The sequence below is a fragment of the Streptomyces sp. ISL-36 genome, from assembly GCF_018614205.1.
Classification (GTDB): domain Bacteria; phylum Actinomycetota; class Actinomycetes; order Streptomycetales; family Streptomycetaceae; genus Streptomyces.
Window position 1 is genome coordinate 1 of sequence record NZ_JAGGOS010000132.1, and the last position, 57,671, is coordinate 57,671.

Below are 57,671 nucleotides of genomic sequence, written 5' to 3' on the forward strand. Positions count from 1 at the left end.
CCTGGGCGGCAACGGCTACGTGGAGGAGTCGGGGATGCCTCGGCTGCTGCGCGAGTCGCCGCTGAACTCGATCTGGGAGGGCTCCGGCAACATCCAGGCGCTGGATGTGCTGAGGGCGTTGCGGCAGGAGCCGATGGCGCTGAACGCGTTCCTGACGGAGGTCGGGCGGGCGCGGGGCGCGGACCACCGGCTCGACCGGGCGATCACCGGGATGCTGACCGAACTGGCCGACCTGGAGGCGATCGAGGCGCGGGCGCGGCGGCTCGTGGAGCGGATGGCCCTGGTGCTGCAGGGGTCCCTGCTGGTGCGGTGGGCGCCGCCGGAGGTGGCGGACGCGTTCTGCGCCTCGCGGCTCGGGGGCGACTGGGGGTCGGCGTTCGGGACGCTGCCGCACACCTTGGATCTGGGGGCGGTGGTGGAGCGGGCGCGGGTGGAGGTCTGAGCCTGCGGGGGTGGATGTCCGGGCCGGCGGGCGTGGATGTCCGGGCCGGCAGGGGTTCGTCCCGCACGAAAGCGGAGGGTGGTGCTGCGCCGACACGGCACCACCCTCCGCTGTACACAGCCTCATGCACCGAGGGAGTGACTTCCAGAGTTGCAAAGGGTTGCAGGATTACCCGAACCGCCCCTCACCGGGAAGCGGTGAGCGGCACGATGGTCACCAAGACTCCGGAATTCTGCAGAACCGATACAGCACCGCGGGTGGCTGGGAGAGACCGATGAAGAACACTCAGCTCGACATGAACCGGCTCGCCACCATGGACGCCGCCCAGGCGACCCGACTGCTGCACCGGGTACGGGAGGAGACCCTGGCGGGCCGGACGCCGCCGATCGCGCCGCGCCCGGTCATCGACGCGTCCTGGCAGCGGATGTTCCGGCTCGGCCTCGATCCCGACCAGGGCACCAGCAGTGTGCTGCTCCAGCGCGACGAGCTGGAGCAGCGGCGCCGTACGACTGTCCTCGGCGAGGTGATGCGGACGCTCAGCACCGGGCTCGCCGGGATCGCCGACGCCTCCATGCAGATCATGGTGGTCACCGACGAACAGGGCCGGGTGCTGTGGCGCGAGGGCAATCTCGCGGTGCTGCGGCAGGCCCACACCATCTGTCTGGAGGAAGGCGCGGCCTGGACCGAACACACCACCGGAACGAACGCGGTGGGGACGGCGCTCGCCATGGGGCGGCCCGTGCAGGTCCACTCGGCCGAGCACTACGTCCACACGCTGCACAACTGGACCTGCGCCGCCGCCCCGGTCCACGACCCGCGGGACCAGCGGCTGTTGGGGATCGTCGATGTGAGCGGTCCGGCCTCCAGCTTCCATCCCGCGACGTTGGCGCTGGTCGGCTCGGTGGCCNNCCGCCCCCCCCCCGGCCCACGCCCCGGGGGACCGGGGCTGTTGGGGATCGTCGATGTGAGCGGTCCGGCCTCCAGCTTCCATCCCGCGACGTTGGCGCTGGTCGGCTCGGTGGCCCGGCTCGCCGAGGCGGAGATGCGCGACCGCCATCTGCGGTCGATCGAACGCCTGCGTTCGGTGGCGGCGCCGATCCTGTGCCGGGTGGGCGGGCGGGCGGTCGCGGTGGACACGCACGGCTGGACGGCGGCGGTGACCGGGATGGCGCCCATGGACCGGGTCGCGCTGCCGAAGTCCTTCCGCGCGGGGCGGGTCTGGCTGCCGTCGTTGGGGATGTGCGCGGTGGAGCCGCTGCCGGGCGGCTGGCTGCTGCGGGTGGAGGAGGAGCGCAGCGCGTTGGACGCGGCCGCGGGTGCGGCGAGCCGGGTGGTGCTCGACCTGAGCCGGCCGCGCCGCTGGTCGGTGGCGGTGTCGGGGGCGGCGGGCAGCTGGACGCAGGAGCTGAGCCCGCGCCACGCCGAACTGCTGTACGTCCTGGCCCTGCACCGTGACGGCCGGACGGCGGCGGAGCTGGCGCAGGACGTGTTCGGCGACCGGACGAGGACGGTGACGGTACGGGCGGAGATGTCACGGGTCCGCCGGACGCTGGCGGGCGTGCTCGCCCACCGCCCGTACCGCTTCAGCGAGGAGGTCGAAGTGGAGATCGTCCGCCCGCCCCACCCGGACGACCTGCTCCCCCACTCGACGGCCCCCGCGGTCCGCGCGGCACGCAGGGGCGCGGCGTAGGGAACGGGCCCGGAGCCGGACGCCGATGGGCCGCTCCCCCGTCGGACCGGGCGCCCGCGCTACGCCGGGATCGTCAGCTCCTCGGCGTAGGGCGGGTTCGCGCCGCGGACCGCGCAGGTGGCCGCGGCGACCCTCGTGCCGAAGGCGACGGCCTCGTGGAGGGTGTCCCAGGTCAGGGTGGAGAGGCGGCCGCCGAGCGCGCCGGCGGTGTGGAGCCGGTGGAGAAGGCCGGCCGTGAAGGCGTCGCCCGCGCCGACGGTGTCGACGACATCGACGGGCGGGGCGGGGACCAGCCGGCGGACGCCGTCGTACGAGACGAGGGCGCCGTCGCCGCCGAGGGTGACGAGGACGAGCGGGACGCCCGCCCGGTGCCAGGTGTCGCAGGCGGCCTCGGGAGGCGTGCCGCGATGGAGGTGGGCCAGGTCGTCCTCGCTGAGGCGGAGGATGTCGGCCAGGGCGCACCAGCGCGGCAGGCGGGCCCGGTACCGCTCGGGTGCCACGAGCAGCGGGCGTACGTTGGGGTCGAGGGAGATCGTGGTGGTGGGCCGCAGTTCGTCGAGGAGCTCCTCGACGGCGGAAGCGCCGGGCTCCCGCACCAGCGCGAGCGAGCCGGTGTGGAGGCAGGCCGCGTCCAGCCGGCTCACCGGGGCGAGCTCCTGTCGGGTCCATTGCCAGTCGGCGGTGGCCTCGGCGTGGAAGGAGTACTCGGCGGCGCCGTCCGGGCCGAGGCCGGCGACGGCCAGGGTGCTGGGCTCGGTGGCGTCGGGGCAGAGGTCGATGCGGACATCGGACTCGGTGAGCCGGCGGCGGAAGAGGCCGCCGAAGACGTCGCCGGAGAGCCGGGCCAGGAAGTGGGTGGGGGTGCCGAGGCGGGCGAGCGCCACAGCGGTGTTCGCGGGCCCGCCGCCGGGCAGCACATCGAGCCGGAGGCCCGGGCCCTCGGCCCCGGTCGGGGCGACGAAGGCGTCGGCGACGCATTCGCCGAGGACGGCCACGGGGCGGCGGGTCGCGGTCATGGGAGAGAACCTTTCAGGTCGTGAGGAGCGAGGTGGTGCCGTGTCGGTCGGGCCGGATCAGGCGTCGGGCGACGCGAGTCCGGCGAGACGGTGAGATCGGTGAGATCGTCGATCTCGGCGGCACCCCCGAGGAGCGAGCGGAGGGTCAGTCGGGGAGGACGGCGGAGCCGAGTGGGGTCAAGGAGGCGCTCTTCAGCCGGAGGTGGCCGCCGGTCGCGGTGAACTCGACGGCGTCGGACTCGCGGTAGCGCGGATAGACCCGGGCGGTGAGGGCCGCGCCGTCGCCGGTGAACACCTCGACCGACGAACGGTCGACGAAGATGTCGAGGGCGAGGGTCGCGTCCGCTCTCGGCTCGACATGGGTGGTGTACGTCGCCCGCGTGCCGTAGCCCGCCGCGCTCGTGTCCAGGGTCAGGGTGCCGGTGGACTTCTCGTACCGCAGCACGGTCGCCTCGGCGGCGGAGGCCTTGAGGCGGAGGGTGACGGTGTCGGCGGTGGTCCCGCCCAGGTCGAGGACCGCCCTGATCCGTGCGGTGTCGCCCCGGCCCAGCCGCCAGCTGCCGTCCACCGTCCGGTCGGTGACCCGGATCGTCCGGCCGTCGGCCAGCGAGTCGGCTGCCGCGAGCGGCCGTTGGCCGAGGCGCCCGTCGGCGGTGAGGAACAGTTCCCGGTGGAGGGACTGGGCGCCGGCCCAACCTCCCACCCGGGTCGGCTCCTTCGCGTTCCAGTCGCTCATCCAGGCGGTCATCACCCGTCGTCCGGCGTCGTCCCGATAGCTCTGGGCCGCGTAGACGTCGCCGCCGCCGTCGAGGACGCCGTGCCGCTCGGCGCTGAAGCGGGCGCCGTCGTACGTGCCGACGGCGTACCGCTGGAGGGACCGGCCCCCCTCGTTGGTGGAGTACAGCAGCACCCACTTGCCGTCGAGCTCGAAGAGGTCGGGGCACTCCCACATGGCGCCGGTCGTGCCGTCGCCCTCGGTCAGGACGCCGGCGTACGACCAGGTGCGCAGGTCGTCGGAGGCGTAGAGCTGCACCTTGCCGCGTCCGCCGTCGCCCGATCCGACGACCATCTTCCAGCGGCCGTCGACCGGGTCACGGAAGAGCTTGGGGTCGCGGAACCCGGCCGACGAGCCGGGCGGGGCCTCGGTGATGACCTCCGTCCCGGGGGCGAAGACGACCCCGTCCGTGCTGGTCGCGACGGCGACCGTCTCGGGCGTGGCGCCGGGGTGCGCGCCCGTGTCGGTGAACTTGGTGTACGCGACGGTGAGGGTGCCGTCGTCGTCAACGGCGCTGCCGCTGAAGATGCCGCTGTTGTCGGTGGGGGTGGCGCGCGGCGGCGGAGTGAGGGCGACAGGCAGGTCGCGCCAGTGGACGGCGTCGGGCCCCTCGGCGTGCGCCCAGTGCATGGGGCCCCACTTGGGGGCGTCGGGGTAGTACTGGCTGAAGAGGTGGTGGCGGCCGCGCCACTGGATCACGCCGTTGGGGTCGTTGATCCAGCCCTGGTAGGGCGTGTAGTGGAACTGGGGCCGCAGTGGGTCCGCCGCGTAGTCCCTGGTCGCGGTGGGCTGGTTGGCCTGGCCGAGCGTACGGAAGGTGAGGCCGTTGTCGTCCCGGACAGCGGCGTCCCCGGTGCGTACGTCGTCGAGGTTGAGGTGACCCCAGCCCCCGGTCTTCCGGTCGACGACTTCGAGGTGGACCGCCTGGCCGCGCCAGGCGGAGGTGTCCCAGACGATCCTGACGTACGCCTCGTCCTCGGGTCCCGTCTGGCGGAGGAGCGCGCGGCCGTCGCTGTCCCTGACGAGGGCGACGTAGAGGCGCTCGGGGTCCCAGCCTCCGCCGACCAGGAAGCTCATCCTCGTGGGGGCGGTGAAGGAGGAGGACCTGAGGGTGCCGGTGGCGTCGTCTCCGGCGGCGGCGTAGCCCCAGAGGTGGTGGCTGCCGCGGTGGTGGAAGGGGCCTCCCCAGTAGGTGTCGGTGGTGGTGACGGCGGTGGGACCGAAGGCGGTGCCCTCGGTGACCGTCCAGCCGGTGAGATCCCCGGTGTCGAAACCGGGGTTGACCGGGCCGGTGGCCTGGGGTCGGGCCGGCGCGGCGTGGGGCTGGGCCGGCGCGGCGTGGGCGCGGTGCGCGGTGACGTTCACGCTGATGGGGGCGGTCGCGGCGACGAGCAGGGCCGCGACGCTGATCAGTTTCGGTGCTTTCCAGCGGCTCATCCGGAAGCCTCCGTTGCCAACTCGTGACGAGTAAGGGGCATTGACGTTGCTCGCGGCGGAGTCCATCATCCTGGCCAGTCGATGTCAACGTTGACATAAGTCAACGATGACAGTCCTGCGTCCTTGAGGAGCCGCGCCATGAAGCGCACCGTCCGCACCGCACTCCCCCTCGTGGCGAGCCTCGCCTCGGCAGCCCTGTTGCTCACCGCCTGCGGTGAGGGAGCGAAGGGTTCCGCCGGCTCCGGCGGCAGCGGCGGCCCGGTGAAGGTCGGGCTGATCACCAAGACCGACACCAACCCGTTCTTCGTGAAGATGAAGGAGGGTGCCGAGGCGGCGGCCAAGAAGTCCGGCGCCGAACTGTCCACGGCGGCAGGCAAGTTCGACGGCGACAACGAAGGCCAGGTCACCGCGATCGAGAACATGGTGGCGGCCGGCGTCAAGGGCATCCTGATCACCCCGAACGACTCCAAGGCGATCGTCCCCGCGATCCAGCAGGCCCGGAAGAAGGGCGTCCTGGTGATCGCGCTGGACAGCCCGACCGACCCCCAGGACGCCGCCGACGCGCTCTTCGCCACCGACAACCTCAAGGCGGGCGAGCTGATCGGCCGGTACGCCAAGGCCGCGACGGCCGGCAAGCCGGCGAAGATCGCCACGCTCGACCTCGCGCCCGGCGTCGCCGTCGGGCAGCTGCGCCACGACGGCTTCCTGAAGGGGTACGGCATCAAGGAGGGCGACCCGGCCCTGGTCTGCTCCCAGGACACCGGAGGCGACCAGGCCAAGGGACAGACGGCCATGGAGAACTGTCTGCAGAAGGCCCCGGACATCAACGTCGTATACACCATCAACGAGCCCGCGGCGCTGGGCGCGTACACGGCGCTCAAGGCGAAGGGCCGGGAGAAGGACGTCCTGATCGTCTCCGTCGACGGCGGCTGCACCGGCACGGAGGCGGTCAAGTCGGGGCGCATCGCGGCCACTTCGCAGCAGTACCCGCTGCTCATGGCCGTCAAGGGCGTCGACGCCGTCGTGGCGTACGCCAAGGGCGGGACCAAGGCGTCCGGCTACGTCGACACGGGCGTGACCCTGATCACCGACACACCGACCTCGGCGGTCCCGGCCAAGGACAGCGCGTACGGCCTGGAGAACTGCTGGGGCTGAGCCCCGACCCCGACCTACCGCCCCTTTCCTCCCTCCCCTCCCCTCCGCTCAAGGAGCTTCGTTGACCGCGACCGCCGCACCCCCGACCGCCACACCACCCACCGCCGCCCGAGCCGCCCGTGCCCGGCTCGGCTTCCTCAGCCATCCCACCGCGGGCCCGCTCGTCGCCCTGCTCGTCGCCTGTCTCTTCTTCTCGTTCCAGAGCGAGCAGTTCCTCTCCGGCGGCAACCTCTCGCTCGTCGTCCAGCAGGTGATGGTCGTCGGCACCCTCGCCCTCGGCCAGACCCTGATCATCCTCACCGCCGGCATCGACCTCTCCTGCGGCGCCGTGATGGCGTTCGGCACGATCGTGATGGCGAAGCTCGCCGCCGAGGGCACCCTCCCGCCCCTCGTCGCGATCGCGGCCGGCATCGGAGTCTGCGCGCTGTTCGGGCTCGCCAACGGCGCCCTCGTCACCTTCGTCAAACTGCCGCCGTTCATCGTGACGCTCGGCATGCTCAACGTCGCCTTCGCTCTCACCCACATCTACTCGGACGAGCAGACCATCACCGAACTCCCGGGCCTGCTCACCGGGTTGGGCGAGACCTTTCCGCTGGGCCGCACCGACATCACGTACGGCTCGGTGCTCACCATCGCGCTCTTCCTCTGCTTCGCCTACCTCCTCGGCCGTACGGCCTGGGGCAAGCACACCTACGCCCTGGGCAACAGCCCCGAGGTCGCCCGGCTCACCGGGATCCGCACGACCCGGCTCCAGCTGGGCATCTACACCCTCGCCGGGGTGATCTACGGCGTCGCCGCCCTGCTGCTCGTCTCGCGCACCGGCGTCGGCGACCCGAAGGCGGGCCAGACCGACAACCTGGACGCCATCACCGCGGTGGTGCTCGGGGGTACGAGCCTGTTCGGCGGCCGCGGCGCGGTCCTCGGCACGCTCGTCGGGGCGCTGATCGTGGGTGTGTTCCGCAACGGGCTGCAGTTGATGGGCGTGGGCTCCATCTACCAGACCCTGATCACCGGCGGCCTGGTGATCCTCGCCGTGACCGTCGACCAGTTCTCCCGTAGGAAGGCCCGCCGATGACCGCGCCGACGAACACCCCCGGGCACGCCCCGACGCACACCCCGGCCACGTCGCCGGCGGGCGCGCCGGCGGAGACGCCGACGACCACCCCCGTCCTCAGGGCCCGCGGCCTGGTGAAGCGGTACGGCCAGGTCACCGCGCTCGACGGCGCCGACTTCGATCTGATGCCCGGCGAGGTGCTCGCCGTCATCGGGGACAACGGCGCGGGCAAGTCCAGTCTGATCAAGGCGCTCACGGGCGCGCTCCAGCCCGACGAGGGCACCATCGAGCTGGACGGGGCGCCCGTCCGGTTCCGGGATCCGGCCGACGCGCGCCGGCACGGCATCGAGACCGTCTACCAGGACCTGGCGGTGGCCGCCTCCCTCGACATCGCCAGCAACATGTTCCTCGGCCGCGAGGTCCGCCGCCGCGGCCCCCTCGGCTCGGTGCTGCGGATGCTCGACAACAAGAGGATGCGCGAGGAGTCCGCCGCGCACATGGCGGACCTGAAGATCGGGCTGCGCTCCCTCACCCAGGCCGTCGAGACGCTCTCCGGCGGCCAGCGGCAGGGCGTCGCGGTGGCGCGCGCGGTCGCGTGGGCCCGGCACGTGGTGGTGATGGACGAGCCGACGGCCGCACTGGGCGTGAAGGAGTCCGGTCAGGTCCTGGACATGATCCGGCGGGTACGGGACCGGGGTCTGCCGGTCGTGCTGATCAGCCACAACATGCCGCACGTCTTCGAGATCGCGGACCGGATCCATGTCCAGCGGCTCGGCCGCCGGGTGGCGCAGATCCGGCCCGCGGACCACTCGATGTCGGACGTGGTGGCGATCATGACCGGGGCTCTGACCGTGGCGCCGGAGGACGGCGGTACGGTCATGACCGACCAACGCTGAAGCGACGACGGAGATGCGGTGACCATGGGGAGCACCCGACGGCCGACCCTGGCCGATGTGGCAGTGCGGGTCGGTGTGACCCCGAAGACGGTGTCGCGGGTGCTCAACGAGGACGGGCCGGTGTCCGAGGCGACGCGGGCGAAGGTGCTCGCGGTCGTCGAGGAGCTGGGGTTCCGCCCCAACCTCATGGCCCGCAACATGCGGGTGGGCGCTCGGGACTCCACCGTGGGCCTGGTCGTGCCGGACATGGGCAACCCCTTCTTCGGTACGGTCGCGAGCGGCGTCGAGGACGTCGTACGGGACCGGGGGCTGACCCTCCTCATGGGGTCGTCGGGCGAGCGCGAGTCGATGGAGCACGCGCTGATCACCACCTTCCTCGCCCGCCGGATCAGCGGGCTGCTGGTCGTCCCGGCGGCCGGGAGCGACCACCGCTTCCTGCGCCGGGAGCGGGAGAGCGGCCTTCCGGTGGTCTTCGTGGACCGGCCGGGGACGGGGCTCGCGGCGGACGCGGTGGTCAGCGCCAACGAGGAGGGCACGCGGACGGGCGTGGCCCATCTGATCGCGCACGGACACCGCCGTATCGCCTTCATCGGGGACCGGCCGGCGACCCTCTACACGCGCAAGACGCGGCAGCGCGGTTACCGGGCGGCGCTGGAGGCGGCGGGGATCGGCCACGACCCTTCGCTGGTGGTCACCGCCCACGACCCGTACGCGGCGGGGGTGGCCGTACGGCGCCTCCTGGCGCTCGCGGACCCGCCGACCGCCGTCTTCGCGGCGAACAACTTCGCCTCGCTCGGGGTCGTGCCGGCGCTGGCCGAGGCGGGGCGGCGCGACGTTGCCCTGGTCGGCTTCGACGACCTGCCACTGGCGGCGGTCCTGGAGCCGGGCCTGACGGTGGTCGCCCAGGACCCGGCCGCGATCGGCCGGGCGGCGGCGGAGCAGATCCTCGCCCGCCTGGGCGGCGACCGCTCGCGCGCGGCGACCCGTACGGTCCCGGTCACCCTGGTCGCACGGGGCAGCGGCGAGCTTCCCCCACCGCCCCGCTGACCGGCCACGGCCGGCCCGCAACCCCACCCGCAACCGCACCCGCACCCGCACGACGATCCTGGCCGCAACCGCGCGACGGTCCCGGCCACAGCCGCGTGCCGGGCCGGACCTGGATCAGGCCGGGGCGGGGCCGGGCCACGACCAAGCCGAGCCACGAGGGCCACGGCTGGGCCCGGCCCGGCTCGGCCCGGCGCATCCGGACAGGTTGTCCGCCATACGGACAGCTGGACGGCCCTGCCACGGGGGCGCCGACCCGCACCGCCCCCCACCTCCACCGGCCCCCTGTAGGAATCGGCGCCTCCGCATGATGCGATGGACGGCATGAGCATCACTCTCACCACCTGGTCCCTCGAACAGACCTCGCCGGGCGATCTGCGCCCCGCCACCCCGCCCACGGGCGACGACATCACGATCGCCCGCGCCGAGGTGCCCTCGCCCGAGTACAGCCGCTTCCTCTATACGGCGGTCGGCGGCGACATCCGCTGGAACGACCGGCTCGCCCTGACGTACAAGCAGTGGCTGGAGATCGTCGAGAAGCCGGGCGCGGAGATCTGGGTGGCGTACGAGAAGGGGACGCCTGCCGGATACGTGGAGCTGGACCCGCAGGACGACGGTGTGGTCGAGATCGTCTACTTCGGGCTGATCCCGGCCTTCCAGGGGCGCCGGATCGGCGGCCATCTGCTGTCGTACGGGGTCCAGCGCGCGTGGGACCTCGCCGAGCGCTGGCCGGACCGGGAGCCGACGCGGCGCGTGTGGCTGCACACCTGCTCGCTGGACGGGCCGCACGCCATGGACAACTACCTCCGGCGCGGCTTCAAGCTCTTCGACACCAAGGTGGAAGAGGTCGAGGAGAGCGAGGCCCCCGGCCCCTGGCCCGGCGCCCACGCCTGAGGAATAGCCCGACTTTGAAGTGACCCACGACACACCGTCTCGCGATGCGGGACGGCTGTGTCCACATCTTGGACGAAGCTGGACTGGGTCCAAAGTCCCGTGACACGCTTCCGTCATGTCTGGAACTGGAATTGCCTTGGTGAGTCGGCGGCACGTCGACCTCGGCCGCATGTCCAGCGCCATCTGTCCGGCGCGCTGAGAGAACCAGCACCGCCGCGATTCCACTTCTGCCCGACCCTGCTGCGCACCGTCGCGCCATCCCCTGACCCGAGTACGAGTGTGCTGGTCAGAGCCGCCCTCCCGCAGTCCCGAAGGACAAAAAGCCATGGCCGCCACCCCGGAAAACCCCGCACCCGCAACGCCCCGCCGCAAGGTGAGCCGTCACCGTGGCGAGGGTCAGTGGGCCGTGGGGCACTTCACCCCGCTGAACGGCAATGAGCAGTTCAAGAAGGACGACGACGGTCTCAATGTGCGGACACGCATTGAGACGATCTACTCCAAGCGCGGATTCGACTCGATCGACCCCAACGACCTGCGGGGCCGCATGCGCTGGTGGGGCCTCTACACCCAGCGCAAGGAAGGCCTCGACGGCACCAAGACCGGTGTCCTGGAGCCGGAGGAGCTGGACGCCGAGTACTTCATGCTCCGGGTCCGCATCGACGGCGGCCGGCTGACGACCGAACAGCTCCGGGTCATCGGCGAGATCTCGCAGGAGTTCGCGCGCGGCACCGCCGACATCACGGACCGGCAGAACGTCCAGTACCACTGGATCCGCATCGAGGACGTCCCGGAGATCTGGAACCGCCTGGAGGCGGTCGGTCTGTCCACCACCGAGGCCTGCGGCGACACCCCGCGTGTCATCCTCGGCTCGCCGGTGGCCGGGATTGCCGAGGACGAGATCATCGACGGCACCCCCGCCATCGACGAGATCTCCCGCCGGATCGTGGGCAACAAGGACTTCTCCAACCTGCCCCGCAAGTTCAAGTCCGCCGTCTCCGGCTCGCCGCTGCTCGACGTGGCGCACGAGATCAACGACATCGCCTTCGTCGGCGTCCGCCACCCGGAGCACGGCCCCGGCTTCGACGTCTGGGTCGGCGGCGGCCTGTCCACCAACCCCAAGCTGGGTGTGCGCCTGGGCACGTGGGTCTCCCTCGACGAGGTCCCGGACGTCTACGAGGGCGTCATCTCGATCTTCCGCGACTACGGCTACCGCCGGCTGCGCAACCGCGCCCGTCTGAAGTTCCTCGTCGCCGACTGGGGGCCGGAGAAGTTCCGCCAGGTCCTGGAGGACGAGTACCTCGGGCGCAAGCTCACCGACGGCCCCGCCCCGGCCCAGCCCGCCGGCCAGTGGCGCGACCACGTCGGCGTCCACAAGCAGAAGGACGGTCGGTTCTACGTCGGGTTCGCGCCGCGCGTCGGCCGGGTCGACGGCGCCACGCTGACGAAGATCGCCGAGATCGCCGAGGCGCACGGTTCGGGCCGGCTCCGCACCACCGCCGAGCAGAAGATGATCGTCCTCGACATCGAGGAGGCGCAGGTCGAGTCGATCGTCTCCGCCCTGGAGGCGCTGGACCTGCGGGTCACCCCCTCGCCCTTCCGGCGCGGCACGATGGCCTGCACCGGCATCGAGTTCTGCAAGCTGGCGATCGTCGAGACCAAGGCGCGCGGTGCGTCGCTCATCGACGAACTCGAACGCCGCATCCCCGACTTCGACGAGCCGATCACCATCAACATCAACGGCTGCCCCAACGCCTGCGCCCGCATCCAGGTGGCGGACATCGGTCTCAAGGGCCAGCTGGTCCTGGACGACGACGGCAACCGTGTCGAGGGCTACCAGGTCCACCTGGGCGGCGCGCTCGGTCTGGAGGCGGGCTTCGGCCGCAAGGTCCGTGGCCTGAAGGTCACCGCCGCCGAGCTGCCGGACTACGTCGAGCGGGTCCTCACGCGCTTCCAGGAGCAGCGCGAGGACGGCGAGCGCTTCGCCACCTGGGCGGCGCGCGCGTCCGAGGACGCCCTCTCATGAGCGAGCGTGCGGCGCCCTTCTACTGCCCGTACTGCGGCGACGAGGACCTGCGTCCGAACGAGCAGGGTCACGGCGCCTGGGAATGCCGGGCATGCGGTCGAGCCTTCCAGCTGAAGTTCCTGGGGCTCCTCGCCCCGGAACCTCAGGGCTCTCAGAGCAACTCCGCTGGAGGGGAAGAGATATGACGACGACTCAGGTCATCACCGGGTCCACCGACCTCAAGGCGCTGGCCGAGCGGGCCGGGCGTGAGCTGGAGGACGCCTCCGCGCTGGAGATCCTCCGGTGGGCGGCCGACACCTTCGGCAAGCAGTTCTGCGTCACCTCCTCCATGGAGGACGCGGTGGTCGCTCACCTCGCGTCGCGTGCCATGCCGGGTGTGGACGTCGTCTTCCTCGACACCGGCTACCACTTCCCGGAGACGATCGGCACCCGTGACGCGGTCGAGGCGGTGATGGACGTCAACGTCATCACCCTGACCCCGCGTCAGACGGTCGCCGAGCAGGACGCCGAATACGGGCCGAAGCTGCACGACCGCGACCCCGACCTGTGCTGCGCGCTGCGGAAGGTCAAGCCGCTGGAAGAGGGCCTGACCGCCTACCGCGCGTGGGCGACCGGCCTGCGCCGCGACGAGTCCCCGACCCGGGCGAACACCCCGGTCGTCGGCTGGGACGAGAAGCGGCAGAAGGTCAAGATCTCCCCCATCGCCCGCTGGACGCAGGACGACGTCGACGCGTACGTCGCCGAGCACGGCGTCCTCACCAACCCGCTGCTGATGGACGGTTACGCCTCCGTCGGCTGCGCGCCCTGCACCCGACGGGTCGCGGAGGGCGAGGACGCCCGCGCCGGCCGCTGGGCGGGACGCGCCAAGACCGAGTGCGGACTGCACGGCTGATGACCACCACCGAGACTTCCCAGGAGAACCACGTGACCGGTGCCACCATCTGGCTCACGGGCCTGCCGAGCGCCGGCAAGACCACCATCGCCTACGAGCTGGCCGGCCGCCTGCGCGGCGAGGGCCACCGCGTCGAGGTGCTCGACGGCGACGAGATCCGTGAGTTCCTCTCCGCGGGCCTCGGCTTCACCCGCGAGGACCGGCACACCAACGTGCAGCGGATCGGCTTCGTCGCCGAGCTGCTCGCCTCCAACGGTGTGAAGGTCCTGGTCCCGGTCATCGCTCCGTACGAGGACAGCCGCGAGGCGGTCCGCAAGCGCCACCAGTCCGAGGGCACCCCCTATGTCGAGGTGCATGTCGCCACTCCGGTGGACGTGTGCTCCGTACGCGATGTGAAGGGGCTGTACGCCAAGCAGGCCGCGGGCGAGATCAGCGGTCTGACCGGGGTCGACGACCCGTACGACGAGCCGCGGAACCCCGATCTGCGGATCCAGTCCCAGAACCAGACCGTGCAGGAGTCGGCAGCACAGCTCCACGCGCTGCTCACCGAGAGGGGTCTCTCATGACGACCGCCGTAACCATCGACGAGGCGACCGACAGCCCGTTCGCGCTGTCGCACCTGGACTCCCTGGAGTCCGAGGCCGTCCACATCTTCCGTGAGGTGGCGGGCGAGTTCGAGCGACCGGTGATCCTCTTCTCCGGCGGCAAGGACTCCATCGTCATGCTGCACCTCGCGCTCAAGGCGTTCGCGCCCGCGCCGGTGCCGTTCACGCTGCTGCACGTCGACACCGGACACAACTTCCCCGAGGTCATCGAGTACCGCGACCGCGTGGTCGAGCAGCACGGTCTGCGGCTCCATGTCGCCTCCGTGCAGGAGTACATCGACGCCGGGAAGCTGCGCGAGCGTCCCGACGGGACGCGCAACCCGCTGCAGACGGTGCCGCTGACCGAGGCGATCCAGCAGCACCGTTTCGACGCGGTGTTCGGCGGCGGCCGGCGCGACGAGGAGAAGGCCCGCGCCAAGGAGCGGGTGTTCTCGCTGCGGGACGAGTTCTCCCAGTGGGACCCGCGGCGGCAGCGCCCGGAGCTGTGGCAGCTCTACAACGGCCGCCACGCCCCCGGCGAGCACGTCCGGGTCTTCCCGCTCTCCAACTGGACCGAGCTCGACGTCTGGCAGTACATCCAGCGGGAGAAGATCGAACTTCCGGAGATCTACTTCGCCCACGAGCGCGAGGTGTTCGCCCGCAACGGCATGTGGCTGACGGCCGGCGAGTGGGGCGGCCCCAAGGAGACCGAGACGGTCCAGACGCGGCTGATCCGCTACCGCACCGTCGGTGACATGTCCTGCACGGGCGCCGTCGACTCCGACGCCACCACGCTGGACGCCGTCATCGCCGAGATCGCCGCCTCCCGCCTCACCGAGCGGGGCGCCACCCGCGCCGACGACAAGATGTCCGAGGCCGCGATGGAAGACCGCAAGCGTGAAGGGTACTTCTAGCCATGACGAGCACGAGCACACCTGAGCAGTTCGCCGACGTCGCGGCGACCACCCTGCTGCGCTTCGCCACCGCCGGGTCCGTCGACGACGGCAAGTCCACCCTGGTGGGCCGGCTCCTGCACGACTCCAAGTCGGTCCTCACCGACCAGCTGGAGGCCGTGGAGGCGGCGTCCCTCAAGCGCGGTCAGGAGGCGCCGGACCTGGCGCTGCTGACCGACGGCCTGCGGGCCGAGCGCGAGCAGGGCATCACCATCGACGTGGCCTACCGCTACTTCGCCACGCCGCGCCGCCGTTTCATCCTGGCCGACACCCCGGGGCACGTGCAGTACACCCGGAACATGGTGACCGGCGCCTCGACCGCCGAGCTGGCCGTGGTGCTGGTCGACGCCCGCAACGGTGTCGTCGAGCAGACCCGCCGGCACGCCGCCGTCGCCGCGCTGCTGCGCGTGCCGCACGTCGTCCTGGCCGTGAACAAGATGGACCTCGTCGACTACGCGGAGCCCGTCTTCGCGGCGATCGCCGAGGAGTTCACGACGTACGCCTCCGAGCTGGGCGTCCCGGAGATCACCGCGATCCCGATCTCGGCGCTGGCCGGTGACAACGTCGTGGAGCCGTCCGCCAACATGGACTGGTACGGCGGCCCCACCGTCCTGGAGCACCTGGAGACCGTCCCGGTCAGCCACGACCTGACGGCCTGCCACGCCCGCTTCCCGGTGCAGTACGTGATCCGCCCGCAGACCGCCGAGCACCCCGACTACCGGGGTTACGCCGGCCAGATCGCGGCCGGTGCCTTCCGGGTCGGCGAGCAGATCACCGTCCTGCCCTCGGGGCGCACCTCCACGATCACGGCGATCGACGCCCTGGGCGAGTCGGTGGACATCGCGTGGGCCCCGCAGTCGGTCACGATCCGGCTCGCCGACGACATCGACATCTCGCGCGGCGACCTGCTCGCCCCGAGCGGTGACGCCCCGGCGACCAGCCAGGACATCGAGGCGACGGTCTGCCACGTGGCGGACCAGCCGCTGACCGTCGGCCAGCGGGTGCTCCTCAAGCACACCACCCGTACGGTCAAGGCGATCGTCAAGGAGATCCCGTCCCGGCTGACCCTGGACGACCTCTCCCAGCACCCCGAGCCGGGACAGCTGGTCGCCAACGACATCGGTCAGGTGAAGGTCCGTACCGCCGAGCCGCTCGCGCTCGACGCCTACGCGGATTCGCGTCGTACGGGCTCGTTCCTGCTCATCGACCCCGCGGACGGCACCACGCTCGCCGCCGGCATGGCCGGTGAGTCCTTCGCCACCGCCAAGGCCGTGGCCGTCGCGGACCCCGCCGACGACGAGGGCTGGGACTTCTGACATGACGATCAACGCTTTCGCCACCTTCGCCAAGGAGGGCGGCCGCGTGGGCTCCGGCGCCCTCGGCGCGGGCCGGGGAGGTGTCGCGCGATGTGCGTGCTGACGCCGATGCGCCGCGTACGCGGCGCGCACCCGCTCCACCCCGCACGACACCGACGACGAAGAATTCGAAAACCCTGAGGGGAACACCTCCGTGCCTGCCTCCCGTACCACCCTGCGCCGCTCACTCGCCGCCGCCGCGGCCCTGCCGCTGCTGATCGGCGCGCTCGCCTCCTGCGGCTACGGCTCCCAGGCCAAGAACGACGAGAAGAAGGTGGCGGCCGAGGGCGAGAAGCTCTCCGCCGACAAGGTCCGGCTCGGGTACTTCCCGAACCTGACCCACGCCACCGCCTTGGTGGGCGACCAGGAAGGCATCATCCAGAAGGAGCTCGGCGGCACGCAGCTGGAGGTGTCGACCTTCAACGCAGGCCCCTCCGAGATCGAGGCGCTCAACGCCGACTCGATCGACATCGGCTTCATCGGCCCCTCCCCCGCGATCAACGGCTACACCAAGTCCAAGGGCAACAACCTGCGCATCGTCGGCGGCTCGGCCTCCGGCGGTGTGAAGCTGGTCGTCGACCCGGCGAAGATCAAGACGCCGGCCGACGTCAAGGGCAAGAAGATCGCCACCCCGCAGCTCGGCAACACGCAGGACGTGGCCTTCCTCAACTGGATCGCGGAGCAGGGCTGGAAGGTCGACCCCCAGAGCGGCAAGGGCGACGTCTCCGTGGTCCGTACGGACAACAAGGTGACCCCGAACGCCTACACCTCCGGTGCGATCGACGGCGCCTGGGTGCCGGAGCCGACCGCGTCGAAGCTGGTCACCGAGGGCGCGAAGGTCCTGCTCGACGAGTCCACGCTGTGGCCCGACAAGAAGTTCGTGATCACGAACATCATCGTGTCGCAGAAGTTCCTCAGGGAGCACCCGGACGTGGTCGAGGCGGTGCTGCGCGGTTCGGTGAAGACCAACGAGTGGATCAACGCCAACCCGGACAAGGCGAAGGAGTCGGCGAACTCCAAGCTGAAGGACCTCACGGGCAAGCCGCTCGGCGCGAAGGTGATCGACGCCGCCTGGCCGTCGATCCAGTTCATCGACGACCCGCTGGCCGCCACGCTCCAGGCCCAGGCCGGCCACGCGGTCAAGGCCGGTCTCCTCGAGCAGCCCGACCTGGCCGGCATCTACGACCTGAAGCCGCTCAACAAGGTCCTGAAGGCCGCGGGCAAGCCCGAGGTCGCTGACGCCGGTCTCGGCGTCAAGTAACGCCCGTAGCAGCCGAGTTCCCAGGAGGTGACGACCATGGCCACGACCGCGACGCTCGCCAAGGCCGAGGACCGTGTGGCGGTGACCCATGCCGCCCGCATCGAGCATGTCTCGAAGTCCTTCGGCGGCCCCACCGGGCAGCAGCTCGTTCTCGACGACATCTCGCTCGATGTCGCCCCGGGCGAGTTCGTCACCCTCCTGGGAGCCTCCGGCTGCGGGAAGTCCACGCTGCTCAACCTGGTCGCCGGGCTCGACCGGCCGTCCGCGGGGTCGATCGAGACCCCCGGCGGCCGGCCGGCCCTGATGTTCCAGGAGCACGCCCTGTTCCCGTGGCTGACCGCGGGCAAGAACATCGAACTGGCCCTGCGGCTGCGCGGGGTGCCGAAGTCCGAGCGCCGGCCCGAGGCGGAGCGCCTGCTCGAACTGGTACGGCTCGCCGGCTCGTACGGCAAGCGGGTGCACGAGCTGTCCGGCGGCATGCGTCAGCGTGTGGCGCTGGCGCGGGCGCTCGCCCAGGACAGCGATCTGCTGCTGATGGACGAGCCGTTCGCGGCGCTGGACGCGATCACCCGTGACGTCCTGCACGACGAGCTGACCCGGATCTGGCGGGAGACGAAGCTGTCGGTGCTGTTCGTGACCCACAACGTGCGCGAGGCCGTGCGGCTGGCCGAGCGCGTGGTGCTGCTGTCGTCCCGGCCGGGGCGGATCGCCCGGGAGTGGACCATCGACATCCCGCAGCCGCGCCGTATCGAGGACGCCGACGTGGCGGAGCTGTCCGTCGAGATCACCGAAGAACTGCGTGGGGAGATCCGCCGTCATGGCCAGCACTGAGACGACCACCAAGGCCGACGACCTGGCCGGACTGGAAGCGGGCCTCGACGCGCTCGACGCGGTGCAGGTCAGCCGCACGCCGGTGCGCGAGGTGCTGCTGAAGAAGGTGCTGCCGCCGGTCGTGGCCGTGGCACTGGTCCTGGTGGTCTGGCAGCTCCTGGTGACGGCGAAGGTCACCGACGAGTTCAAGCTGCCGCCGCCGTCCGCGGTCTGGGACAGCCTGTCCACCATGTGGCTGGAGGGCACGCTCCTCGACGTTCTGTGGACCAGCGTGTCCCGGGCGCTGCTCGGCTTCCTGATGGCGCTGGCGATCGGTACGCCGCTGGGTCTGCTCGTCGCCCGGGTGAAGTTCGTCCGTGCCGCGATCGGACCGATCCTGTCGGGTCTGCAGTCGCTGCCGTCGGTGGCCTGGGTGGCGCCCGCGGTGCTCTGGCTCGGCCTCAACGACCAGATGATGTACGCGGTGATCCTGCTCGGCGCCGTCCCGTCGATCGCCAACGGTCTGGTGGCCGGTGTCGACCAGATCCCGCCGCTGTTCCTGCGGGCGGGGCGGACGCTGGGTGCGACCGGGCTCAGGGGCGCGCGGCACATCGTGATGCCGGCCGCGCTGCCCGGCTATCTGGCGGGCCTGAAGCAGGGCTGGGCGTTCTCCTGGCGTTCGCTGATGGCCGCGGAGATCATCGCGTCCTCCCCCGAACTGGGGCTGGGTCTTGGCCAGCTGCTCGAGAACGGCCGGAACAACATCGACATGCCGGGCATCTTCCTGGCCATCATCCTGATCCTCCTCGTCGGCATCGCCATCGATCTGCTGATCTTCAGCCCGCTGGAGCGCGCGGTGCTGCGCAGCCGCGGCCTGCTGGTGAAGAGCTGAGCGGGAAGAGCTGAACGAGACCATGAGCAGCCCTGTCCTCCTTGTCGTCGCCCACGGCAGCCGCGATCCGCGGCACGCGGCGACCGTGCACGCGCTGGTGCGCCGTGCCCGGTCGCTGCGGCCGGGGCTGCGCGTGGAGACGGCGTTCCTGGACTTCAACCTGCCGTCGGTGCCGGGCGTGCTCGACCGGCTCGCGGCGGAGGGGGTTCGGGACGTGGTGGCGCTGCCGCTGCTGCTGACCCGGGCCTTCCACGCGAAGGCCGACATCCCGGCGGTGCTGCGGCAGGCCCCGCCCTCGCTGCGCGTCCGCCAGGCGGAGGTGCTCGGCCCGTCGCCGCTGCTGGTGTCGGCGGTGGAGCGGCGGCTGTACGAGGCCGGGCTCACGCCCGGCGACAAGAGCGCGACCGGGGTCGTCCTGGCCTCGGCGGGCTCCACGGACCCGGAGGCGATCGCAGTGATCGCTGAAACGGCGCGGGAGCTGCGGCGCACCGGTTGGTGCTCCGTGCGGCCTGCGTTCGCCTCCGCATCTCTTCCGAGGACCGAGGACGCGGTCCGGGCGCTGCGCGCGGACGGTGTGCGCCGGGTGGCGGTGGCGCCGTACGTCATCGCTCCGGGCCGGCTGCCGGACCGTATCGCGGCGGGCGCGGCGGAGGCCGATGTCCTCGCGGACGTCCTCGGCCCCTGCCCGGAGCTGGCCCGCCTGCTGATCGAGCGGTACGACGAGGCGCGGATCGACAAGGCGCTGGTGGCGGTCAGCTGAAGTCGAGGCCGCCGGTCCTGGTCCGCTTGAGTTCGAACAGGTCGGAGTGGCCGGCGAGCACCCGGAAGCTGTCGAAGAGTTCGGCCGCCCGCTCGCCGCGCGGGACGGCCCGCAGGACCGGTCCGAACCAGACGGTGCCGTCGACGTGGAGGGTGGGGGTGCCGACGTAGCCGTCGGCCTCCGGGTCCTTGCCGGCGTCGTGGCTGGCGCGGACCGCCTCGTCGTACGTCTCGTCGTGGGCGGCCTCGGCGAGCTCGGCCGGGAGCCCGAGCTCGGCGAGGGAGTCGGCGATCACGGCGTCGAAGTCCGTCTGCTTCTCCTGGTGGATGCGGGTTCCGTACGCGGTGTAGAGCGGGCGCAAAATCTCCTCGCCGTGCTGCCGGGCCGCCGCGGCGGCCACCCGGACCGGGCCTATCGACTTGTCGACGAGTTCCCGGTACCACTCGGGCAGTTCGTTGCCGATGTTGTGGAAGTACAGGCTCATCACCCGGAAGCGCAGCTCGATGTCGCGGTGCTGTTCGACCTCCAGCATCCAGCGGGAGGTGATCCAGGCGAAGGGGCAGGCGGGGTCGAAGTAGAAGTCGACGACGGTCCTGGGCTGCGTCTTGGTGGTGGTCATGCCGTGAGCCTAGCCAGCGGGCCTCCGGAATCGGTGGGCCACTTACGACTCCGTCAACTGGGCCAGTCGGCGGCGGTCAGGAGCGCGTCATCTCCACCAGTTTGACGACGGTGTTCCAGTTGCGGGAGGTGGCGACGAGCCCTCGCATGAGTGCGGGCCGGGAGAGCACTTCCGCGAGCTTCGACCGGCCGAGCCCCTCGGGTGCGTAGAGGTAGAGCGCGCGGTCCCCGAGCCGGAACTCCTCGGGCAGGAAGGCGGCCGGGTCGATCGCGGCGAACCGCTCCGGTCCGACGGGCTGGGAGAAGTACGTGACGTGGAGCTGCTTGCCCTCCAGCTCGGCGGCCGGGAACGGGCAGGCGTCGGCGACGGCGGCGAGGTACTCGCCGCTGCGGACGAGGCAGTCGACGCGGAAGCCGAACCGCTTCTCGAGGGCGTCCTCGACGGCCGTCGTGAGTCCGTCCTCGCCGAGGTCGTCGGCGTCGGTGGTGAAGACGGCGTTGCCGCTCTGCAGATGGGTCCGGACGTTCCGGTGTCCGAGCTCCGCGAGCAGGGAACGGAGCTCCGCCATGGGCACCTTGCGGTGTCCGCCCACGTTGATTCCGCGCAGGAGCAGGGCGTACGTCGTCGTCATGGTCACACGATAAGGCGGCCGCCGCGCCCCGTGGGGGAGGGCGCGGCGGCCGCCGGTCAGGGGGGCGGTGCCGCTACTCGACGATCTTGAGCAGCTTGTTGGCGGTGCCCTGACTGGGGTTGCTGATCTTGTCCGCGGTGGCTCCGGCTATCAGCGCCTGGGCCACCTGGTCCGGGGTGGCGTCGGAGTGCGCCCCGAGGTAGACGGCCGCGGCGCCGACCACGTGCGGGGTCGCCATGGACGTACCGGAGATGGTCTTCGTACCGGTGTCGCTGTCGTTCCAGGCGGAGGTGATGTCCGAGCCGGGCGCGTAGAGATCCACGACGGAGCCGAAGTTGGAGAAGCTGGACTGCTGGTCGTCCTTGGTGGACGAGGCGACGGTGATGGCCTCCTGGACGCGGGAGGGAGAGCCCTGGCCGGCGTCGGCGGACTCGTTGCCGGCCGCGACGCCGAAGGTGACGCCCGAGGCGATGGCCTTCTTGACGGCCTCGTCGAGGGCCGGGTCGGCTCCGCCGCCGAGGCTCATGTTGGCGACGGACGGGCCCTGGTGGTTCTTGGTGACCCAGTCGATGCCGGCGACGACCTGCTCGGTCGTGCCGGAGCCGTTGTCGTCGAGGACGCGCACGGCGACGATCTTCGCCTTCTTGGCGACACCGTGGGCGGTTCCGGCGATGGTTCCGGCGACGTGCGTGCCGTGGCCGTTGCCGTCCTGGGCGGTGTTGTCGTTGTCGACGGCGTCGAAGCCGTCGGAGGCGCGGCCGCCGAAGTCGCTGTGCGAGATCCGGACTCCGGTGTCGATGACGTACGCGGTGACGCCCTCGCCGGCGCCGTCGGGATAGGTGTACTTCGCGTCCCCGGCGGTCTCGGTCTGGTCGACCCGGTCGAGTCCCCAGGAGGGTGGATCGGCCTGGGTGGCGTTGATGGTGAAGGTCTTGTTCTGGACCACCTTGGCGACGGACGGGTCGGCGGCGAGGCGCTTGGCCTCGGTCTCCGAAAGGCCGTTCACCGAGAAGCCGTTGACCGCGGAGTCGTAGCTGCGGCGCAGGGTGCCGCCGTACTCCTTGGCGAGCTCGCCCTTGTCGGCCTTCTCGTCCAGCAGGACGATGAAGCTGCCGTCGACGGCGCCTTCGACGCCGAGTCCGTGGACCGTTCCGAGGGCGGGCGTGGGGGCCGCGCCGGCGAACGAGGTGGTGAGGACGGTCACTCCGGCCGCGGCCGCTGTCGCGGTCGCGACGGCAATGAGCTTCGTCCTGCTGACACGCTTGTGTGTTGCCATGAAGAGGGGTCTCCTCGTCAGGATTTGTGGGGGGTTGGGCCACTGGAAGGAAACTCTCCGGTAGCTGGTTCGAAACCCTGACCTATTGACGAGTGCAAATCAAGGCCTTCATACACCTGTGACTTATTCAACAAGGTTTCTTAATAATAAAGCGGTCAAGTCCGCCCAACTCGGCGCACGTATAAGGCCCCTGGGGTCGCCAGGGGCCTTATACGTGATGTGGGCGGGATTTCAGGCCAGTTCGGCCTGGATGAGCTCAGCGGCCCTTGTCCGCGCTTCAGTCGCGCTGGTAGCGGGCCAGCACCAAGTTGCCGTCCTCAACCAGTCGTTCGCGCAACTCGTCGGCGTCGATGGCCCCGCTGTAGTACTCCTGGAACGCCGGGGTGGCCACCTTGTCCTTCCACTCCGGATAGCCACGGACCGACTGGGCCGGCGCCGAGCGCAGATGCTCGGCGACCGCCGCTCCCGTCGCCCACCCGTCCTTCGCTGTGTGCAGGGACGGGTCCGCGAGCGCCGCCGTGCCGGTCGGCAGCATCCAGTCACCGCGCGCGAGACGGACCATGTTCGAGGGCTGGAGGAAGAAGTCGAGGAACCGAGCCGCCTCCCGCTTGTGGCGGCTGTCCTCGGCGATGGAGAGCGTCTGCGGGCTGACCCCCTGCGCCAGACCGTCCTTGCCCGCGGGCGCGGGCAGCACGATCCACTCGAAGCCCTTCGGCGCCTGCTGAGTGATCTGCTGCCGGTACGAGAAGCCCAGCGGGACCATCGCGTACTTGCCGCCGAAGAAGCCGGGCAGGGTGTCCGAGCCGCCCGTGCCGAGGGTGGAGCGCGAGGCGCTGCGGTCGGTGTTGACCTGGTCGTGGACGGTTCCGGGCACCACGCCGTCGTCCTCGGTGAAGCGGAGGGTGACCTTGCCGTCCGCGCCGCGGTGGAAGAGCTGTCCGCCGGCCGAGAGGCCCAGGTTGAGGCTGACCGAGACCGGTTCCTTCAGCGGCCAGGCGATCGCGTACTTCCCCCTGCCCATGGTCGCCGTCAGGTCCTTGGTGATCTGCCGGAACTCCTCCCAGCTCCAGGGCTTCTCCGGGGTGGGCAGCCGCACGCCGGAGGACTCCAGGATCTTCTTGTTCGCCATGATCACGCGCGGCTCCTGGAGGAAGGGAACCCCGTAGATCCCGCCTCCGAAGGTCGTGCTCTGCCAGCTGCGCGCCGGGATGTCCGACTTCAGCCGTGCGGGAAGGAGCGTGGTCAGATCGGCGAGGTAGCCGCCGTAGGCGAAGTCGGCCAGGTCGTCGGAGGCGTCGTGGATGATGTCGGGCGCCTCGCCGCCCTCGAAGGAGGTGAGGAGCTGGTCGTGGACGGAGTCCCAGCTGCCCTGGACGTAGTCGACCTGGACGTCGGGGTGGGCGGCGTTCCACTCCGCCACCAGCTCCTTGTTGGCGTCGACGGACTCCTGCTGCCAGGCCAGGGACTGGAAGCGGAGCCGGATCGGGCCGTCGTCCCCCTCCCCGTCCCCGGCCCCGGAGCAGCCGGTGAGCAGCAGGGTCAGGACGGCCGCCGTCGCGGTGAACACCCGTACGCGCATCAGGACTTCACCGCCCCGGTCAGCATGCCGCCCGTGATGCGTCTCTGGATGACCGCGAAGACGACGAGCGAGGGGATCGTGGCGAGGAACGCCGCCGCGGCCAGCGGCCCGAGGTCGGCGACCCCCTCCGCGCCGAGGAAGTGGGTGAGGACGACCGGCAAGGTCTGCTTCTCCGGGGTCTTGAGCAGGACGAGCGCGAAGAAGAACTCGTTCCATGCGGTGATGAAGGCGAAGAGCGCGGTGGCGACGATGCCGGGGGCGAGCAGCGGGGCGGTGACCGAGACGAGCGTACGGAGCTTGCCCGCGCCGTCGACGGCCGCGGCCTCCTCCAGCTCGGCCGGGACGGCCCGGACGTACCCCGTGAGCATCCACAGCGCGAACGGCAGCGACCAGACGACGTACACCATGACCAGGCCGAAGAGGCTGTTGATCAGATGCAGGTTCTTGAGGACGAGGAAGAGCGGGATGATCACCAGAACGAAGGGGAACGCCTGGCTGATGACCACCCAGCCGGTGGCGGCCGTGGAGAGCCGGCTGCGGTGGCGGGCCATCACATAGGCCATCGGCGTGGCGATGACGACCGCGATCAGTGCCGCGGCGAGAGCGGCGAGCAGGCTGTTCCCGGCGGCCCGGAGCAGCGGCTGCTCGTCGAAGGCCTGCCGGAAGTTGGCCAGGGTGGGGTCCTCGGGGATCCAGGTGGGGTGGAGCGAGCCCAGCTCGGGGGCGGGCTTGAAGGCGGTGGAGATCAGCCAGACGAACGGGAGGCCGAGGAATCCGAGATAGGCGAGGAGCGCGAGGTACTGCCCGAAGCGCGCGGGCCCGCTGGTGCGGAGGGTGCTCACCGGTCCTGGTCCCCCTTCAGCCGTCCGACGAGGTAGAGGGCGAGGAGTACGGAGATGACGGCGACCATGACGCACCCCATGGCGGCGGCGTACCCGAACTGCCCGTAGCGGAAGGCCTCTTCGTAGGCGAAGAGCATGGGCAGCCGGGTCCGGCCGCCGGGTCCGCCGTTGGTCAGGACGTAGACCAGGGCGAAGGAGTTGAAATTCCAGATGAAATTGAGGGCGGTGATGGCGAGGGCGACCGGTTTGAGGGCGGGCCAGGTGACGGTACGGAAGCGGCGCCAGGCGCCCGCGCCGTCGAGGGCCGCGGCCTCGTGGAGTTCGTGCGGGGTGTTCTGCAGTCCGGCGAGCAGGGCGACGGTGGTCTGCGGCATGCCGGCCCAGATGCCGACGACTATCACGGCCGGCAGGGCGGTGGCGAGGCCGGTGAGCCAGTCACGTCCGTCGCCCAGGCCCAGGTCGCGCAGCGTCTCGTTGAGGATGCCCGCGTCGGGGTTGTACACCAGCCGCCACATGATGCCGACGACGACCTCGGGCATCGCCCAGGGGATGATCGCGAGCGCCCGGGCCAGCCAGCGGAAGCGGAGGTTCTGGTTGAGCAGCAGCGCGAGGCCGAGGGCGAGCAGGAACTGCGGGACGGTGACGCCGACGGCCCAGAGCAGGCCGATCCGGAAGGAGTCCCAGAAGAGCGAGTCGTGCAGCAGGTCCTGGAAGTTGAGCGTGCCCACCCACTGGGTGGGCTGGGTGCGGCCCGACTGGGCGTCGGTGAAGGCGAGGAGGATGCCGTAGAGCAGGGGGCCGACGCTGAGGATCAGGATGGGGATCAGCGCGGGCAGCACCAGGAACCAGGCAGCGTGGTCCTGCCCGGGTCCGGGTCTCTGGCCGGCGGCCGCTGTTCCGCCGGACCGCTGCGTCGCGGTCGCCAAACTCACAGATTCGACCCCTTATGCGCCTTTTGCCACGTTGCATCGGCCTCCGTCATGGTCCTGACGAGTCGTCGGTTCGTCAAGGCAAGCTGCATGGATGCGAGACTTTGGCTGATTCGCACACGCACCGGGTAGAGACGGAGAGACACCCATGGACGAGGCCCGGGCACGGGAGATCCTGGCCGCGGCGGAGCTGCCGGCCCGGGGGCCGGAGGTGCCGCTGCTCGCCCTCGGCGAGAACGCGGTCTTCGCCGCGGGCGATGTCGTGGTCAAGATCGGCAGGGACGCGGAGCTGCTGCCCCGCGCCGAGCGGGAGCTGGCGCTCGCCGACTGGCTCGCTCGGAGCGGCGTCCCGGCCGTACGGGCGGCCGAGCCGAAGCCGCGCCTGGTGGAGGGGCACCCCGTGACGCTCTGGCACCGGCTGCCCGACGCCGTGCGCCCGCCCGAGCCCCGCGATCTGGCTCCGCTGCTCCGGCGGATCCACACGCTGCCGGCGCCCTCGGCCTTCACGCTCCCCCGGCGTGAACTGCTGGGCGGGGTCGAGCGGTGGCTGCGGCTGGCCGGTGACGCCATCGACCCGGCCGACGCCGCCTACCTGCGAGAGCGGCGCGACTCCTTCGCCCCGGCGGCGGCCGCGCTCACCCCGCATCTCCCCCCGGGCCCGATCCATGGCGACGCGCTGCCCCGCAACGTCCATGTCGGCCCCGAGGGTCCGGTCCTCGTCGACCTGGAGACCTTCTCCTCCGATCTGCGCGAGCACGACCTGGTGGTGCTCGCTCTCTCCCGCGACCGGTACGGGCTCGATCCGGCCGCCTACGACGCGTTCACCGAGGCGTACGGCTGGGACGTGCGCGACTGGGAGGGGTGCGCCGTGCTGCGCGGGGCCCGGGAGACCGCGAGCTGCGCCTGGGTGGCCCAGCACGCGCCGACGAACCCGAAGGCGCTGGCCGAGTTCGAGCGGCGGGTGGCCTCGCTGCGGGACGGCGACCCCGAGGTGCGCTGGTACCCGTTCTGACATCATGGCCCCGACCTGGATTTCTGTCGGTGAACGGGGTGTTGGCATGCGGATGGGACTGTCGGACGTGACGCTCGACGTCGAGGTGACCGGCGAGGGCCCGACCGTGCTGCTGGTGCACGGCTTCCCCGACAGCCACCACCTCTGGCGCCACCAGGTGCCGGCCCTGGTCGCGGCCGGGTACCGGTGCGTCGCCCCGACCCTCCGCGGCTTCGGCGCCTCCGACCGGCCCGAGGGCGGCCCGGAGGCCTACCACCCGGCCAGGTCCGTCGGCGATCTCGTCGAACTGCTCGACCGGCTCGGGGCGGACCGGGTGCATCTGGTCGGCCACGACTGGGGTTCGGGGATCGTGCAGGGCCTCACCCAGGCCGCCCCCGACCGGGTGGCCAGTCTGACCATCCTGTCCGTGGGACACCTGGCGGCGATCCGTGACGCGGGCTGGGAGCAGAAGCAGCGGTCCTGGTACATGATCCTGTTCCAGCTCGCGGGGCTCGCCGAGGAGTGGCTCTCGCGGGACGACTTCGCCAACTTCCGGGACATGCTGGGCGAGCACCCCGACGCGGAGACGATCATCGAGCCGCTGCGCGCACCGGGTGCGCTCACCGCCGCTCTGGACATCTACCGGGCGGGCCTGCCGGCGGAGGTGCAGTTCGGCCCGGCCCTGCCGCTTCCCCCGCTGCGGGGCCCGGTCATGGGCGTCTGGTCCACCGGCGACCGCTTCCTCACCGAGCAGTCGATGACCGGAACGGCCAAGCACGTGGACGGCACCTGGCGCTACGAGCGGGTCGAGAACGCGGGTCACTGGCTCCAGCTGGACCGGCCGGAGCGTGTCAACGAACTGCTCCTGGACTTCCTGGCCGAGAACCCGGTCGGCTGACGGCAGCTCCGGCCGCGTTCAGGACGCCACCGGCGCGAGCTCCCGCAGGGGCCACGACGGGTCGACGACCGCGTCCGGGCTGCCCTTGCGCCGGAGGAAGTCCTGGAAGTCCTCGGCCCAGGCGCGGTACCAGCCGATCTGACGCTCGTGCAGCTGGGCCGGGGTGAGTGCGGCGACCGAGGGGTGCCGCTCGGCTATCGCCATGGCCACGCGCACGGCGGCCAGGGCGTCGGCGGCGGCCTGGTGGGCGGTGTCGAGGACCACTCCGTACTCCCCGCAGACCGCCTCCAGGTTCCGCTTCCCCCGGCGGTAGCGGTCGACGGCCCGGTCGATGGTGTACGGGTCGACGACCGGGCCGATCCCGGCGCCGCCGAGCCGATCGCTCAGCGAGGGCAGACCGTGGCGGCGCAGTTCGGCGGAGAGCAGGGTCAGGTCGAAGGCCGCGTTGTACGCCACGACCGGGACGCCCTGCCGCCAGTACCCCGTCAAGGTCTCGGCGATCTCGTCGGCCACCTCGCGGACCGGGCGCCCTTCGGCGGCCGCCCGTTCGTTGCTGATGCCGTGGATCGCGGACGCCTGTGCCGGGATGCGGATCCCCGGGTCGGCGAGCCAGTCCCGCTGCCGAACCACCCGCCCGCCGTGGACGCCGACGATCGACGCCGTCACGATCCGCGCCTCCAGCGGTTCGGTGCCGGTCGTCTCCAGGTCGAATCCGACCAGCTCTTCCCCATGCCAAGCCATCGGGTCCTCCTTACGTGATCTCCCCCGTGGTGCTGAACACCCTCGCACGCGCCACTGACAACGGCCTCGGACGGGCCTCAGGAGACGGGACGGGAGTCGAGCCAGACCGACTCGAACTCCTCTCTGTATGTCTCGAAAAGTCCGTGTTCGCCGTCCCGGCCGTCCGCCCGGCCGGCTCGCACCACGTTCCGCCCGCCCCCGCGCAGCACCAGGACCGGCGCCTCCATACCGCGCGCCCGCCGCAGATAGGACTGGACGACGGCGACCCCGTCGGGGCCGTCCCCGTCGACGAGGTACGCGGTGAAGCGCGGCGTCTCGTCGAAGACATGGATCTGGAAGGCGCCCGGGTCGCGCAGCTTGGAGCGCACCCGCCGCATGTGGAGGATGTTCATCTCCACCGAGCGGCTCAGCTCCCCCTTCTTCAGGCCGAGTTCGCGCTCGCGCCGTTTGACGGCGCTGCTCGCCGGGTTGAGGAAGAGGAGCCGTATCCGGCAGCCGGACTCGGCCAGCCGGACCAGGCGCCGCCCGGAGAAGTTCTGCACCAGCAGGTTCAGGCCTATGCCGGTGGCGTCGAGGCGGCGCGCCCCGCCGAACAGGTCCTCGGCGGGAATCTGCCGCTGCAGCCGCACCCGGTCGGAGTGGACCGAGACCACGTCCGCGTACCGGTCCCCGACCAGGTCCTCGACCGCGTCCACGGGCAGCCGGTCCGCGGACGGCACCGCCGCCCCGCTGCCGAGGATCTCCAGGAGCCGGGCGGAGGCCCGTTCGGACTGGGCGAGGACGGTGAGCGAGAGGGCCCTGTTGCGGGAGACGACGTTACGCGTCACCTCAAGCTCGTCCAGGGCGAGTTCGACCTCGCGCCGGTCGTCGAAGTACGGCTCGAAGCAGGGCCAGTGCTGCACCATCAGCTCCCGCAGCTGCGGAAGGGTGAGGAAGCTGAGGACGTTGTCGTCGGCCGGGTCGAGGAGATAGCCCTTGCGCCGCGAGACCTCGCGGACGGCGACCGCCCGCTGGACCCACTCCTGGCCGGCCGGGCCGGCCGCGGCCACCACCCAGTCCTCGCCGTGCACCGGCTCGTACACCGGGCGCAGGACGGCTGCGACCACGGCCCGCAGCCGCTGCTCGACGAGATTGAGCCAGATATAGGCCCGCCCGGCCCGCTGGGCACGGGTGCGCACCTCGCTCCAGGCCTCGGCGCCCCAATCGAGCTCCGCCCCGATCTCCATCGGCCGGGCGACGGAGACAGCGCCGGGCGGCGCGTCCACGGGGTCCGAGGAGTCCCCCTCGTGACCCGCGTCCCCTGGGGGCAGCTCCAGACCTCCCGAGCTCACCCGCGCACCGCCTCTGCTCCCGAACACCCGATCCGACCGTCTGTCAACGATCAAGGAAGGGTACTCCGGGAGCGGGAGGCGGTGCAGCAGGATCGGCAGGCTCGTGACTCAACTGCCCCTTCGGAACGCCCCGTTCCGGTCGGCGAGATCTGCCGGAGTGAGCGGATTCATAGTGGTTGCTTCCCTGCGTACGAGCACTCCGGCAACGGCGGCGCGAGCGTGAGCCGGTAAGGGGCCGCCTCGTCGGGCATCTCCGGAAGGCGAAGGGACGGCGGTTGACGCCCACGCGGGCCCGGCCGTTGCCGAGCAGGCGAAGGCGTGAGCACCCGAGCCCGCACGAGAGTCGGACCAGCGTCCCGCGGAGCACCCGGACGCATTGTCGGCTCCGTCACCGCACCGCCCCGCGACGCCGGTCCGGCTCGCGGACGGTTCTCCCTGTGTTTCAGACTGGCGGTGGGCGTCGTGGAGAGGAATTCACCCCGCCGGCGGATACGATCGCGTCGCTCCCGGGCAGCGGCACCGAGTTGCCGGCGACCACGGCGGCGGCCACGACCGCTGACGGGATCGTTCGACCCGCGTGTGCCGGTCCCCGCCCAACGGGCCCGGGCCGACGCAGTCGCGCCCGTCACCACCCCCTCCGGATGGCGGTGCACTATTCGTACACTCTTCCGCCCTTTCGTGGCGGTTCCCACCCGTTTCCCCGCGGTCACCCGGTAGGACGGGCCGAAGTCCTAGGAGGTCGCCGCTCTTTCGGGCAGGATTTGGCCGGAGTGCACCCCCACACCCGGATCAGAATGGAAGAGTCTTATCTATGCAGGTCTGGCCGGGACAGGCGTATCCCCTGGGCGCCACCTACGACGGCGCCGGAACGAACTTCGCGGTCTTCTCGGAGACCGCCGACAGAATCGAGCTGTGTCTGCTCCATGACGACGGCTCGGAGACAGCGGTGGAGCTGCGTGAGTCGGACGCCTTCGTCCGGCACGCCTATCTGCCGGGCGTGATGCCGGGTCAACGGTACGGATTCCGGGTCCACGGTCCGTACGCGCCGGAGCGCGGGCAGCGCTGCAACTCGGCGAAGCTGCTGCTCGACCCGTACGCCCGTGCGGTCTCGGGCAAGGTGGACTGGGGCGAGGCGGTGTACGGCTACCACTTCGGGCGGCCGGACTCGCGCAACGACCTCGACTCCGCGCCGCACACCATGAGCTCGGTCGTGGTCAATCCGTACTTCGACTGGGGCGACGACCGTAGACCGCGCACCGACTACCACCGGACAGTGATCTACGAGGCGCATGTGAAGGGCCTCACGATGCTCCATCCGGAGCTTCCGGAGGAGCTGCGCGGGACGTATGCCGGGCTCGCGCACCCCTCGGTGATCGGCCATCTGAAGGAACTGGGCGTCACGGCGCTCGAGTTGATGCCGGTGCACCAGTTCGTCAACGACCACCGGCTGGTGGACGCGGGGCTGGCGAACTACTGGGGCTACAACACCATCGGCTTCTTCGCCCCGCACAACGCGTACGCCTCCTGGGGCGACCGCGGCCAGCAGGTCCTGGAGTTCAAATCGGCGGTACGGGCGCTGCACCAGGCCGGGATCGAGGTCATCCTCGACGTGGTCTACAACCACACCGCCGAGGGCAACCATCTGGGCCCGACGCTCTCCTTCCGGGGCCTGGACAACCCCTCGTACTACCGGCTCGCGAACGACCGCCGGTACTACACGGACACCACCGGGACCGGAAACTCGCTGCTCATGCGGTCCCCGCACGTGCTCCAGCTGATCATGGACTCGCTGCGGTACTGGGTGACGGAGATGCATGTCGACGGCTTCCGCTTCGACCTGGCGGCGACGCTGGCGAGGCAGTTCCACGAGGTGGACCGTCTGTCGTCCTTCTTCGACCTGGTGCAGCAGGATCCGGTGGTCAGCCAGGTGAAGCTGATCGCCGAGCCCTGGGACGTGGGCGAGGGCGGTTACCAGGTGGGCAACTTCCCGCCGCTGTGGACCGAGTGGAACGGCAAGTACCGGGACTGTGTACGGGACCTGTGGCGGGGCGAGCCGCGGACCCTGGCCGAGTTCGCCTCCCGGCTGACCGGCTCCTCCGACCTCTACCAGGACGACGGCCGCCGGCCACTGGCCTCGGTCAACTTCGTGACCTGCCACGACGGGTTCACGCTGCGCGACCTCGTCTCGTACGACGGCAAGCACAACGAGGCCAACGGCGAGGGCAACCGGGACGGGGAGAGCCACAACCGGTCCTGGAACTGCGGCGCCGAGGGCGACACGGACGACATCGGCATCCGGGAGCTGAGGGCCCGCCAGATGCGGAACTTCCTGGCGACGCTGATGCTGTCGCAGGGCGTTCCGATGCTCAGCCACGGCGACGAGTTCGGGCGGACGCAGGGCGGCAACAACAACGCGTACTGCCAGGACAACGAGGTCTCCTGGGTGCGGTGGCCGGAGCCGGGTGCCGAGGAGGAGGGCACGCTCCTGGAGTTCACCCGGGCGATGGTGCGGCTGCGGCGCGACCACCCGGTCTTCAGACGCCGCCGCTTCTTCCACGGGCGTCCCGTGGAGGGAACGCACGACGAGCTCACGGACATCGCCTGGTTCACGCCGGAGGGCGAGGAGATGACCTCGCGGGACTGGCAGGCGGCGCACGCGCAGGCGCTGACGGTCTTCCTCAACGGCAACGCGATCTCGGAGCCCGGACCGCAGGGGGAACGGATCGCGGACGACTCCTTCCTGCTGATGTTCAACGCGTCCTCGCAGGAGCTGGAGTTCGAGGTGCCGGTCAATCACGGCCAGACCTGGCGCGTGGTCGTCGACACCTCCCACCCGGAGGGCATCCCGCCCCAGGAGGGCCCCAAGGTGGCGGCGGGCGAACGGGTGACGCTGGCGCCGCTGAGTCTCACGGTGCTGAGACGGCCGGCGTAGTCGCCCGCTCCTGACTCCGGTACCCGGTCCGTACCGTCCAGGACAGCACCGCGCACGCCACGGCCGCGCCCACCGCCACCGCGAAGGCGGCGGGCGCGCCGTGGCTGTCGGCGAGCCGGCCCGACAGGGCCAGGGCGACTGCCTGGCCGCCGACGATCCCGCTGGTCAGGAAGGCCATGGACTCGGCGAGACGGGTTGCGGGGACGGTCCCTTCGGTGAGGCCGAAGACGGTGATGAGGTGCGGCGCGTAGGCGGCGCCGAGGACGATCACGACCGCGTAGAGCGCGGCGAGGGAGTCGACGAGGACCAGGGGGACGGAGAGCACGACGAGCGCGGCGGTCGCGACCCGCCAGCGGGTGGGCAGTCCGATCCGCGCGGGTACCGCGGCCATCGAGAGGCCGACGACGGCGCTCATCACGCCCATGGCGGCATAGACGAGACCGGCCTGGGCGGGCGCGCCGAGCTTCTCGGTGAGGGCGGTGATCCCGGCCTGCGAGGCCCCGAACATGGCGCCCTGCAGCACCATCGTGACCCGAAGGGCGTGCGCGGACCTCGGCAGCCGCGCCCGTACGGCGGCGCCCGTACGGGTGGCGGTGCGGGGGGCCGCGCGGGCCGCCGTACCGCCGGCTGTGCCCCGCGTCTTCGGCACACTCACGGTCTCCGCCGCACCGGCCGTCTCCCCCGCAGCCGCCACCTGCGCCACAGCCGTCTTCTCCGCCGCAGCCGCCGACGGATGCAGGGCGAACGCCGTGCCGCAGGTCGCCAGGAGCGCCGCGGCAAGGAGCAGGGCCGCGGCCGGGTGGGCGAGGGCGGCGGCGAGGCCCACCAGCGCCGGCCCGAGGACGAACGAGACCTCGTCGAGCGTGCCCTCGAACGACAGCACCGTCCCCACCAGACGGTCGTCCGCCCCGGAGCGCCGGGCCAGGGCGACCGACCGGGTCCGCGCGAGCGGCCCGACCTGCGGGACGGTCGCGCCGGCGAACGCCCCGAGCAGGACCAGCCAGCCGGTCGCCGCGTGCCCGAGCGCCGCGATCACCAGCGCGGCGACGGCCACCGCGTTGGCCAGGGACGCGGCGAGGACCACCCCGCGCTGCCCACGCCGGTCGGCGAGCCGTCCGATGACCGGCCCGGCGACCGTCTGCCCCGCCGCGAGCGCCCCGCCCGCGAGCCCCGCCGTGGTCAGGGATCCGCTCGTCTCGGCGACCAGGAGCAGACTGCCGAGCTGGCACATGGCGGTGGGCAACCGGCCCAGGAAGGAGACCACGGGAAGCACGGGCCCGAGCAGCGACAGGGTGTCGCGATACATCCGAAGCATCACGTGAACGTAACGCGATGCACACGAATGGACGCATGAGGCGATGACACAGAAGCCTCCCAGGCGGGTACGTACGTTCGCATGACGCCCTCGCCCACCGCCTCGACGGTTCCCACCGCCACCTACCGGCTCCAGATCCAACCGGAGTTCCCGTTCTCGGCCGCCGAGCGGGCCGTCCCGTATCTCGCCGGACTCGGGGTGTCCCATCTCCATCTCTCGCCGGTCCTGGAGGCCGTGCCCGGCTCGGGGCACGGCTACGACGTCACCGATCACCGCACGGTCCGGGCCGAGCTGGGCGGCGAGGAGGGCCTGCGGGCGCTCGCCGCGACCGCGCGGTCCCACGGTCTCGGTCTGGTCGTGGACCTGGTCCCCAATCACATGGCCGCCTCGCCCCGGCACAACCACGCCCTGCGCGCGGTTCTCCGCGAGGGGCCGGACTCCCCCTACGCCCGCTGGTTCGACATCGACTGGGCGGCCGGGGACGGCCGGATGCTGCTGCCCGTCCTGCCGGCCAGGCTGCCGGAGGTGCGGGAGCGGATGCGGGTCGCCGACGGCGCGCTGCACCTCGACGGGCAGGAGTTCCCGCTCCGCGAGGGCACCGAGGGGCTGCCCCTGGCCGAACTGCTCGACGCGCAGTGGTACCGCCTCGCCTGGTGGCGCCTGGCCCGCACGGAGCTCAACTACCGGCGCTTCTTCACCATCTCGGATCTGATCGGGGTACGGGTGGAGGACCCCGAGGTCTTCGCGGCGACCCACGGGAAGATCGTGGAGCTGGTCAGGGACGGGGTGATCGACGGCCTGCGGATCGATCACCCGGACGGGCTCGCCGACCCCGAGGGCTATCTGGAGCGGCTGCGCGAGGCGACGGACGGCCGGTGCTGGACGGTCGTGGAGAAGATCCTCACCGGTACGGAGCCGCTTCCGCCGACCTGGCCGGTCGCGGGGACCACGGGCTACGACGCCCTGCGGTACGTGGACGGGGTCTTCGTCGACCCCGCCGGCGCCGACGAACTCCTAGACCTCTACCGGGAGTTCGCCGGCAGGGCCGGGGACAGGGGCGGCTACTGGGAGGCGACCGCCCGGCGCGCCGCGTACAAGGTCGTGACGCACGAGCTGGCGGCGGAGACCGCCGCCCTGACCCGGATCGCCGGACGGATCTGCGCCGCGGACCCCGATCTGCGCGACCACGCGCCCTGGGCGCTGCTGACGGCGATCCGTGAACTCCTGGTCCGCGTCCCGGTCTACCGCACCTACCGGACCGGCGGGGAGAGCGTCATCACCCCGGACGCGGCCCGTGGGGCGAAGGCGGCCTTCGCGGTGCCGGAGGAGGCCTCGGCCGTCGACACCGTACGGGACCTGGCGCTCAGCCGGCTCGGCGAGGGGCCGGAACACCAGCTGTTCCGGGCCCGGTTCGAGCAGACGTCCTCCGCGCTGCGCGCCAAGTCCGTGGAGGACACGGCCTTCTACCGCTACACCCCACTCCTGTCGGCCAACGAGGTGGGTGGCGACCCTGGCCGCCCCGCCGTGGCGCCCGAGGAGTTCCACGCGTACTGCCTGCGGCTCGCCCGGGACTGGCCGGCCACCGGGACCGTCCTGACCACGCACGACACCAAGCGCAGCGCCGACGTCCGGGCCGGGATCGCCGTGCTGTCCCAGTGCCCGCGCGTCTGGGCCGGCCTGCTGGAGGAGGTGGCCGGGGTGCCCGCGCCCGACCCGCATCTGGCGTGGACGGCGTGGCAGACCGCGTTCGGGTTCGGCACCCCGGACGCCGCGCGGCTGGGGCCCGCGGTGCTGAAGTCCGTACGGGAGGCGGGGCTGCACACCAGCTGGACGGAGCCCGATCCGGCGTACGAACGGGCCGTGCACGACTTCGTGGCGGCCGGGCCCGGCCGGATTCCACTGCGGGCCGCGTCCGAGGCCGCCTTCGCCCTGGAGCCGCACATCCGCGCCCATGTCCTCGGCGCGGCCCTGGTGCAGCTGACGATGCCGGGGGTGCCGGAGCTGTACCAGGGGACGGAACGGGAGTACCGGGCTCTCGTGGACCCCGACAACCGGCGGCCGTTCGCGGTCGGTCCCGACGACGAGAAGACGGCGGTGGTCCGCGCGGTCCTCGCGCTGCGGCGGCAGCACCCCGATGTCTTCGGCGAGGCGGGAGGCTACGCCCCGCTGGCCGCGAGCGGGCCCGCGGCCGGGCACTGCCTGGCCTTCGCCCGCTCCGAGGAGGTCGTCACGGCCGTCACCCGGCTGCCGCTGCGACTCGCGGAGGCGGGCGGGTGGCAGGACACGGAGCTGTCGCTGCCACCCGGGCCCTGGTTCGATCTCCTGGACGGTGTACGGGAGTTCACGGGCGGCGCGGTCAAGCTGGCCGAACTCTTCGCCGAACGTCCGGTGGCCCTGCTCAGCCGCCGGGCCGTACGAGAAGGGTCCGTGGAGCGCGGGTGATCAGGCCGGCCCGCTCGGGCCGGAAGCCGTCGGCGAGACGCAGCCGGGGCATGGTGTCGAGCAGGGCGCGCAGGGCGTACTCGGCTTCGAGCCCGGCGAGGAGGACAGCGGGGCAGGCGCCGCCGCCATAGGTGAGCTGGCCGGGGTCGTCGCGCTGCGGGTCGTAGCGGTCGGGGTCGCGGAACCGTTCCGGGTCCCGGCCGGCCGCTCCGATCAGCAGGGCGACGGACTCCCCCGCCGGGATGGTGCCCCCGCTCACCCGGACCTCGGCGCAGGTGCGGCGCACGGCGATCTGGACAGGCGGGTCCCGGCGGAGCGACTCGGTCCAGGCACGCGCGATCCGGCCGGCCGGGGCGTCCTGGAACGTCGTGGCCCACGCGCGGTCGGCGAGCACGTTGGCGAGGAAGGAGGCCAGGGCCTTCTCCCGTACCGAGATCTGGCCGGTGCACTGGCCGGCGAGCGCGGAGGCGGCCCGGCCGCGCACCAGGCGCATCATGTCGCGGTAGGGCACGCCGACGGCGGCGGCGACGGTTCCGGCGGGCAGCCGGTGGCAGAAGTCGGCGACCAGGTCCACCTGGGGCCGGTCGACGAGCCGGCGGGCGAGGACGTACGCCGTGCGCGCGGTGACGCTGCGCAGCTCGGCCTCGTCGACCTCGACGTGGGACTGCGCGCAGGGCGGGTCGCCGGGCCGGTGGCCGTGGGTGAACCGGGCGTCGGTGAGGGCGGCGGCGACATCGGCGTACCGGCTGAGGACCCAGGCTCGCAGCAGCGGATCGTAGGTGAGCGGGAACTCCTCGCGCAGCACACGATGGACGCCGTGCGGGTCCCGCGTGACGCCGGGGTCGAGCGGGCTGGGCGCAACGGTCCGCGCCACGGCCGCCTCGGCCGTCGTGGGCCGGGCGGTCCTGGCCCGCGCGGCGGACGGTGTCGTGGGCACGGAGCGAGGTCGGGGAGACAGCGGGGGCGCAGGCGTCGGCCCCATGGGCGGGAGCTGCGCCCAGCCGTCCTGCCGTATGCCCTGGTTCGACTCGTCGCTCATCGCGCCCCCTGTCGGTCCGCTTGTTCCGCGGCCCGAGGTCTTGGCGCGCGTCCCCCCACCCCACCACCGGCCGGCAGTCATCGCATCCCGTAAACCGCCGAACGAGTGAAACATCGGTGCTGTCAGCCCTCGCCGCTAAGGTCATCGGCGATGCGTTCGAATACCCGGAGGAGAGTGCAGGAGATGGAATGTTGAGACGGGGGGGCACCCGTTGGGCAGTCGCGTTGATCTCGGCGGTACTGGCCGTCGGCGTATTGCCGCAGTCGGCTTCCGCCGCCACGGTACCGAACGGGGAGGTCGTGCCGGCCACGATCACGCCGATCACACCTGGCAAGTCCTGGGTGCTGACGTCGACCGAATCGGGAGTCGTCCCTCAGGACCACCGGACCGCGTTCGCGCAGAACATCGCCGCGGCCGAGGCCCGCGGGGTCCAGCGGGTGGGAATCGCTGAGGTTCTGGGAGATCTGAACGTCTCCGCGCGGCCCCTGTGTCATGCGACGAATGTCGCCGACGCCGAGGGGTTCTGTTGGAACGACGCCTGGGGCGACGACAGCAAGATGGAATTCGTCCCGCAGGGCCTGACCGGATCGGGTGAGTCCCGGCACAACCAGCAGCTCGTGGGCGACAGGCGGATCGTCGTCAGCAGTTGGTACAGCGGTGACCCGCATCCGACGTACAACAAGGAAGACCTCATGCGGGTCACGTTCGCGGACGTGACCGACCCCGCGAATGTGCGCTACCGCCACACCCTCCTGGTGACGCCCACCGCATCGGGATTCACCAATCTCCGCGGTCACGCCAATTCGGTGACGTGGTACCAGAATTACCTCTACGTCTCCACCGCCGCCGGTCTGGCGGTCTTCGACCTGACCAGGATCTGGCGCATGGAGGAAAGCGCAGGCGGCGTCGGAAGCTCTGGCGGTACGAATTCGGCCGCCTGGCACGCGTACGCCCTTCCTCAGGTCGACCGCTACCAGCATCTCCTCGAAGCACCGAACGACCCGGGGTGGGACCCGAACAACCCCCGGTACAAGCCGGAGAACAGCCCGACGTACTCCCCGGCGAATTGCGGGTCACAGTTCGGCGATCCTCCGTGCTTCGCCGGCATCTCCCTGGACGACAGCGGCGCCGAGCCGGCTCTCGTCACCACGGAGGTCGGCGAGATCCCTGATCACGAGCATCAGACGTTCGGCACCAAGAGGTCGATCGTGCGATGGCCGCTGAACGAGGCGACCGGCCTGCCGGCAGCGAAGGCCGATCACATCGTCCGCCCTGCGGGTGCGTACGAATCGACCGTCAGCGGCGCACAGGGCGTCGCCATGAACCGGGGTCGCGTCGTCGTGTCGGCGGCTTGCCCCGAATTCGTCGCACTGGAGACCCGGATCGCCAGCTGTCTCTACCACGCGTGGCCCGGAGAGCCGGTACGCCTGTGGACCCGTACGGGCATCTACGCACAGAACGTCTCCTACTGGCCCACTACCGACGAGCTGTGGACGATCAACGAAGCCCCGGGTGACCGTACTGTGTTCCACACCCGCTGGCCCAAGCCCGAGATACCGCTGCGCTCCCTCACCGGCACCTGGGGCGACCTCACGGGTGACACGGTGCCCGACCTGCTCGCCGTCCGACCCGACGCATCCCCGTCGGCGCCGGCCGGCAACGGGAACCTCACGCTGTACCCGGGAGCCGCGAACGGCGTGGGCGCCCGCACCTCCATCGGGACGAACTGGAACTCCATGCGTCTGGTGTCCGGGATGGGACGCCTCGACTCCGACACATGGCCTGACGTCCTCGCCGTGGACGACGCCGGTGCGCTGTGGCTGTACCCCGGGGCCAAGGGCGGGCTCGGCGCCCGGGCCCAGATCTCCACCGGCTGGGGCGTCGTCCGGGCCATGACCGGAGTCGGCGACCTCACCGGCGACGGACAGCCCGACCTCATGGCCGTGTGGAACGACGGCACCGCCCACCTCTACCCCGGCAAGCCCGGCGGCCTGGGCACACGCGCCCAGATCGGTGTGAGCTGGAACAGCATGCGGCTCTTCTCCGGGGTGGGTGATCTCAGCGCCGACGGCCGTCCGGACGTCCTCGCCGTGGATGAGGCCGGTGTGCTGTGGCTGTACCCAGGCACGCCGTCCGGGCTCGGTGCCCGGACCCAGGTCTCCACCGGCTGGGGCATCGTCCGGGTCATGACGGGAGCCGGGGACCTCACCGGCGACGGACAGCCCGACCTCATGGCCGTGTGGAACGACGGCACCGCCCACCTCTACCCCGGCAAGCCCGGCGGTCTCGGCACACGCAGTGCCGTCGACCTCGGCTGGGGAACGCCGCAGGCCTGAGAGAACCGGGGGGTGGGGGCGGCTCTGCCGTCCCCACCCCCCGGTCGCCTCAGACCTGGGCCATCTCCCCTGTCCCCCTGCCGGACAGCGTCACCGACACGGAGGCGGTCGGGCGGGCCGGCCGTACCGGCCACCATGCCCGGTCGCCCAGCAGGGCCATCGCCGACGGCAGGATCACCGCGCGGAGCACGATCGCGTCGAAGAGCACGGCGACCGTCAGACCCACCGCTATCTGCTTCATCTCGATGCGGTCGATGAAGAGGAAACTGACGAAGACCGACACCATGATCACCGCCGCGCTCGTCACCACGCTCGCCGAACCGGCGATCCCGTCCACCACCGCCTCCCGCGTCGGCACCCCGCGCCGCACCGCCTCCCGGATCCGGCTGACCACGAAGATCTGGTAGTCGGTGGAGAGTCCGACCAGGATCGCGAAGACCATCAGCGGCGTGCGGGAGCCGACGAAGCCCAGCGACTCGAAGCCGAGCAGGCCTTCCGCCCAGGTGCCCTGGAAGACCAGGGTGAGCACGCCCCAGGACACCAGCACGGCCGCCAGGTTGAGCAGCGTGCCGAGCGCCGCCGCCACGACCGAGCGGAACGCCGCGTACATGACCGCCAGTGTCGCCAGCGAGACGAAGAGGACCACCCACGGCAGCCGCCGCTCCTGGTGGGCCGCGTAGTCCGCGCCCGCCGCGATCTCGCCGGACACCGCCCACTGCGCCCCGGGCGCGCCTGCGACGGCGGCGGGCAGCAGCCGCTCACGTACGCGCTCCAGGGAGCGGCTCGCCTCCGGCGAGTTCGCCGCGTACGGCACGGGCAGCGCGAGCAGCGCCGTGCGCCCGTCCTCGGCGATCCGCAGCCGCGGCGCCCGGTCCTGGGCGAAGAGCGCGTCGCCGCGCGTGGCCGCGGCCAGCTTCCGCAGCGGCGCGGCCGGGTCCTCTCCCCGTACGAGGACGAGGTGGGCGGGCCCCTCGGAGGGGAAGGCCGCCACGAGCCGGTCGTACGCGGCGACGGCCGGGATGCTGTCCGGGAAGGTCTCCTTGCCCTCGGTGCCGAGCTTCATGGAGAGCGCGGGTGCGGCGAGGGCGACGGTCGCGACGAGTCCGGCGGCCAGGGCGACCAGCGGACGGCGCACGACGGGCCGCAGCACCGCGGCCCACATCCGTCCCTCGGCGCGCCGGCCCTTTCGACGGGCGCGCCGGCCGCCGTCCATCCGGTGAACGAGCAGGGCGAGCAGGGCGGGCAGAACTGTCAGCGAACCGCCCACGGCGACCAGCGTCACCAGGATCGCCCCGGTGGCGATGGAGGAGAAGACGACGTCCCCGACGAGGTACAGGCCGGCGAGCGCGAGGGCGACGGCGAGACCGGAGTCGACGACGGCCCGTCCCGAGGTCGCGGCGGCCAGTTCGACGGCCCGGGCGTGGGAGATCGTGGCGCCGGAGCGCTCGCGCTCCTCGCGGGCCCGCTTGAGGTAGAAGAGCGAGTAGTCGACGCCGACGGCCATGCCCATCATGAAGATGACGCTGAGCGCCGCGCCTCCCGCGTCCGGGAAGACCCAGGACGCGAGCCCGTACAGGCCGACCGCGCCGGCGAAGGAGAAGAGGGCGAGCAGGACCGGGACACCGGCGGCGAGGACGGCGCCGAAGACGACCAGCAGGATGAGGAAGGTGACCGGGAGACTGATCATCTCGGTCCGCCCGAGATCCTGGCCCTGCTTGTCGTTGACGGCGACGGAGATCGACGCGCTGCCCGTCTGCTCGATCAGCAGCCCCGGATGCGCTTCCTGGACGGCGGCGGTCTGCGCGAGCAGGGCGTCGACGTCCTGCTTGGCGGTCTCCTTGTCCCCGCGCAGGGTGACCGCGACCCGTACGGCGTCGCCGCCCCGGGCGACGACCGGCTCGGCGACCGACTCGACGGCGGGCAGCGCCGCCATCCGGCCGCGGATCTCGCCCGCGGCGGCCGCGGGCTCCCCGGGCCCGGCCGTCCCCTCACCGGCGGTCCCCCCACCGGCCGTCCCGCCACCGGCCCTGCGCTCGATCAGCACCTGCTCGACCGGCGGCGGGGTGAGCCCGCTGCCCGATGCCATGGCCTCGGCGCGCCCGGCCTCGCCGACCCAGAAGTCCGCGAAGGAGCCCTTGTTGGTGCCCACCGCGGCCCCCGCGCCGATGCAGACCGCGAGGAGGAACACCCACCCGGCGATCGCCTTCAAGGGGTGGGTGGCGCACCACTGTGCGGTGCGGACCGTCACCGGAACTCCGCTGTTCCGGACCTGCTGACCTGTGCTTCTCATAGCGACCAGCCTCCCGTCGGAGGCGGCGGGCGGTCACTGGTGGACTCCGGTGTACGACCGGGGGGTTACCCCCACCCGTAAGGGAAAACCCTTGCGAGAAAGGGGCGTTCAGCGCAGGGAGAGCCGGAAGGACATCTGGCCGAATCCGACCATGTCGCCCGCCCGGACCGCCACCGCGCCCGTGACCCGGCGCCCGTTGACGGTCGTGCCGTTGGTCGAGCCGAGGTCGCGCAGGACCCACAGGCCGCCCTGGAGGGAGAGTTCGGCATGCAGCCGGGAGACGGTCTCATGACTGAGCCGCAGTCCGTTCACCGGGTCGCGGCCGATCCGCAGCGGGTACGGGCCGGGTTCGGGCAGGAGCAGCTTCGGCAGCCGCTCGGCATGCCAGGCACGTCCGACCTTGGCGGTGAACGCCGACATCTTCTCGACCGCGCCGACCACCCGCCGGGTCCAGGGGGACTCGGTCTGCAGATCGGCGGTGAGGAGGGCCAGTTCGTCCGGCCGGCGCGCGGTGAGCGCCCGTTCCATCCGGAACAGGAAGGTGTCGTGCGAGAGCCTGCCCTGCGCGGCACCCTCACGGAGCAGCACCAGCGCACGGTCCCGCTCGGCGTCGGTGAGCCGAGCCGAGTGCGTGGGGATCTCGAAAGGCGTCGTCACACCTGTGATTGTCGGGCCGAGGGGCCGGAGGTGTCCAGAACGGGCCCGCACGAGGTACGGGACGCGCCGGGCGCCACCGGCTCCCGGCTGCCAGGATGGACGCCGTAGTCGTTGGCCCATCGACGAGGGGATCGGCCGGTGCTGTTCGAGGTGTGGGCCCCGCAGGCCCGTGACCGGGTGTCGCTGGAACTGAACGGTGCCGGGCACCTGCTGGAACGGGACGCCGAGCGCGCGGGCTGGTGGACCGGTGTGGTGGCGGCCCGGGACGGCGACCGCTACGGCTTCTCCCTGGACGGCGGCCCCGTGCTGCCCGACCCCCGCTCCCGCCGCCAGCCCGCCGGACCGGACGGCCTGAGCGCGGTCGTCGACCACGACGCGTTCGTCTGGTTCAACGAACCCCCGCGGCTGCGGCTGCGCGCCGCGGTCCTGTACGAACTGCACGTCGGGACCTTCACCCGCGACGGAACCCTGGACGCGGCGGCGGAGCGGCTCGGGGAGCTGGCGGGGCTCGGCATCACCCATGTGGAGCTGATGCCGCTCTGTCCTTTTCCGGGGACGCGTGGCTGGGGGTACGACGGCGTCGCGCCGTGGGCGGTCCATGAGCCGTACGGCGGGCCCACGGCGCTCAAGCGCTTCGTCGACACGGCCCACGGGCTCGGGATGGGCGTGGTCCTGGACGTGGTCCACAACCACCTCGGACCGTCGGGGAACCACCTGCCGGCCTTCGGCCCGTACTTCACCGACACCCACCACACGCCGTGGGGCGCGGCGGTGAACCTGGACGCGCCGGGCTCGGACGAGGTCCGCGCCTATCTGCTGGGCAGCGCGCTCGCCTGGCTGCGGGACTACCGGATCGACGGGCTCCGCCTCGACGCGGTGCACGCCCTGGCGGACACCAAGGCGCTGACGTTCCTGGAGGAGTTGTCGGAGGCCGTCGACGAGCTGGCGCGGGAGCAGGGCCGTCAGCACTTCCTGATCGCCGAGTCGGACCTCGCCGACCCCCGGACGACCACGCCGCGCGTCGCGGGCGGTCTCGGCCTCCACGCCCAGTGGAACGACGACTTCCACCACGCCCTGCACACGGCGCTGACCGGGGAGTCCCAGGGCTACTACGCCGACTTCGCCCGGGCCCCGCTGGCCGCGCTCGCCAAGACGCTGACCCGGGTCTTCTTCCACGACGGTACGTACTCGAGCTTCCGGGGCCGTTGCCACGGCCGTCCGGTGGACCGGGTCCGTACCCCCGCGCACCGGTTCCTGGGCTACGCGCAGACGCATGACCAGATCGGCAACCGGGCGCTCGGCGACCGGCTGTCGGCGACGCTCTCCCCCGGGCTGCTCGCCTGTGCGGCGGCGCTGGTCCTGACCGGCCCCTCGGTGCCGATGCTGTTCATGGGCGAGGAGTGGGGCGCGGGCACGCCCTGGCAGTACTTCACCGACCATACGGATCCGGAGCTCGCGGAGGCGGTACGGCGGGGCAGGCGGCGGGAGTTCGCGGAGCACGGCTGGGCGGAGGAGGACATCCCGGACCCACAGGAGCCGGCCACGCGTGACCGCTCGGTCCTGGACCGCTCGGAGCGCGAACGCGCCCCGCACAACCGGCTCCTGGCCTGGCACCGGGAGCTGATCGCCCTGCGCCGGACGCTGCCCGACCTGACCGATCCGGACCTGGCGGCGGTGCGGGTCGCCTTCGACGAGGACGCCCGCTGGCTGGCCTTCCGCCGCGGGGTGCTGCGGATCGCGGTCAATCTGGCCAAGGAGCCCGCGGAGATCCCGCTCGGGACCAACGGCCGCGACCGGGTCCTCGCCGCATGGGAGCCGGTCGAGGCACCGGGCGCGGACGGGCTGCTGCGGCTGCCGGCGGAGTGCGCGGTGGTCCTGACGGACGGGTGACCTCCGGCCCGCCCCGCCGGGCCGTCCGGACCGGGGGTTCCGCACGACGTAGGGCCGGGGTCCGCACGACGTACCGCCGGGATCTACTCCACGATCGCCATCTCGTGCGGGGTGTTGTTGAAACGCCGGGCCCCTCCCCCGCCGCCGGGGCCGTCCTCCGTCGCCGTCACGATGTCCTCGATCCGGACGCCGAAGCGGCCGGGCAGGTAGACGCCCGGCTCGATGGAGAAGCACATGCCGGGCACGATCGGCCGCTCCTCGCCCTCGATCATGTACGGCGGTTCGTGGGTGGTGACGCCGATGCCGTGGCCCGTGCGGTGGATGAAGTACGCGCCGTATCCCGCGTCCGTGATCACCTTGCGGGCGGCCCGGTCCACGTCCTGGCAGGCCGCGCCCGGCCGGACCGCCTCGAACCCGGCCTGCTGCGCCTCGCGGACCAGGTCGTGGACGCGCCGTTCCTCGTCGGTGGGTTCGCCCACGTGGACGGTACGGGTGGTGTCGGAGCCGTAACCGTGCTTGAGGCCGCCGAAGTCGAGGACCACCATGTCCCCGCGCTCGATGACCCGTTCCCCCGCCTCGTGGTGCGGGTTGGCGCCGTTGGGTCCGGAGCCGACGACGGTGAAGTCGACCTGGGAGTGACCGGACCGCAGGAGCGCGGCGGCGAGGTCGGCGGCGACCTCGGTCTCCTTGCGGCCGGCGAAGCGGACGGTGAGGATCTCGCGGTACGCCTCGTCGGCGGCGGCGCCCGCGGCCGCGATCCGGTCGAGTTCCCGCGCGTCCTTGACGGCCCGGAGCATCGGGAGTGCCTCGGTCAGCGACACGTACGAGGTGGCGGGGAGTGCCTTCTGCAGGCCGAGCAGGTGCATCGCCCAGGCGTTGTCGCTGACGCCGAAGCGGCCGGCGGCGTCGAGGAGGGGCGCGGTGACGGCGTACGGGTCCTTGCCGTCCGTCCAGTCCCGGAGCGTCAGCGCGGGGGCGCCCGGGGCGTTCTCGGCGTCCGGGGCCTCCAGCGTGGGGACGACGAGGACCGGCTCCCGGCCGGCGGCGAGGACGAGGACGGTGAGCCGTTCGGTGACGGCGGTCGGCTGGTAGCCGGTCAGGTAGGCCAGGTCGGGGCCGGGGGCGACGAGCACGCCGTCGAGCCCGGCGTCGGCCGCCGCGTCGGCGGCGCGCGCCATGCGGGCGCGGTAGTCCTCGGCGGTGAAGGGGGCGGGGATGGTGCTGACGGACATGGGCTCTCCTCCTCGACGTACTGCGGTCCTGGGCCGGGCGCGGGCGCCCGCTACCGCTCAGCTCCGGTCCGGGCCCGGCCCCTGGGTGATGAGCCGTTCGAGCAGTTCCTGGAAGTCTTCGCCGACGACGATCCGCAGCTCACCGCCGTCCTCGTCGTGCTCGCTGAGCTGGGTGAGCGTGCCGCCGCGCCACCAGAAGACGTACGGGCTGATGGCGCCGGGGGTGTCCTCGTAGCCGGAGGCGGCGAACGAGGCCATCGCGCCGAGCGCGGGGACGATCGTGGTGTCCCTGATCGGGTGGAAGGCGAGTTGGTGCCGGAAGGGCAGGGCGACCAGGGCGCCGTGCTCGCCGAGCGGCCGCCCGGTGACGCGGCGGACCACCGCGTCCAGGTCGAGGACGCGGCTCGCCGTGTAGAAGGAGTCCCCGAGGAGTACCTCGAAGCACATCCCGTCGGCGTCCCGCACGGTCTCGTGGCCCTCGACGGGCAGCCCGCGCAGGTTGTCCAGCGCCCGGGCGCGCAGCCGCTGGAGGTCGCCGAGGGGTTCCAGGGCCTCGTCGGTGAGCATCATGACGCTCTCCGGAAGGTCGAGGGCGAGGATCTCGTACAGTCCGGGCGCCACCGACCGGGCGTAGCCGAAGGTCCCGGGGTCGATGCCGTCGCCGCTGACCACCCGGGGGTAGAGCTGGGAGCGGATCTGCTCCGGTGGGAGGGTGTCGAGCGCGGAGGGGCCGTCCATGGTGCGCAGGACCAGGCCGACGTGGCGGCGGACGATCTGGGGCCAGAGGCGTGGTCCGCGCCGGTCGTTGTGGCAGACGGCGGCGAGGTTGCCGAGCCCGAACTGGCGGCCGCCGTCGTCGCGCACCAGGTCGGCGTAGACGGTGACTTCCAGGCCGAGTTCGGCGAAGGACTCCCGGACCAGGCTGCGGAAGAGGGCGGCCTCGCGCTCGGAGAAGTACGAGAACTCGGGGTCCCTGGGGACCTCTTCGCCGTCCCGCCTGGGTGCTCGCCGGAACAACCCCACGTGCGCCGCCTTCCGTCGCCGTTGCGTCGTCGTCCGGTCAAGCCTAGCGAGGGGGCCGCGGACCGGTCCCGGCCCGGGCGGTGCCGCGCTCGGCCCGGGCAGTGCCGCGCTAGGCCCGGGCGGTGCCGCGTTCGGCTCAGGCGGTGCCGCGTTCGGCTCAGGCGGGCAGGAGGCGCGCGAACTCGGCGGCGGGGCCGCTCGGTTCGCCCCGGGGCCGGAGCAGTTCGGTGCGGTGGACGAGGCGGGGCGCGAGCAGCGGGACGGCGACGGCACCCTCGATCGTGCGCGCGAGGGAGACCGGCAGCAGCGTCAGGCCGTGCCCGGCGGCGGCCAGGGCGCCGAGGGTGCGGCTATCGGTGCCCTCGTGGCGCAGGGCGGTACGGAAGCCGTGTCCTGAGGGGCCCGCGTGGGCGGAGCGCAGCCGGTCGAGGGGGAGCCCGGCGTCGGGGGCGTCGAGCCAGCGGGCGTCGACGAGGTCGGCGAGGCGCAGTCCGTCGCGGCCCGCGAGGGGGTGGCTGTCGGGCAGGACCACGGCGAGCGGCTCCTCGGCGACGCGTACGGCGGTCAGCGGGGCGACGTCGGGAAGCCGCAGCGGGTCGCTGGGGGCGGCGAGTCCGTCGACGAGGCCGAGGTCGGCCGTCCCGGTGGCGACGGCGGCCGGCACCTCGTCGCGGGGCAGGGTCCGCAGGGTGACGCCGGCGGCGGGCAGGGCGGCGAGGGTACGGGGGTGCAGGGCGAGCGGGGAGGCGGCGAGGGTCAGCCGCTCGCGGGGTCCGGCGGCGAACCGGGCGAGGTCGGCCCGGGCGGCGTCGAGCCGCAGGAGCAGGGAACCGGCGTGTTCCAGGAGGCGTGCGCCGGCCGGGGTGGGCGTGACGGGGCGGCGGCCGAGGAGGGGCAGGCCGAGGTCGCTCTCGAGGGCGGCGATGTGCTGCGAGACGGCGGACTGGGTGTAGCCCAGCTCCCGCGCGGCCTCGGAGAAGGAGGCGAGCCGGGCGACGGCGACGAAGGTGCGGAGGTGGTGCGGGTCCATGAGGACCCGAGCATAAGCGTTCGCGATGGGTGGTGCAGGAATCATCGTTGGACGTGAACCCGCCCGGCCGACCAGCATGGTCGGCATGACACACACTCCTTCCATCGCCCTGGTCGGCGACCGTTCCCCGCATGTGAAGTCCCACCTCCGCATCCCCGTCCTGCTCGACGCGCTGGCCGAGCGGGACGGCCTCCTCCTCGACGCGTACTGGATCCCGACGCCGGACGCCGAGGCGCCCGGCGCGGTGAAGGGCTTCGACGCGGTGTGGGTGCTGCCGGGGAGCCCGTACGAGAGCGAGGCGGGGGCGCTGGCGGCGATTCGTACGGCGCGGGAGGACGGGATCCCGTTCCTCGGTACCTGCGGCGGCTTCCAGCACGCGCTGCTCGAGTTCGCCCGCGACGTCTGCGGTCTGACCGGCGCGAAGCACGCCGAGAACGACCCGGAGGCGGACGGCGACGACCTGTTGATCTCGCCGCTGGCCTGCTCGCTGGTGGGCCACGAGGGCGTGGTCCGGGTGGCGCCGGGCTCGCTCGCGGAGTCGGTGCTCGGTGCCGAGCGGACGACGGAGCGGTACCACTGCAACTACGGCCCGGACAGCCGCCATCTGGACACGCTGCGGGCCCACGGTCTGCGGTTCACGGGCGAGGACGAGGAGGGCGGGGTGAGGATCGCGGAGCTGCCCGGGCACCCGTTCTTCATGGCGACGCTCTTCCAGCCGGAGCTGGCGGGGGACGGCACCCGCCCGCACCCGCTCGTCCGCGCGCTGGCGCGGGCGGCGGCGGAGCACTCGTCCGCGGGCCCGGAGAGCTGAGACAGCAGCCCGTGCCCCCTGGCCGATCAGCTCATCCGGACGACCAGGTGGGCGCGGGCGCGGCCGCGGGTCACGAGGCGGGCGTTCGCCTCGTCGGAGTCCCGGACCCAGCGCTCGGCGTGGGCGCGGTCCTTTCCGAAGCGGACGTGGCGTTCGACGAGCCGCGGCACCCGGCACCGGTCGTCCAGGTCGAGGAACCACGCCTCGTCGAGGAGCGGCAGGACGCCGGCCCAGTGGCCCTCGTCGTGGAGCAGGTAGTTGCCCTCGGTGATCACCAGCGGGACGTCCGGGTCGACGGGTATCGCCCCGGCGACGGGTTCCTCCAGGGCGCGGTCGAAGGCGGGGGCGTAGACGGTGGTGCCGGGTTCGGGGGTGCGGAGGCGGGCGAGGAGCGCGGTGTATCCGGCGGCGTCGAAGGTGTCCGGCGCGCCCTTGCGCTCGGCGCGGCCGAGCCGGGCCAGCTCGGCCTGGGCCAGGTGGAAGCCGTCCATGGGGACGAGTGCGGCGCGTCCGTCGAGGCGGGCGACGAGCCGGGCCGCCAGGGTGGACTTCCCGGCGCCGGGCGCACCGGCGAGGCCCAGGATCCGCCGTCGGCCGGGGACGGCGAGGAGCCGGGCGCGGTCGGTGAGCTCGGCGAGCAGCTGGGCGTCCATGCGGGGATTCTGCCACTCCGTTTGACAGCGGGCAGTTGTACGTATGACGTTGGGCTCATGTCCTCCCTCGCTCTTGTCGCCCTCGTCGTCCGTGACTACGACGAGGCCATCGCCTTCTACACCGACGCACTCGGCTTCGACCTGGTCGAGGACACCGACCGGGGCGACGGCAGCCGCTGGGTGGTCGTCCGCCCGCGGGCCGCCGCCGGGGAGGCCGGCGGCCCGGGCCTCCTGCTGGCCCGCGCGAAGGACCCGGCCCAGGAGTCCCGCGTGGGCACCCAGACCGGCGGCCGGGTCGGCTTCTTCCTGCACACCGACGACTTCGCGCGCGACCACGCCCGGATGACCGCGGCCGGGGTGCGCTTCCTTGAGGAGCCGCGCCACGAACCGTACGGCTCGGTCGCCGTCTTCGAGGACCTCTACGGCAACCGCTGGGACCTCCTCCAGCCGACGGTGCGGAACGGGTGAACTCTCGGACACACCACGGGCGACGCGTTCGACGGGGCCCGCGGCCGGGCATCCTCACGACAGGAGCGCCCCGCTCGGACGTATGAGCGAAAGAGCCAACTGCCGTACGAGAGGCTGGAGTCCGGCTTCCGACGCACCGACCGGGACCCCTACGATTCACCTGTCCCCGGGCGCCGGACGGCCGCGGGGCCTCATCGGCACGCCAGGGGAAGGAAGACGCGGTGGCGACATCCGGACGCGCCCGGGCCTGGCGGCTTCCCGCATCGGTCCCGGGCGTCGTGGCCGGCGCGGCGGGGACGCTGCTCCTGGGCCTGGCGATCGGGCTGGTGGCCGATCCGAACGCGCTGGTCGGCACCGGCGGTTACCTCTTCGGCGCGGGCCTCCTCCTCGCCGTCGGCCTGTACGGCAGCACGTACTCGATGGACCTCACTGCCCTGCGCGCCGACCTGTCCGGTGTCGTCGCCGCCGTGACGCTCGGTGTCGTCCTGAAGGCGTCGCTCATCGCCGGTGTCATGGTGCTGTCGTTCGGGCGGCCCGAGTACGTGGTGCTCGGCATCGCGGTGGCCCAGATCGACCCGCTCTCCGTCGCCGCGCTCGGCAGGAGCGGACGCATGTCGCCCCGCGCCCGGTCCCTTCTGACGGCATGGGCGTCCTTCGACGATCCGATGACGGTACTGCTGACGCTGTATGTCGCCGCCTACGCCCATACGGCGGCGGGTCACGCGGGCGCACCGGCGGTCACGGGCGACGGAGCGCGCGGCTACGCGACCGGGCTTGCTCTGAACGCGGCGCTGCTGGCGGGCGTGGTCCTGCTCTGGTGGGCCGGGCGGAAGGCGGCTCCGGCGGTGGCGGCCCGCCTGCCGAAGGCCCGGCACGCCGGGACGGTGCTGACGGGCGCGATGGTGGTGGCGATGCTGGTGCTCGCCGCCGCGGACATGCTGATGCTCGCGGTGGCGGTGGCCGGTCTCGTCGTCCGCACGGCGGTGCTGGACAAGGCGGTCGACCGCGCGGTCACGGCGGCCTACCTGGCCGCGTTCCTCGCGCTCGGCCTGTTCCTGGCCCAGGGGGTGGCGCTGCTGCCCGGTGTCGTCCTCGGCCTCGCGGCGTTCGGCGCGCAGGCGGTGGTGGCGCTGGGTGTCATGCCCCTCTTCGTGCGGGGTCTGGAGCGGCGGGACCGGATCGCGCTCGGCCTGGGGCAGCAGAACGGCATCACCGCCGTACTCATCGCGCTCGCCCTGGAGCGCGACTTCCCCGGGACGGTCGCGACCGTCGGCCCCGCCGTCATCACCGTCAATCTGCTGCACGCCACGTCGCAGGCGCTGCTGGCGCGTCCGCCGCGCCGGTGGCGGCGACGCGACCGGGGGGAGGAACTCGACGCCGGCGAGGAGCGTCCTGCGGGGTACGACCAGCCGGCGGCGAGGGAGACGTCGCCGCGCGGGCCGTTGGCGAACGGGCGCTCCCCGGCCTGACCGGGGGCGGCAGGCGGGGAGTCGGCGGACGTCAGGGGAACCGGCGCGGGGCAGCGGCCGGACGGGGAGGGGCGCATGAGGCAGAAGTCGAGGCACGGCACGGTGGCGTCACCGCTCGGCGGCCGGGTGAAGGGCGGGGGTGCCACCGCGGCGATCAGGCCGCCGGCCGCCGCGGTGATCAGGCCGCCGGCCGCCGCGGTGATCAGGCTGCCCGCCGCCACGGTGATCGCGCTGTCGGCCGTCGCGGTGATCGCCTCGCCGGCCGTCGCGGTGGTCGCCTCGTTGGGCGCCGCCGCACCGGCGTTCGCCGCGTCCCCCGGTTCCACGGAGCGCGACGTCCAACTCGTCTACTGCCTGGACACCGCGCACCGCGGGGACCTGGTCTCGGCCGCGGTACGCCTCGGTCTGCTCAGGCCGGACGTGTCGACCCCGGACGGTGTCAAGCCCGTCGCCCCCGTCGGGCGCATGAGCCTGGAGAGCTGGGCGGTCCGCCACGAGGGCGACTTCGCTCGGGCCTGCACGGCGCTCATGGCGGCCTCGTCCGACGCGCCGGGCGCCCCGGCGGAGAAGAAGCAGGACGGCTGGTTCGAGGCGTTCCTGACCTCGCTGCCCTTGCTTGCGGTGGGGGCGCTACTCACCCTCGGCGGGCAGATATCGGAGCGACTCGCGTCCGAACGCCGCCTCCTTGGACAGCAGTTGGACGCCGGCGTGACGGCCTTCCGGACGGCGGCGCGCGCCTACCTGGCGGCGTACGAGGCCGATCCGCAGGCGGACCACACCGCGGTGGTGACCGCACGGGAGGCGCTGCTGGGCGCCCTCGCCCAGGTGGCGGGCCCCGGTGCGCGGCGGGAGCGGGCCCAGTCGCTCGCCGACCGGCTGCCACTGGAGCGTCCACTGCCCGGCGCCCGCGGCGGCTCCCTGCTCGGTACGGCGGCCCGCGCCCGGGACGCGCGGGAGGTACGGCGGTCCGTGGAAGGGGAGCTGCGCGCCGTGTCGGAGCTCAACCGGAGGGCGCTGTACTGGAGATGGCGCACGGTCCGCGCGCGGCTGACGCGCCAGGCCCCGGGGGCAGCGGTATGACCGTACCGGCCCAGCACAACCCGTACGGCGTGTTCGTGCCCCGGAGCAGGCAGAGCCTGCCCCATGTCCCCGCCCGGCCGATGGTCGATCATCCGCTGGTGCCGTGGGACGACGAGAGCCACGTCCGGCAGTGGGTGGACGTCGATCACGCCCAGGAGCAGCTGGACGCCTTCAGGCTCTGTCTGGACCGGCTGCCCGAACTGGTCAACGACGGGGTGGACCACGGCCGTCTGGTGGTGGTGACCGGCCCGGCCGGCATGGGAAAGACCACGCTCATCCACCGGTGCGTCCACGAAGCACGGCAGTACATCTCCCGGTTGGCCCCCGCGACGGACGGCGAGCCCACGCCCCTGACGGACATCGTGGCGATGGCGGCCGGGTACGACAACAACGGCAAGGCCATCAGCACGGACGAGAACGGCGACTTCGCCTCGACACCGGCGATCAACTCCACCATCCGGGACAAGGTCGTCGCCGCTCTGGGCAGGCATTTCACCAACCTCGACCCCGCGATCTCCCAGGAGGCCCCGGCCAAGGCGTTCAGCGCGATCAGCACCCTGCTCTTCCGGCAGGACGCGCTGCTGTTCGTGATCGTTCCCCACATCGACTGGAAGGACGCCGGTGTGCGGACCAAGTTCCTCAAGACATGTCTGAAACACGCGCAGAGCAGGATCGTACTGTTCGTCGAGATCAGTCATGGCACGGACGAGGCGGCGGCCGAGGTGGTCAGGGAACTGCTGCCCCACCCCGCCGTCACGCACCTCGCCCTGGAGAGCCTCAGAGGGGAGGACAGGGTGCGGTTCAGCCGGAGCGCGCGCTCGGGTCACCCCGACCCGGACGACACCCTGCTGGCCGGCTGGAACCCCGCCGACGTACGGGAGTTGCGGCAGGTCTACCACGCGACGGCCGAACGCCAGATACGCGAGGGCCGACCGGTCCGCATCACCGCCGACGAGCTGAGAGAGCACACCGGCGGCCTGGACCTGGCCGCCCTGCGCCGCGACCCGCCCCAGGGTCACCCCGGTCATCCGTCCCACCCGCCCGCCCGTCCGCCGCTCGGATCGACAACACCGGAAACATAGGAGTGCCGTCGTGGCCCCAGACAGCGGAGAGATCTGGCACAGCAACCCCTTCCCCCTGACCCCCGTCGTGCGCCTCGGCCCCTCGGCCGACCTCGGGGACGTACCCGTCGAGGCCGCGGACTCGGGCAACGCGACGATCCTGACGCCGACGCTCGACGAGCTGCGCCACCTCGTCGACGACTATCTCGCCGCACCGGCCGTCGGCGGCCGACGCGGCAGGGCCATCGCGCTGGTGGGCGAGTTCGGCCTGGGCAAGAGCCACGCGCTGCGCGAGGTGTACACGACGCTCGGCGCGCGCCCGGACACCCCGGCGACATGGATCGTGGACGAGCCCGCCGAGGACATGGGCGGGATGTACCGGGACCGGTTGCGCGGTCCGGGCGACAGCCCCCAGGGGCGGCGCGCCTTCGAGGAACTGGTCCGGGACTACTACGCGTACGTGACCGCGAACCGGATCGGCGCCCAGGGCAGCGATCCGCGCCTGGGCACGCTCGACGGGATCGCGGCGGGGCTGCGGGACCGCAGCCTCGACCCGGACAAGGTGGTCTCGGCGCTGCGCTACGACCCCGAGGTGATCCACGCGGATCTGCGCGGCACGCTGGGCGAGGTCACCGAGCACCGCCGGTTCGCCACCGCGCTGGCGCTGCTCCAGGAGCCGCCGTTCACCCGGATGGTGTGGGCGTGGCTGAACGGCGGGGAGCCGGCCGAGCCGCTGCGCGAACGCGGGATCACGGAATCCATCGGCCCGTCGGCGGGCCACGGCGGGCCGCAGCACCCCGCGGGCGGTATCGACCGGGTCTTCGACGCGCTGGCGGTGCAGGGCTTTCTGCACGGCCGGGTGGGCAGCCCGTACGCGTTGCTGATGGACTCGCTGGAGAAGGTCCTGGAATGGCCGGAGGCGACCAAACGCCCGTTCGTGGACGCCTTCGAACGCCTCGTGAACATCTATGTGAGCCGGGGCGGTCTGCTGGTCTTCTGCGTCTCGCCGCTGGGACTGCGGGCGCTGCGCCCGAGTGTGCACGAGCGGATCGTGCAGCTGTGGCCCAGCGGATTCGACGAGCGGCTCACCGGGCAGCTGGTCACCGCGTACGCCGGCCCGGGCGGCACCGGCACCGGGCGAGAGGGCACCAGGCGGGACGGCTCCGGCACCGGCGCCGGTGCCGGACGTGACGGGACCGGACGCGAGGGCAGCGGGCGCGACGGCAGCGGCGAGCCGGCGGGCCGGTCCTTCGGCCCGTTCTCCGCCGAGGCGCTGCGGCTGCTGCACGAACTGACCGAGGGCGTCCCCCGCGAGGTGCTCAAGACCTGCCGCCAGGCCTGGCAGATCAGCGCCGACCCAGCCGGGGCGGTACGGAGCGTGACCGCCGCGGCCGTGCTGCGGGCGGTGCGCGACCTGCACGAGAAGGTGTCCAGGGAACAGGTCCTCTCGGACGTCCAGGAGGCCCTGAACCTGGGGCAGTGGCGCATCGCGTCCCACCAGCCCGTCCCGGCCCGCCTGTCGTCCCCGCCCGATGCCCCGGAGGAGGTGCTGTACTGGCTCTCCCCCGTGCCGAACGCGTACCTCCCGGTGATCCTCACCCGCTCGGTCCTCGTCGCCGACGACGCCGAACGGATCGCCGCCCAGGTGCACGGCCTGCGCAGCACGGTCCGTCCCGGGTGGTGCGAGCCGCTGCTGGTGATCAACGGCCATGTGTCACGCGCCATGCGGGACCGGCTGGGCCGCTCCATCGGCTCGCGGCCTCTGGTGTACCGGCAGACCACCGACTTCCCGGGCGGCGTGGACCAGGCGCTGCGGCAGCTGGCGGGGCGGGTCGCGGAGGGGCGGCGGGAGGAGGGCCTCGTCCAGCTCGGCGAGCGCATGCGCCGCGATCTGGAGCAGCAGACGGTCCAGCTCGCCGAACTGAGCCGGACCGTGGCCACGATGGCCTCGATGACCTCGGCCGGGCGACCGGGCGGGACGCCCCCGTATGCGGACCGGACCCCGTACGGGGAAGCTGCCGCGTACCGGGCACGGACCGCGCCCGTCCTCGGCGACTTACCGGCGGATACCGAGCCCTCCGCCGCGACGGAGGCGGCCGGCGCGAGTCTGCCGGTGCCGGTACGGCGCCGGTTCCAGGAGGCCCTCACGGTCCTGGACACGGTCACCCGGCGCGTGGCCGGACGGACCATGAGACGTCGCTCCACCGCCACGCCGGCCGAGCTCGGCGTGCTGGGCTGCGCCACGCTCGTACGGACACTGACGGAGGAGTTCCGGGGCGCCGTGGCGGCCTGGCACGGCGCCGCGCTCCCGGGCGCGCCCAGCGAGTCGCAGTGGGGTGAACTGCGGCGTATCTGCCGGGAGTACGAGCGGGCGGTCGAGGTGTTGCCGGTGCATCTGCTGGGCAGCGCGGGCCCCCCTCACCCGCGGACGGCGGCCCGCACGGTGGAGGTGCTCGCGGAGGAGGTGTGGGGCACGCTCAGCGCGACCGCGGTACCGGGGTGATCCCGCGCAGCGCGCTCGCCAGCCGGTTCAGCCGGATGTCGGCGTTGCCGACCTGGGTCTGGTCGAGGGTGACACCGATGAGGAACTCGCGGGCCGAGGTCCACACGACGTACACCGCGCCCTCCTGCACGTCCAGGACCAGCCGGTCGATGGCCGGCCGGCCGTCCTCCGCCGGGGCGACGAGGTGCAGCGCGTCGGTGAGCCGGACCAGGTGTCCGCGCAGGCCGCGGGAGAGGTCCCGGTAGGCGGTGCGTCGGCTGCGCACGCTGACGTCGATGAAGCGCGGGCCGAGGTCCGGCGCGTCGAAGACGTCCCCGGCGCACACCAGGGTCAGATCGCGGTAGTAGCCGGCGTACTGCAGGTCGGTGGTGTTGACGTGCTGCCGCCACAGGGCGCGCAGCCGCTCCTCGTACGCGGGGTCGGGTGCGGCGGCCGTACCGAAGTCGACGCGCGCCGCCACGCTTCCGGCGTCGCCGGAGGCACGCCGGGCTCCGGCCGTGAGGTCACCGCCGGGCAGCTCGTCGGGCAGGCTGTGCACGTCGGTACGGATCCGGGTGACCAGCCGGTTCATGGCGGCGTCCACGGCGTCGACGCACTCGGGGCTGTCGGTGAGCGCCGCGAGGTACTCACCGGGCTTGACGCGCCCGCCCCACAGGCCGCCGCGCGCGTTGGCGACCACCGTGCGCATCAGCTCTCCGGTGCCCAGGGGGCGCAGGAGCGCGCCGAGGTCCTGGGTGCAGAGCAGCAGCCTGCCGCCCGGCAGCGACTCGTCCTGCCGGTCGTCGCCCGCCTCGGCCACCATGCTGCTGAGGGGCGGCCGGTCGGTGCGGCCGACCACGAAGTCGAGGATGCCGTTGCTGTAGTGGGACAGCGAACGCATCCCGGGTTCCGAGGCGACCGCCTCTTCGCACAACTCGGTTATCCGGCCGTGCCGTTCGGGAGACCAGTGGTGCTCGGTGAGGGTCTCGGTGCGATGCGGTGCGGGGGCTGCCACGTACGCTCGCCTTTCGCTGGATGACTGCGGGGCGTCTGTGCTGTCCGACGCCCCACACCGATGCCGTGCCTGCGGGTGACCGAATTCCTTCTGGTCCGTCTTCCTTCTGCCCGTACGGGTCGCGTCCGTACTCGTTGTGTCCGTACTCGTTGTGTCCGTACTCGTTGTGTCCGTTTTCCTTGTGTCCGTCTTCCTTCTTACAGCCCTGGGAGCTCCAGGTCGATGTCGAAGCCCGAAGGAGGGACGGCGGTGTCGGCTCCGGTCAGCCGTGCGTGGTGCGCCTTCACCCGCCGCCCGTCGGGGCGGTGGGCGACGCCCAGGTCGCGCAGCCGGTCCAGGGCGCTGCGGGCGAGCTCGACCGCCTCCTCGGTCCGGCCGTCGGCGGCGAGGGTGGCGGCCAGGGAGTTCTCCGCGGCGGCGACCCAGGGGTGGGCCCGGCCGAGTTTGTGGCCGAGGCGGTCGAGTGCCCACCGGCCCGCCACCTCGGCGCGCTGCAGATCGCCCGTCGCCCGCAGGTACACGCCGTGGCGGACGTCGCTGAGCGCCGTGTACGGATGTCCCGTGCCGAACCGTTCGGCGAGCAGCTTCCCGCACTGCCGTGCCTGCAGTTCGGCCTCCTCCACCTTGCCGAGGGCGTGCAGGTCGGCGGCGTAACTGAACTGGCAGCGCAGGGTGT

Annotated in this window: 50 protein-coding genes (1 of these 50 running past the window's edge); 30 read left to right on the top strand and 20 right to left on the bottom strand. The window is 72.2% G+C overall.

Annotated elements, in window-relative coordinates; translation table 11 throughout:
• Both J7E93_RS30065 and J7E93_RS37535 read left to right on the top strand, forming a co-directional pair.
• Positions 1-442: acyl-CoA dehydrogenase family protein (locus J7E93_RS30065; protein ID WP_285440973.1), on the top strand; the 442-nt coding region annotated here is incomplete at its 5' end.
• A gap of 274 nt (positions 443-716) precedes the next feature.
• On the top strand, positions 717-2,132 hold the full coding sequence (locus tag J7E93_RS37535) for a helix-turn-helix domain-containing protein (protein WP_251067295.1): 1,416 nt from the start codon (positions 717-719) through the stop codon (positions 2,130-2,132).
• Between the two features lie 59 nt (positions 2,133-2,191).
• On the opposite strand, the gene J7E93_RS30080 is transcribed toward J7E93_RS37535, so the two are convergent.
• Both J7E93_RS30080 and J7E93_RS30085 read right to left on the bottom strand, forming a co-directional pair.
• Positions 2,192-3,148 (bottom strand): carbohydrate kinase, encoded by a 957-nt coding sequence (locus tag J7E93_RS30080; protein ID WP_215073169.1) that lies wholly within the window; start codon positions 3,146-3,148, stop codon positions 2,192-2,194.
• Positions 3,149-3,293: 145 nt separating this feature from the next.
• Entirely contained in the window at positions 3,294-5,360 is a 2,067-nt protein-coding gene (locus J7E93_RS30085) for a GH32 C-terminal domain-containing protein (protein WP_215073170.1), read from the bottom strand.
• Positions 5,361-5,498: 138 nt separating this feature from the next.
• On the opposite strand from J7E93_RS30085, the gene J7E93_RS30090 reads away from it, so the two are divergent.
• From J7E93_RS30090 to J7E93_RS30160, 16 genes are all read left to right on the top strand, one after another.
• Entirely contained in the window at positions 5,499-6,515 is a 1,017-nt protein-coding gene (locus J7E93_RS30090; RefSeq protein WP_215073171.1) for a sugar ABC transporter substrate-binding protein, read from the top strand.
• Positions 6,516-6,576: 61 nt separating this feature from the next.
• Positions 6,577-7,590: an ABC transporter permease gene (locus tag J7E93_RS30095; RefSeq protein ID WP_215073172.1), complete on the top strand. Its 1,014-nt coding sequence runs from the start codon at positions 6,577-6,579 to the stop codon at positions 7,588-7,590.
• Complete coding sequence (locus J7E93_RS30100) at positions 7,587-8,465, top strand: ATP-binding cassette domain-containing protein (RefSeq protein WP_215073173.1); 879 nt, start codon at positions 7,587-7,589, stop codon at positions 8,463-8,465. The genes J7E93_RS30095 and J7E93_RS30100 overlap by 4 nt, the downstream gene beginning before the upstream one ends.
• A gap of 24 nt (positions 8,466-8,489) precedes the next feature.
• The gene (locus tag J7E93_RS30105) at positions 8,490-9,512 is read left to right on the top strand and encodes a LacI family DNA-binding transcriptional regulator (RefSeq protein ID WP_215073174.1); all 1,023 of its coding nucleotides are present in this window, start codon (positions 8,490-8,492) and stop codon (positions 9,510-9,512) included.
• Between the two features lie 321 nt (positions 9,513-9,833).
• On the top strand, positions 9,834-10,403 hold the full coding sequence (locus J7E93_RS30110; protein WP_215073175.1) for a GNAT family N-acetyltransferase: 570 nt from the start codon (positions 9,834-9,836) through the stop codon (positions 10,401-10,403).
• A gap of 115 nt (positions 10,404-10,518) precedes the next feature.
• Positions 10,519-10,602, top strand: a complete 84-nt coding sequence (locus tag J7E93_RS38440; RefSeq protein WP_310591794.1) for a putative leader peptide — start codon at positions 10,519-10,521, stop codon at positions 10,600-10,602.
• 126 nt (positions 10,603-10,728) lie between these two features.
• On the top strand, positions 10,729-12,426 hold the full coding sequence (locus tag J7E93_RS30115) for a nitrite/sulfite reductase (RefSeq protein ID WP_215073176.1): 1,698 nt from the start codon (positions 10,729-10,731) through the stop codon (positions 12,424-12,426).
• Complete coding sequence (locus tag J7E93_RS30120) at positions 12,423-12,611, top strand: hypothetical protein (RefSeq protein ID WP_215073177.1); 189 nt, start codon at positions 12,423-12,425, stop codon at positions 12,609-12,611. The genes J7E93_RS30115 and J7E93_RS30120 overlap by 4 nt, the downstream gene beginning before the upstream one ends.
• Positions 12,608-13,318: a phosphoadenylyl-sulfate reductase gene (locus J7E93_RS30125; protein WP_215073178.1), complete on the top strand. Its 711-nt coding sequence runs from the start codon at positions 12,608-12,610 to the stop codon at positions 13,316-13,318. Before J7E93_RS30120 ends, J7E93_RS30125 begins: the two co-directional genes overlap by 4 nt.
• The gene (gene cysC / locus J7E93_RS30130) at positions 13,318-13,884 is read left to right on the top strand and encodes an adenylyl-sulfate kinase (RefSeq protein ID WP_215073179.1); all 567 of its coding nucleotides are present in this window, start codon (positions 13,318-13,320) and stop codon (positions 13,882-13,884) included. Before J7E93_RS30125 ends, cysC begins: the two co-directional genes overlap by 1 nt.
• Entirely contained in the window at positions 13,881-14,816 is a 936-nt protein-coding gene (gene cysD / locus J7E93_RS30135) for a sulfate adenylyltransferase subunit CysD (RefSeq protein ID WP_215073180.1), read from the top strand. Before cysC ends, cysD begins: the two co-directional genes overlap by 4 nt.
• A gap of 2 nt (positions 14,817-14,818) precedes the next feature.
• Positions 14,819-16,171: a sulfate adenylyltransferase subunit 1 gene (locus tag J7E93_RS30140; protein ID WP_215073181.1), complete on the top strand. Its 1,353-nt coding sequence runs from the start codon at positions 14,819-14,821 to the stop codon at positions 16,169-16,171.
• Positions 16,172-16,364: 193 nt separating this feature from the next.
• A complete protein-coding gene (locus tag J7E93_RS30145; protein ID WP_215073182.1) occupies positions 16,365-17,471 on the top strand; it encodes an aliphatic sulfonate ABC transporter substrate-binding protein in 1,107 nt (368 codons plus the stop codon).
• A 36-nt stretch (positions 17,472-17,507) separates the two neighbouring features.
• A complete protein-coding gene (locus J7E93_RS30150) occupies positions 17,508-18,302 on the top strand; it encodes an ABC transporter ATP-binding protein (protein ID WP_215073183.1) in 795 nt (264 codons plus the stop codon).
• Complete coding sequence (locus J7E93_RS30155) at positions 18,289-19,173, top strand: ABC transporter permease (protein ID WP_215073184.1); 885 nt, start codon at positions 18,289-18,291, stop codon at positions 19,171-19,173. Before J7E93_RS30150 ends, J7E93_RS30155 begins: the two co-directional genes overlap by 14 nt.
• Before the next feature lie 22 nt (positions 19,174-19,195).
• Entirely contained in the window at positions 19,196-19,933 is a 738-nt protein-coding gene (locus J7E93_RS30160) for a sirohydrochlorin chelatase (protein ID WP_215073185.1), read from the top strand.
• On the opposite strand, the gene J7E93_RS30165 is transcribed toward J7E93_RS30160, so the two are convergent.
• From J7E93_RS30165 to J7E93_RS30190, 6 genes are all read right to left on the bottom strand, one after another.
• The gene (locus tag J7E93_RS30165) at positions 19,926-20,552 is read right to left on the bottom strand and encodes a DsbA family protein (protein ID WP_215073186.1); all 627 of its coding nucleotides are present in this window, start codon (positions 20,550-20,552) and stop codon (positions 19,926-19,928) included. The genes J7E93_RS30160 and J7E93_RS30165 overlap by 8 nt on opposite strands.
• Before the next feature lie 76 nt (positions 20,553-20,628).
• Positions 20,629-21,183, bottom strand: coding sequence for a DUF1697 domain-containing protein (locus J7E93_RS30170; protein ID WP_215073187.1), 555 nt, complete (start codon positions 21,181-21,183; stop codon positions 20,629-20,631).
• Positions 21,184-21,256: 73 nt separating this feature from the next.
• Positions 21,257-22,459 (bottom strand): S8 family peptidase, encoded by a 1,203-nt coding sequence (locus J7E93_RS30175; protein ID WP_215073188.1) that lies wholly within the window; start codon positions 22,457-22,459, stop codon positions 21,257-21,259.
• 277 nt (positions 22,460-22,736) lie between these two features.
• Entirely contained in the window at positions 22,737-24,038 is a 1,302-nt protein-coding gene (locus tag J7E93_RS30180; RefSeq protein ID WP_215073189.1) for an ABC transporter substrate-binding protein, read from the bottom strand.
• Positions 24,038-24,880: a carbohydrate ABC transporter permease gene (locus J7E93_RS30185; RefSeq protein WP_215073190.1), complete on the bottom strand. Its 843-nt coding sequence runs from the start codon at positions 24,878-24,880 to the stop codon at positions 24,038-24,040. Before J7E93_RS30185 ends, J7E93_RS30180 begins: the two co-directional genes overlap by 1 nt.
• A complete protein-coding gene (locus J7E93_RS30190; protein ID WP_215073191.1) occupies positions 24,877-25,812 on the bottom strand; it encodes a carbohydrate ABC transporter permease in 936 nt (311 codons plus the stop codon). Before J7E93_RS30190 ends, J7E93_RS30185 begins: the two co-directional genes overlap by 4 nt.
• A gap of 145 nt (positions 25,813-25,957) precedes the next feature.
• Between J7E93_RS30190 and J7E93_RS30195 the strand changes: the two genes are divergently transcribed.
• Both J7E93_RS30195 and J7E93_RS30200 read left to right on the top strand, forming a co-directional pair.
• Positions 25,958-26,821 (top strand): phosphotransferase enzyme family protein, encoded by an 864-nt coding sequence (locus J7E93_RS30195; protein WP_215073192.1) that lies wholly within the window; start codon positions 25,958-25,960, stop codon positions 26,819-26,821.
• A 46-nt stretch (positions 26,822-26,867) separates the two neighbouring features.
• On the top strand, positions 26,868-27,698 hold the full coding sequence (locus J7E93_RS30200; protein WP_215073193.1) for an alpha/beta fold hydrolase: 831 nt from the start codon (positions 26,868-26,870) through the stop codon (positions 27,696-27,698).
• Between the two features lie 18 nt (positions 27,699-27,716).
• Here J7E93_RS30200 and J7E93_RS30205 read toward each other — a convergent pair whose 3' ends face one another.
• Together J7E93_RS30205 and J7E93_RS30210 are read right to left on the bottom strand one after the other, a co-directional pair.
• Positions 27,717-28,439: a 3'-5' exonuclease gene (locus tag J7E93_RS30205; RefSeq protein ID WP_215073194.1), complete on the bottom strand. Its 723-nt coding sequence runs from the start codon at positions 28,437-28,439 to the stop codon at positions 27,717-27,719.
• Between the two features lie 77 nt (positions 28,440-28,516).
• A complete protein-coding gene (locus J7E93_RS30210) occupies positions 28,517-29,770 on the bottom strand; it encodes an SAV2148 family HEPN domain-containing protein (protein ID WP_215073195.1) in 1,254 nt (417 codons plus the stop codon).
• A gap of 811 nt (positions 29,771-30,581) precedes the next feature.
• On the opposite strand from J7E93_RS30210, the gene glgX reads away from it, so the two are divergent.
• Positions 30,582-32,702, top strand: coding sequence for a glycogen debranching protein GlgX (gene glgX / locus J7E93_RS30215; RefSeq protein WP_215073196.1), 2,121 nt, complete (start codon positions 30,582-30,584; stop codon positions 32,700-32,702).
• Here glgX and J7E93_RS30220 read toward each other — a convergent pair.
• The gene (locus J7E93_RS30220; protein WP_215073217.1) at positions 32,677-34,008 is read right to left on the bottom strand and encodes an MFS transporter; all 1,332 of its coding nucleotides are present in this window, start codon (positions 34,006-34,008) and stop codon (positions 32,677-32,679) included. The genes glgX and J7E93_RS30220 overlap by 26 nt on opposite strands.
• 90 nt (positions 34,009-34,098) lie before the next feature.
• Here J7E93_RS30220 and treY point away from each other — a divergent pair, with 90 nt between their 5' ends.
• Entirely contained in the window at positions 34,099-36,459 is a 2,361-nt protein-coding gene (treY, locus tag J7E93_RS30225) for a malto-oligosyltrehalose synthase (RefSeq protein WP_215073197.1), read from the top strand.
• On the opposite strand, the gene J7E93_RS30230 is transcribed toward treY, so the two are convergent.
• Positions 36,416-37,498, bottom strand: a complete 1,083-nt coding sequence (locus J7E93_RS30230) for a cytochrome P450 (protein WP_215073198.1) — start codon at positions 37,496-37,498, stop codon at positions 36,416-36,418. The two genes, treY and J7E93_RS30230, sit on opposite strands and share 44 nt — an antisense overlap.
• Positions 37,499-37,797: 299 nt before the next feature.
• Between J7E93_RS30230 and J7E93_RS30235 the strand changes: the two genes are divergently transcribed.
• Positions 37,798-39,834: a VCBS repeat-containing protein gene (locus tag J7E93_RS30235; protein ID WP_215073199.1), complete on the top strand. Its 2,037-nt coding sequence runs from the start codon at positions 37,798-37,800 to the stop codon at positions 39,832-39,834.
• A gap of 49 nt (positions 39,835-39,883) precedes the next feature.
• Here the strand turns inward: J7E93_RS30235 and J7E93_RS30240 are convergent, their stop codons facing one another.
• Together J7E93_RS30240 and J7E93_RS30245 are read right to left on the bottom strand one after the other, a co-directional pair.
• A complete protein-coding gene (locus J7E93_RS30240; RefSeq protein ID WP_215073200.1) occupies positions 39,884-42,124 on the bottom strand; it encodes an MMPL family transporter in 2,241 nt (746 codons plus the stop codon).
• A gap of 108 nt (positions 42,125-42,232) precedes the next feature.
• A complete protein-coding gene (locus J7E93_RS30245) occupies positions 42,233-42,781 on the bottom strand; it encodes a DUF1707 and FHA domain-containing protein (protein ID WP_215073201.1) in 549 nt (182 codons plus the stop codon).
• A gap of 138 nt (positions 42,782-42,919) precedes the next feature.
• Between J7E93_RS30245 and treZ the strand changes: the two genes are divergently transcribed.
• Positions 42,920-44,671, top strand: coding sequence for a malto-oligosyltrehalose trehalohydrolase (gene treZ / locus J7E93_RS30250; protein ID WP_215073202.1), 1,752 nt, complete (start codon positions 42,920-42,922; stop codon positions 44,669-44,671).
• A gap of 83 nt (positions 44,672-44,754) precedes the next feature.
• Here treZ and J7E93_RS30255 read toward each other — a convergent pair whose 3' ends face one another.
• From J7E93_RS30255 to J7E93_RS30265, 3 genes are all read right to left on the bottom strand, one after another.
• Positions 44,755-45,903, bottom strand: coding sequence for an aminopeptidase P family protein (locus tag J7E93_RS30255; RefSeq protein ID WP_215073203.1), 1,149 nt, complete (start codon positions 45,901-45,903; stop codon positions 44,755-44,757).
• A gap of 57 nt (positions 45,904-45,960) precedes the next feature.
• Positions 45,961-46,926 (bottom strand): hypothetical protein, encoded by a 966-nt coding sequence (locus J7E93_RS30260; protein ID WP_215073204.1) that lies wholly within the window; start codon positions 46,924-46,926, stop codon positions 45,961-45,963.
• Positions 46,927-47,083: 157 nt separating this feature from the next.
• A complete protein-coding gene (locus J7E93_RS30265) occupies positions 47,084-47,956 on the bottom strand; it encodes a LysR family transcriptional regulator (RefSeq protein ID WP_215073205.1) in 873 nt (290 codons plus the stop codon).
• Between the two features lie 76 nt (positions 47,957-48,032).
• Here J7E93_RS30265 and J7E93_RS30270 point away from each other — a divergent pair, with 76 nt between their 5' ends.
• Positions 48,033-48,767, top strand: coding sequence for a hypothetical protein (locus J7E93_RS30270; RefSeq protein ID WP_374105448.1), 735 nt, complete (start codon positions 48,033-48,035; stop codon positions 48,765-48,767).
• Between the two features lie 26 nt (positions 48,768-48,793).
• Here the strand turns inward: J7E93_RS30270 and J7E93_RS30275 are convergent, their stop codons facing one another.
• Positions 48,794-49,420: a nucleoside/nucleotide kinase family protein gene (locus J7E93_RS30275; protein WP_215073207.1), complete on the bottom strand. Its 627-nt coding sequence runs from the start codon at positions 49,418-49,420 to the stop codon at positions 48,794-48,796.
• Between the two features lie 57 nt (positions 49,421-49,477).
• Here J7E93_RS30275 and J7E93_RS30280 point away from each other — a divergent pair, with 57 nt between their 5' ends.
• From J7E93_RS30280 to J7E93_RS30300, 5 genes are all read left to right on the top strand, one after another.
• A complete protein-coding gene (locus tag J7E93_RS30280; protein WP_215073208.1) occupies positions 49,478-49,888 on the top strand; it encodes a VOC family protein in 411 nt (136 codons plus the stop codon).
• Between the two features lie 221 nt (positions 49,889-50,109).
• A complete protein-coding gene (locus J7E93_RS30285; RefSeq protein WP_215073209.1) occupies positions 50,110-51,357 on the top strand; it encodes a hypothetical protein in 1,248 nt (415 codons plus the stop codon).
• Between the two features lie 75 nt (positions 51,358-51,432).
• Positions 51,433-52,437, top strand: coding sequence for a hypothetical protein (locus J7E93_RS30290; RefSeq protein WP_215073210.1), 1,005 nt, complete (start codon positions 51,433-51,435; stop codon positions 52,435-52,437).
• Positions 52,434-53,519, top strand: a complete 1,086-nt coding sequence (locus J7E93_RS30295; protein WP_215073211.1) for an ATP-binding protein — start codon at positions 52,434-52,436, stop codon at positions 53,517-53,519. Before J7E93_RS30290 ends, J7E93_RS30295 begins: the two co-directional genes overlap by 4 nt.
• Positions 53,520-53,529: 10 nt before the next feature.
• A complete protein-coding gene (locus J7E93_RS30300; RefSeq protein WP_215073212.1) occupies positions 53,530-56,001 on the top strand; it encodes a hypothetical protein in 2,472 nt (823 codons plus the stop codon).
• On the opposite strand, the gene J7E93_RS30305 is transcribed toward J7E93_RS30300, so the two are convergent.
• Entirely contained in the window at positions 55,976-56,995 is a 1,020-nt protein-coding gene (locus J7E93_RS30305; RefSeq protein ID WP_215073213.1) for a hypothetical protein, read from the bottom strand. The two genes, J7E93_RS30300 and J7E93_RS30305, sit on opposite strands and share 26 nt — an antisense overlap.
• Before the next feature lie 197 nt (positions 56,996-57,192).
• Positions 57,193-57,671, bottom strand: partial view of an FxSxx-COOH system tetratricopeptide repeat protein gene (fxsT, locus tag J7E93_RS30310; RefSeq protein WP_215073214.1) — the end only. Its footprint extends 3,244 nt past the window's final position; 479 of the gene's 3,723 nt are visible here — the last part of the coding sequence; its start codon lies beyond the right edge, outside the window; its stop codon occupies positions 57,193-57,195.

Coding starts and splice junctions, on each gene's coding strand:
- J7E93_RS30080 (WP_215073169.1), bottom strand. CDS start 3,148: ATGACCGCGACCCGCCGCCCCGTGGCCGTCCTCGGCGAATGCGTCGCC.
- J7E93_RS30085 (WP_215073170.1), bottom strand. CDS start 5,360: ATGAGCCGCTGGAAAGCACCGAAACTGATCAGCGTCGCGGCCCTGCTC.
- J7E93_RS30090 (WP_215073171.1), top strand. CDS start 5,499: ATGAAGCGCACCGTCCGCACCGCACTCCCCCTCGTGGCGAGCCTCGCC.
- J7E93_RS30100 (WP_215073173.1), top strand. CDS start 7,587: ATGACCGCGCCGACGAACACCCCCGGGCACGCCCCGACGCACACCCCG.
- J7E93_RS30105 (WP_215073174.1), top strand. CDS start 8,490: ATGGGGAGCACCCGACGGCCGACCCTGGCCGATGTGGCAGTGCGGGTC.
- J7E93_RS30110 (WP_215073175.1), top strand. CDS start 9,834: ATGAGCATCACTCTCACCACCTGGTCCCTCGAACAGACCTCGCCGGGC.
- J7E93_RS38440 (WP_310591794.1), top strand. CDS start 10,519: ATGTCTGGAACTGGAATTGCCTTGGTGAGTCGGCGGCACGTCGACCTC.
- J7E93_RS30115 (WP_215073176.1), top strand. CDS start 10,729: ATGGCCGCCACCCCGGAAAACCCCGCACCCGCAACGCCCCGCCGCAAG.
- J7E93_RS30120 (WP_215073177.1), top strand. CDS start 12,423: ATGAGCGAGCGTGCGGCGCCCTTCTACTGCCCGTACTGCGGCGACGAG.
- J7E93_RS30125 (WP_215073178.1), top strand. CDS start 12,608: ATGACGACGACTCAGGTCATCACCGGGTCCACCGACCTCAAGGCGCTG.
- cysC (WP_215073179.1), top strand. CDS start 13,318: ATGACCACCACCGAGACTTCCCAGGAGAACCACGTGACCGGTGCCACC.
- cysD (WP_215073180.1), top strand. CDS start 13,881: ATGACGACCGCCGTAACCATCGACGAGGCGACCGACAGCCCGTTCGCG.
- J7E93_RS30140 (WP_215073181.1), top strand. CDS start 14,819: ATGACGAGCACGAGCACACCTGAGCAGTTCGCCGACGTCGCGGCGACC.
- J7E93_RS30150 (WP_215073183.1), top strand. CDS start 17,508: ATGGCCACGACCGCGACGCTCGCCAAGGCCGAGGACCGTGTGGCGGTG.
- J7E93_RS30155 (WP_215073184.1), top strand. CDS start 18,289: ATGGCCAGCACTGAGACGACCACCAAGGCCGACGACCTGGCCGGACTG.
- J7E93_RS30160 (WP_215073185.1), top strand. CDS start 19,196: ATGAGCAGCCCTGTCCTCCTTGTCGTCGCCCACGGCAGCCGCGATCCG.
- J7E93_RS30165 (WP_215073186.1), bottom strand. CDS start 20,552: ATGACCACCACCAAGACGCAGCCCAGGACCGTCGTCGACTTCTACTTC.
- J7E93_RS30170 (WP_215073187.1), bottom strand. CDS start 21,183: ATGACGACGACGTACGCCCTGCTCCTGCGCGGAATCAACGTGGGCGGA.
- J7E93_RS30175 (WP_215073188.1), bottom strand. CDS start 22,459: ATGGCAACACACAAGCGTGTCAGCAGGACGAAGCTCATTGCCGTCGCG.
- J7E93_RS30180 (WP_215073189.1), bottom strand. CDS start 24,038: ATGCGCGTACGGGTGTTCACCGCGACGGCGGCCGTCCTGACCCTGCTG.
- J7E93_RS30195 (WP_215073192.1), top strand. CDS start 25,958: ATGGACGAGGCCCGGGCACGGGAGATCCTGGCCGCGGCGGAGCTGCCG.
- J7E93_RS30200 (WP_215073193.1), top strand. CDS start 26,868: ATGCGGATGGGACTGTCGGACGTGACGCTCGACGTCGAGGTGACCGGC.
- J7E93_RS30205 (WP_215073194.1), bottom strand. CDS start 28,439: ATGGCTTGGCATGGGGAAGAGCTGGTCGGATTCGACCTGGAGACGACC.
- glgX (WP_215073196.1), top strand. CDS start 30,582: ATGCAGGTCTGGCCGGGACAGGCGTATCCCCTGGGCGCCACCTACGAC.
- J7E93_RS30220 (WP_215073217.1), bottom strand. CDS start 34,008: ATGTATCGCGACACCCTGTCGCTGCTCGGGCCCGTGCTTCCCGTGGTC.
- treY (WP_215073197.1), top strand. CDS start 34,099: ATGACGCCCTCGCCCACCGCCTCGACGGTTCCCACCGCCACCTACCGG.
- J7E93_RS30230 (WP_215073198.1), bottom strand. CDS start 37,498: ATGAGCGACGAGTCGAACCAGGGCATACGGCAGGACGGCTGGGCGCAG.
- J7E93_RS30240 (WP_215073200.1), bottom strand. CDS start 42,124: ATGAGAAGCACAGGTCAGCAGGTCCGGAACAGCGGAGTTCCGGTGACG.
- J7E93_RS30255 (WP_215073203.1), bottom strand. CDS start 45,903: ATGTCCGTCAGCACCATCCCCGCCCCCTTCACCGCCGAGGACTACCGC.
- J7E93_RS30265 (WP_215073205.1), bottom strand. CDS start 47,956: ATGGACCCGCACCACCTCCGCACCTTCGTCGCCGTCGCCCGGCTCGCC.
- J7E93_RS30270 (WP_374105448.1), top strand. CDS start 48,033: ATGGTCGGCATGACACACACTCCTTCCATCGCCCTGGTCGGCGACCGT.
- J7E93_RS30275 (WP_215073207.1), bottom strand. CDS start 49,420: ATGGACGCCCAGCTGCTCGCCGAGCTCACCGACCGCGCCCGGCTCCTC.
- J7E93_RS30280 (WP_215073208.1), top strand. CDS start 49,478: ATGTCCTCCCTCGCTCTTGTCGCCCTCGTCGTCCGTGACTACGACGAG.
- J7E93_RS30290 (WP_215073210.1), top strand. CDS start 51,433: ATGAGGCAGAAGTCGAGGCACGGCACGGTGGCGTCACCGCTCGGCGGC.
- J7E93_RS30295 (WP_215073211.1), top strand. CDS start 52,434: ATGACCGTACCGGCCCAGCACAACCCGTACGGCGTGTTCGTGCCCCGG.